Origin of the sequence: Streptomyces sp. NPDC001868, assembly GCF_040297125.1 — a bacterium.
Lineage (GTDB): Bacteria > Actinomycetota > Actinomycetes > Streptomycetales > Streptomycetaceae > Streptomyces.
On the sequence record NZ_JBEOYO010000054.1, the window covers coordinates 1 to 55,525 of the forward strand.

The 55,525-nt window shown below is 70.7% G+C and carries 56 protein-coding genes and 2 tRNA genes (1 of these 58 cut by a window edge); 20 read left to right on the forward strand and 38 right to left on the reverse strand.

The window, feature by feature from the left end; all coding sequences use genetic code 11:
* Nucleotides 1-49: 49 nt before the first annotated feature.
* Nucleotides 50-391, reverse strand: coding sequence for a GroES family chaperonin (locus ABT147_RS38285; RefSeq protein WP_033525031.1), 342 nt, complete (start codon nt 389-391; stop codon nt 50-52).
* A gap of 49 nt (nt 392-440) precedes the next feature.
* Entirely contained in the window at nt 441-788 is a 348-nt protein-coding gene (locus ABT147_RS38290) for a DUF3618 domain-containing protein (RefSeq protein WP_351415171.1), read from the reverse strand.
* A gap of 105 nt (nt 789-893) precedes the next feature.
* On the opposite strand from ABT147_RS38290, the gene bcp reads away from it, so the two are divergent.
* Both bcp and ABT147_RS38300 read left to right on the forward strand, forming a co-directional pair.
* Nucleotides 894-1,361, forward strand: a complete 468-nt coding sequence (gene bcp / locus ABT147_RS38295) for a thioredoxin-dependent thiol peroxidase (RefSeq protein WP_351415173.1) — start codon at nt 894-896, stop codon at nt 1,359-1,361.
* A 39-nt stretch (nt 1,362-1,400) separates the two neighbouring features.
* A tRNA-Leu gene (locus tag ABT147_RS38300) sits at nt 1,401-1,487 on the forward strand.
* 20 nt (nt 1,488-1,507) lie between these two features.
* Here ABT147_RS38300 and rdgB read toward each other — a convergent pair.
* From rdgB to ABT147_RS38320, 4 genes are all read right to left on the reverse strand, one after another.
* Nucleotides 1,508-2,110 carry an RdgB/HAM1 family non-canonical purine NTP pyrophosphatase gene (rdgB, locus tag ABT147_RS38305; RefSeq protein ID WP_351415175.1) on the reverse strand — a complete coding sequence of 201 codons (603 nt, stop codon included), beginning with the start codon at nt 2,108-2,110 and terminating at the stop codon, nt 1,508-1,510.
* 78 nt (nt 2,111-2,188) lie between these two features.
* On the reverse strand, nt 2,189-2,587 hold the full coding sequence (locus ABT147_RS38310) for a hypothetical protein (RefSeq protein WP_351415178.1): 399 nt from the start codon (nt 2,585-2,587) through the stop codon (nt 2,189-2,191).
* 173 nt (nt 2,588-2,760) lie between these two features.
* Complete coding sequence (gene rph, locus ABT147_RS38315; protein WP_351415180.1) at nt 2,761-3,498, reverse strand: ribonuclease PH; 738 nt, start codon at nt 3,496-3,498, stop codon at nt 2,761-2,763.
* Nucleotides 3,499-3,585: 87 nt separating this feature from the next.
* Nucleotides 3,586-3,819: a PTS sugar transporter subunit IIB gene (locus ABT147_RS38320; protein WP_351415182.1), complete on the reverse strand. Its 234-nt coding sequence runs from the start codon at nt 3,817-3,819 to the stop codon at nt 3,586-3,588.
* A gap of 184 nt (nt 3,820-4,003) precedes the next feature.
* Here ABT147_RS38320 and ABT147_RS38325 point away from each other — a divergent pair, with 184 nt between their 5' ends.
* From ABT147_RS38325 to ABT147_RS38335, 3 genes are all read left to right on the forward strand, one after another.
* The gene (locus tag ABT147_RS38325; protein WP_351415185.1) at nt 4,004-5,275 is read left to right on the forward strand and encodes a PTS transporter subunit EIIC; all 1,272 of its coding nucleotides are present in this window, start codon (nt 4,004-4,006) and stop codon (nt 5,273-5,275) included.
* A gap of 151 nt (nt 5,276-5,426) precedes the next feature.
* On the forward strand, nt 5,427-6,080 hold the full coding sequence (locus tag ABT147_RS38330; RefSeq protein WP_351415187.1) for a DUF2087 domain-containing protein: 654 nt from the start codon (nt 5,427-5,429) through the stop codon (nt 6,078-6,080).
* A gap of 285 nt (nt 6,081-6,365) precedes the next feature.
* Nucleotides 6,366-7,616: a PTS transporter subunit EIIC gene (locus ABT147_RS38335; RefSeq protein ID WP_351415190.1), complete on the forward strand. Its 1,251-nt coding sequence runs from the start codon at nt 6,366-6,368 to the stop codon at nt 7,614-7,616.
* A 75-nt stretch (nt 7,617-7,691) separates the two neighbouring features.
* Here the strand turns inward: ABT147_RS38335 and ABT147_RS38340 are convergent, their stop codons facing one another.
* Entirely contained in the window at nt 7,692-8,444 is a 753-nt protein-coding gene (locus tag ABT147_RS38340; protein WP_351415192.1) for an MBL fold metallo-hydrolase, read from the reverse strand.
* Nucleotides 8,445-8,782: 338 nt separating this feature from the next.
* On the opposite strand from ABT147_RS38340, the gene ABT147_RS38345 reads away from it, so the two are divergent.
* Nucleotides 8,783-9,262, forward strand: coding sequence for a type II toxin-antitoxin system PemK/MazF family toxin (locus tag ABT147_RS38345; RefSeq protein WP_351415194.1), 480 nt, complete (start codon nt 8,783-8,785; stop codon nt 9,260-9,262).
* Nucleotides 9,263-9,557: 295 nt separating this feature from the next.
* Here the strand turns inward: ABT147_RS38345 and ABT147_RS38350 are convergent, their stop codons facing one another.
* From ABT147_RS38350 to clpS, 8 genes are all read right to left on the reverse strand, one after another.
* Nucleotides 9,558-10,508: a PLP-dependent cysteine synthase family protein gene (locus tag ABT147_RS38350; protein WP_351415197.1), complete on the reverse strand. Its 951-nt coding sequence runs from the start codon at nt 10,506-10,508 to the stop codon at nt 9,558-9,560.
* 6 nt (nt 10,509-10,514) lie between these two features.
* A complete protein-coding gene (locus tag ABT147_RS38355) occupies nt 10,515-10,793 on the reverse strand; it encodes a MoaD/ThiS family protein (RefSeq protein ID WP_351415199.1) in 279 nt (92 codons plus the stop codon).
* 113 nt (nt 10,794-10,906) lie between these two features.
* Nucleotides 10,907-11,002, reverse strand: a complete 96-nt coding sequence (locus tag ABT147_RS38360) for a putative leader peptide (protein WP_309474684.1) — start codon at nt 11,000-11,002, stop codon at nt 10,907-10,909.
* 249 nt (nt 11,003-11,251) lie between these two features.
* Entirely contained in the window at nt 11,252-12,301 is a 1,050-nt protein-coding gene (locus ABT147_RS38365) for a LacI family DNA-binding transcriptional regulator (protein ID WP_351415202.1), read from the reverse strand.
* A 118-nt stretch (nt 12,302-12,419) separates the two neighbouring features.
* Entirely contained in the window at nt 12,420-12,842 is a 423-nt protein-coding gene (locus ABT147_RS38370; protein ID WP_351415204.1) for a M67 family metallopeptidase, read from the reverse strand.
* A 76-nt stretch (nt 12,843-12,918) separates the two neighbouring features.
* Nucleotides 12,919-14,364, reverse strand: coding sequence for an amino acid permease (locus tag ABT147_RS38375; RefSeq protein WP_351415207.1), 1,446 nt, complete (start codon nt 14,362-14,364; stop codon nt 12,919-12,921).
* Nucleotides 14,365-14,725: 361 nt separating this feature from the next.
* Complete coding sequence (locus tag ABT147_RS38380; protein WP_351415209.1) at nt 14,726-15,328, reverse strand: DUF2017 domain-containing protein; 603 nt, start codon at nt 15,326-15,328, stop codon at nt 14,726-14,728.
* A gap of 11 nt (nt 15,329-15,339) precedes the next feature.
* Entirely contained in the window at nt 15,340-15,657 is a 318-nt protein-coding gene (gene clpS / locus ABT147_RS38385) for an ATP-dependent Clp protease adapter ClpS (RefSeq protein WP_152169198.1), read from the reverse strand.
* Between the two features lie 111 nt (nt 15,658-15,768).
* Between clpS and ABT147_RS38390 the strand changes: the two genes are divergently transcribed.
* Nucleotides 15,769-17,097: a nicotinate phosphoribosyltransferase gene (locus tag ABT147_RS38390; RefSeq protein WP_351415212.1), complete on the forward strand. Its 1,329-nt coding sequence runs from the start codon at nt 15,769-15,771 to the stop codon at nt 17,095-17,097.
* 274 nt (nt 17,098-17,371) lie between these two features.
* Nucleotides 17,372-17,959, forward strand: a complete 588-nt coding sequence (locus ABT147_RS38395) for an isochorismatase family protein (protein ID WP_351415215.1) — start codon at nt 17,372-17,374, stop codon at nt 17,957-17,959.
* A gap of 15 nt (nt 17,960-17,974) precedes the next feature.
* Here the strand turns inward: ABT147_RS38395 and ABT147_RS47465 are convergent, their stop codons facing one another.
* Together ABT147_RS47465 and ABT147_RS38405 are read right to left on the reverse strand one after the other, a co-directional pair.
* Complete coding sequence (locus ABT147_RS47465) at nt 17,975-18,433, reverse strand: hypothetical protein (protein WP_502983238.1); 459 nt, start codon at nt 18,431-18,433, stop codon at nt 17,975-17,977.
* A gap of 123 nt (nt 18,434-18,556) precedes the next feature.
* Nucleotides 18,557-20,911: an immune inhibitor A domain-containing protein gene (locus ABT147_RS38405; RefSeq protein ID WP_351415218.1), complete on the reverse strand. Its 2,355-nt coding sequence runs from the start codon at nt 20,909-20,911 to the stop codon at nt 18,557-18,559.
* A gap of 479 nt (nt 20,912-21,390) precedes the next feature.
* Here ABT147_RS38405 and ABT147_RS38410 point away from each other — a divergent pair, with 479 nt between their 5' ends.
* Nucleotides 21,391-21,678, forward strand: a complete 288-nt coding sequence (locus tag ABT147_RS38410; RefSeq protein ID WP_351415220.1) for a hypothetical protein — start codon at nt 21,391-21,393, stop codon at nt 21,676-21,678.
* Between the two features lie 97 nt (nt 21,679-21,775).
* Here ABT147_RS38410 and ABT147_RS38415 read toward each other — a convergent pair whose 3' ends face one another.
* Nucleotides 21,776-22,471 (reverse strand): RDD family protein, encoded by a 696-nt coding sequence (locus ABT147_RS38415; RefSeq protein WP_351415222.1) that lies wholly within the window; start codon nt 22,469-22,471, stop codon nt 21,776-21,778.
* An 84-nt stretch (nt 22,472-22,555) separates the two neighbouring features.
* Complete coding sequence (locus ABT147_RS38420) at nt 22,556-24,217, reverse strand: RDD family protein (protein ID WP_351415225.1); 1,662 nt, start codon at nt 24,215-24,217, stop codon at nt 22,556-22,558.
* Nucleotides 24,218-24,525: 308 nt separating this feature from the next.
* Here ABT147_RS38420 and ABT147_RS38425 point away from each other — a divergent pair, with 308 nt between their 5' ends.
* Complete coding sequence (locus tag ABT147_RS38425; protein ID WP_351415227.1) at nt 24,526-24,939, forward strand: SsgA family sporulation/cell division regulator; 414 nt, start codon at nt 24,526-24,528, stop codon at nt 24,937-24,939.
* A 55-nt stretch (nt 24,940-24,994) separates the two neighbouring features.
* Here ABT147_RS38425 and ABT147_RS38430 read toward each other — a convergent pair whose 3' ends face one another.
* Entirely contained in the window at nt 24,995-26,395 is a 1,401-nt protein-coding gene (locus ABT147_RS38430; protein WP_351415229.1) for an FAD-binding oxidoreductase, read from the reverse strand.
* Between the two features lie 188 nt (nt 26,396-26,583).
* Here ABT147_RS38430 and ABT147_RS38435 point away from each other — a divergent pair, with 188 nt between their 5' ends.
* Nucleotides 26,584-27,903, forward strand: coding sequence for a tetratricopeptide repeat protein (locus ABT147_RS38435; protein ID WP_351415231.1), 1,320 nt, complete (start codon nt 26,584-26,586; stop codon nt 27,901-27,903).
* A 256-nt stretch (nt 27,904-28,159) separates the two neighbouring features.
* On the opposite strand, the gene hppD is transcribed toward ABT147_RS38435, so the two are convergent.
* Nucleotides 28,160-29,314: a 4-hydroxyphenylpyruvate dioxygenase gene (gene hppD, locus ABT147_RS38440; protein WP_351415233.1), complete on the reverse strand. Its 1,155-nt coding sequence runs from the start codon at nt 29,312-29,314 to the stop codon at nt 28,160-28,162.
* A gap of 122 nt (nt 29,315-29,436) precedes the next feature.
* Here hppD and ABT147_RS38445 point away from each other — a divergent pair, with 122 nt between their 5' ends.
* From ABT147_RS38445 to ABT147_RS38465, 5 genes are read left to right on the forward strand one after another with little or no spacing between them, the layout of a single operon-like run.
* Nucleotides 29,437-29,937, forward strand: a complete 501-nt coding sequence (locus ABT147_RS38445; protein ID WP_351415236.1) for an Lrp/AsnC family transcriptional regulator — start codon at nt 29,437-29,439, stop codon at nt 29,935-29,937.
* Nucleotides 29,938-29,959: 22 nt separating this feature from the next.
* Nucleotides 29,960-30,607: an ABC transporter permease gene (locus ABT147_RS38450; RefSeq protein WP_351415238.1), complete on the forward strand. Its 648-nt coding sequence runs from the start codon at nt 29,960-29,962 to the stop codon at nt 30,605-30,607.
* On the forward strand, nt 30,600-31,895 hold the full coding sequence (locus ABT147_RS38455; RefSeq protein WP_351415241.1) for an ABC transporter ATP-binding protein: 1,296 nt from the start codon (nt 30,600-30,602) through the stop codon (nt 31,893-31,895). The genes ABT147_RS38450 and ABT147_RS38455 overlap by 8 nt, the downstream gene beginning before the upstream one ends.
* Nucleotides 31,892-32,860 (forward strand): ABC transporter permease, encoded by a 969-nt coding sequence (locus tag ABT147_RS38460; protein ID WP_502983239.1) that lies wholly within the window; start codon nt 31,892-31,894, stop codon nt 32,858-32,860. The genes ABT147_RS38455 and ABT147_RS38460 overlap by 4 nt, the downstream gene beginning before the upstream one ends.
* Complete coding sequence (locus tag ABT147_RS38465; RefSeq protein WP_502983240.1) at nt 32,857-33,819, forward strand: glycine betaine ABC transporter substrate-binding protein; 963 nt, start codon at nt 32,857-32,859, stop codon at nt 33,817-33,819. Before ABT147_RS38460 ends, ABT147_RS38465 begins: the two co-directional genes overlap by 4 nt.
* A gap of 50 nt (nt 33,820-33,869) precedes the next feature.
* On the opposite strand, the gene ABT147_RS38470 is transcribed toward ABT147_RS38465, so the two are convergent.
* Nucleotides 33,870-34,670, reverse strand: coding sequence for a S16 family serine protease (locus ABT147_RS38470; RefSeq protein ID WP_351415243.1), 801 nt, complete (start codon nt 34,668-34,670; stop codon nt 33,870-33,872).
* Between the two features lie 83 nt (nt 34,671-34,753).
* Complete coding sequence (locus ABT147_RS38475; protein ID WP_351415245.1) at nt 34,754-35,230, reverse strand: MarR family winged helix-turn-helix transcriptional regulator; 477 nt, start codon at nt 35,228-35,230, stop codon at nt 34,754-34,756.
* A gap of 81 nt (nt 35,231-35,311) precedes the next feature.
* Here ABT147_RS38475 and ABT147_RS38480 point away from each other — a divergent pair, with 81 nt between their 5' ends.
* A complete protein-coding gene (locus tag ABT147_RS38480) occupies nt 35,312-36,184 on the forward strand; it encodes an alpha/beta fold hydrolase (RefSeq protein WP_351415247.1) in 873 nt (290 codons plus the stop codon).
* A gap of 145 nt (nt 36,185-36,329) precedes the next feature.
* On the opposite strand, the gene ABT147_RS38485 is transcribed toward ABT147_RS38480, so the two are convergent.
* The 5 genes from ABT147_RS38485 to ABT147_RS38505 form a co-directional block, all read right to left on the reverse strand.
* On the reverse strand, nt 36,330-36,971 hold the full coding sequence (locus ABT147_RS38485) for an IclR family transcriptional regulator (RefSeq protein ID WP_351415249.1): 642 nt from the start codon (nt 36,969-36,971) through the stop codon (nt 36,330-36,332).
* Between the two features lie 420 nt (nt 36,972-37,391).
* Entirely contained in the window at nt 37,392-39,188 is a 1,797-nt protein-coding gene (locus ABT147_RS38490) for a DEAD/DEAH box helicase (protein WP_351415252.1), read from the reverse strand.
* 148 nt (nt 39,189-39,336) lie between these two features.
* Complete coding sequence (locus ABT147_RS38495; RefSeq protein WP_351415254.1) at nt 39,337-39,711, reverse strand: type II toxin-antitoxin system death-on-curing family toxin; 375 nt, start codon at nt 39,709-39,711, stop codon at nt 39,337-39,339.
* Nucleotides 39,708-39,908 carry a hypothetical protein gene (locus ABT147_RS38500; protein ID WP_351415256.1) on the reverse strand — a complete coding sequence of 67 codons (201 nt, stop codon included), beginning with the start codon at nt 39,906-39,908 and terminating at the stop codon, nt 39,708-39,710. The genes ABT147_RS38495 and ABT147_RS38500 overlap by 4 nt, the downstream gene beginning before the upstream one ends.
* A gap of 112 nt (nt 39,909-40,020) precedes the next feature.
* The gene (locus tag ABT147_RS38505) at nt 40,021-41,487 is read right to left on the reverse strand and encodes an MFS transporter (protein WP_351415259.1); all 1,467 of its coding nucleotides are present in this window, start codon (nt 41,485-41,487) and stop codon (nt 40,021-40,023) included.
* Between the two features lie 210 nt (nt 41,488-41,697).
* Between ABT147_RS38505 and ABT147_RS38510 the strand changes: the two genes are divergently transcribed.
* Both ABT147_RS38510 and ABT147_RS38515 read left to right on the forward strand, forming a co-directional pair.
* Nucleotides 41,698-41,772, forward strand: a tRNA-Cys gene (locus ABT147_RS38510).
* A 193-nt stretch (nt 41,773-41,965) separates the two neighbouring features.
* Nucleotides 41,966-42,472, forward strand: a complete 507-nt coding sequence (locus ABT147_RS38515) for an allene oxide cyclase barrel-like domain-containing protein (RefSeq protein WP_351415261.1) — start codon at nt 41,966-41,968, stop codon at nt 42,470-42,472.
* A 198-nt stretch (nt 42,473-42,670) separates the two neighbouring features.
* Here ABT147_RS38515 and ABT147_RS38520 read toward each other — a convergent pair whose 3' ends face one another.
* From ABT147_RS38520 to ABT147_RS38565, 10 genes are all read right to left on the reverse strand, one after another.
* The gene (locus ABT147_RS38520; protein ID WP_351415264.1) at nt 42,671-43,339 is read right to left on the reverse strand and encodes an SUKH-4 family immunity protein; all 669 of its coding nucleotides are present in this window, start codon (nt 43,337-43,339) and stop codon (nt 42,671-42,673) included.
* Between the two features lie 142 nt (nt 43,340-43,481).
* Entirely contained in the window at nt 43,482-45,791 is a 2,310-nt protein-coding gene (locus ABT147_RS38525) for a xanthine dehydrogenase family protein molybdopterin-binding subunit (protein ID WP_351415266.1), read from the reverse strand.
* Nucleotides 45,788-47,698 (reverse strand): 2Fe-2S iron-sulfur cluster-binding protein, encoded by a 1,911-nt coding sequence (locus ABT147_RS38530; RefSeq protein ID WP_351415269.1) that lies wholly within the window; start codon nt 47,696-47,698, stop codon nt 45,788-45,790. The genes ABT147_RS38525 and ABT147_RS38530 overlap by 4 nt, the downstream gene beginning before the upstream one ends.
* Complete coding sequence (locus ABT147_RS38535) at nt 47,695-48,588, reverse strand: FAD binding domain-containing protein (RefSeq protein ID WP_319767290.1); 894 nt, start codon at nt 48,586-48,588, stop codon at nt 47,695-47,697. Before ABT147_RS38535 ends, ABT147_RS38530 begins: the two co-directional genes overlap by 4 nt.
* A 287-nt stretch (nt 48,589-48,875) precedes the next feature.
* A complete protein-coding gene (locus ABT147_RS38540; RefSeq protein ID WP_351415272.1) occupies nt 48,876-50,522 on the reverse strand; it encodes a beta-N-acetylhexosaminidase in 1,647 nt (548 codons plus the stop codon).
* A gap of 1 nt (nt 50,523) precedes the next feature.
* The gene (locus ABT147_RS38545; protein ID WP_351415274.1) at nt 50,524-51,366 is read right to left on the reverse strand and encodes a carbohydrate ABC transporter permease; all 843 of its coding nucleotides are present in this window, start codon (nt 51,364-51,366) and stop codon (nt 50,524-50,526) included.
* Complete coding sequence (locus ABT147_RS38550) at nt 51,363-52,352, reverse strand: carbohydrate ABC transporter permease (RefSeq protein WP_351415277.1); 990 nt, start codon at nt 52,350-52,352, stop codon at nt 51,363-51,365. The genes ABT147_RS38545 and ABT147_RS38550 overlap by 4 nt, the downstream gene beginning before the upstream one ends.
* Nucleotides 52,330-53,631, reverse strand: coding sequence for an extracellular solute-binding protein (locus ABT147_RS38555; RefSeq protein WP_351415279.1), 1,302 nt, complete (start codon nt 53,629-53,631; stop codon nt 52,330-52,332). The genes ABT147_RS38550 and ABT147_RS38555 overlap by 23 nt, the downstream gene beginning before the upstream one ends.
* Nucleotides 53,632-53,969: 338 nt before the next feature.
* Nucleotides 53,970-54,248, reverse strand: a complete 279-nt coding sequence (locus tag ABT147_RS38560; RefSeq protein WP_351415281.1) for a DUF3039 domain-containing protein — start codon at nt 54,246-54,248, stop codon at nt 53,970-53,972.
* A gap of 29 nt (nt 54,249-54,277) precedes the next feature.
* Nucleotides 54,278-54,850, reverse strand: coding sequence for a YqgE/AlgH family protein (locus ABT147_RS38565; RefSeq protein WP_351415283.1), 573 nt, complete (start codon nt 54,848-54,850; stop codon nt 54,278-54,280).
* 309 nt (nt 54,851-55,159) lie between these two features.
* Between ABT147_RS38565 and murA the strand changes: the two genes are divergently transcribed.
* Nucleotides 55,160-55,525 carry the 5' end (the start) of a UDP-N-acetylglucosamine 1-carboxyvinyltransferase gene (gene murA, locus ABT147_RS38570; RefSeq protein WP_033524988.1) on the forward strand. The gene runs 981 nt beyond the window's last position, so the window shows 366 of its 1,347 coding nt (coding positions 1-366); its start codon is at nt 55,160-55,162; the stop codon falls past the right edge of the window.

Below are 55,525 nucleotides of genomic sequence, written 5' to 3' on the forward strand. Positions count from 1 at the left end.
GGCTGGTGACCATGGTCACCAGCCCCCACCGCCTTACGCAGCCTGCGAATCAGAGATACAGGCCCGTGGAGTCCTCCGACCCCTCGAACCGGTCCGCCGCCACGGCGTGCAGATCGCGCTCACGCATCAGGACGTACGCCACGCCCCGGACCTCGACCTCGGCACGGTCCTCGGGGTCGTAGAGGACCCGGTCGCCGGGCTCGACGGTCCGGACGTTCTGGCCGACCGCGACGACCTCGGCCCAGGCGAGACGCCGGCCGACGGCCGCCGTCGCGGGGATCAGGATGCCGCCACCGGAACGCCGCTCGCCCTCGGCGGTGTCCTGCCGCACGAGCACACGGTCGTGCAGCATCCGGATGGGCAACTTGTCGTGCTGGGTCTTCTCGCTCACACCCCGAACCTACCGTCCTCGTCCCGGTCCCCGCCCCTCGCCGTCCCTGTCAGGCCCGACGACGCCGGGTGCCGAGGGCGAGGAGCCCTACGACACCGACGACACCGACGACCACGAGGGCGACGGGCACGATGCGCTCGACCCGGGGCGCCCCGTCCTCGTCGACGAACTGGCCCCTGACATCGCTGACCACACGGTTGACCGAGACGTACGCCTTGCCGAGGGTGTGGTCGATGTTGGAGACGACCTTGGCCCTGGCGTCACCGACGATGGTCTTCGGATGCACACGGACGCCGATCTCGTCGAGCGTCTCGGCGAGGGTGTCGCGGCGGCGCTTGATGTCCGCCTCGATCTCGGCCGGGCTTCTGGTGTCCGAGCTGTCCGAGGTATCCGCCACCGCGCTGCCTCCCGTTGTCGGTTGTCGGTGCAATCTCTTGCTTTCGGACAGTCTGTCAGCTCCACCCGGCACCGCGTCGTCAGGGCCCGCCATTACGCTGGACCGATGAGCGAGCGACTCCAGCCCGGTGACGTGGCCCCCGCCTTCACCCTCCCGGACGCCGACGGCAACGAGGTGTCCCTGTCCGACCACAAGGGCCGCAAGGTCATCGTCTACTTCTACCCGGCCGCCCTGACCCCCGGCTGCACCAAGCAGGCCTGCGACTTCACCGACAACCTGGAGCTCCTCGCGGACGCCGGGTACGACGTCATCGGCATCTCCCCCGACAAGCCCGAGAAACTCGCCAAGTTCCGCGAGAAGGAGTCCCTGAAGGTCACCCTTCTCGGCGACCCCGACAAGACGGTCCTGGACGCCTACGCCGCGTTCGGCGAGAAGAAGAACTACGGCAAGACCTACATGGGCGTCATCCGCTCCACGATCGTCGTCGACGAGGAGGGCAAGGTCGAACACGCCCTCTACAACGTCCGCGCGACAGGCCACGTGGCGAAGATCATCAAGGATTTGGGGATCTAGCGCCGCTGCCCGGCCAGTAACATGGCCGGGCAGCAGCGAGCGGCCGTGGTGGAATTGGCAGTCACGCTGGGTTTAGGTCCCAGTGGGGTAACACCCGTGAGGGTTCGAGTCCCTCCGGCCGCACCAGTACGTCTTCTGCGTCCTCCTCAGCCCAACAGCTCCCGCAACACCGGCACCAGCCCCCGGAACGCCTTGCCGCGGTGGCTGATCGCGTTCTTCTCCTCGGCGGTCAGCTCGGCGCAGGTCCGGGTGTCGCCGTCGGGCTGGAGGATGGGGTCGTAGCCGAAGCCGTTCGTGCCGGTGGGGGTGTGGCGGAGGACCCCCCTCAGCCGCCCCTCGACCACCCGTTCCGTGCCGTCCGGCAGGGCGAGGGCGGCGGCGCAGTTGAAGTGGGCGCCCCGGTGTTCGTCGGCGATGTCGCCGAGCTGGGCCAACAGCAGCTCCAGGTTGGCCTTGTCGTCGCCGTGGCGGCCGGCCCAGCGGGCGGAGAAGATGCCGGGGGCGCCGTTCAGGACGTCCACGCAGAGGCCGGAGTCGTCGGCGATGGCCGGGAAGCCGGTGGCCCGGGCGAGGGCGTGGGCCTTGAGCAGGGCATTCTCGGCGAAGGTGACGCCGGTTTCCTTGACGTCGGGGATGTCCGGGTAGGCGTCCGCGCCGACGAGTTCATGGGCGAGGCCCGCGTCGGCGAGGATGGCCTTCAGCTCGGTGAGCTTGCCGGCGTTGCGGGTGGCGAGGATCAGGCGGGTCATGCCCACCAGTATCGCGATCCCCGCCCACCCGGTCCGCATGGGTGACGACAGTTACGGCAGATAAGACAGACAAGACGGTTACGACGTGCAGACCTTCGTCAGTTCGCCCGCCGCGTCCGTGATGCCGCTGATGTCGGGGGTCGCGTCCCCGTTCTCCACGGCCGTACGGGTGTCGGTGACGGCCTTCTGGAGGGAGTCGACGGCCTTGTTGACATCGGCGTTGTCCGTCTTGTCGCCGATCTCGTCGAGGTTCTTGTCGATGGAGTTCAGGGACTCCTCCAGCTGCGTCGGGTCGTCCGCCGCGTTCTGCACGGCCTGCTGGAGATCGCCCACGCTCTGGGCGATGGCGTCGGCGGTCTGGACGCAGTCCAGGGCCTTGTTCACGGCGTCGCAGCCGGTGGTGAGCCCGGCCGTGAGGGCGACGGCAGCTACGGCTCCGGCGATGGCGGTCATACGACGTCGGCGGCTCGCGGCCATGGAACGGTCCTCCTGATGGACTGGTTGCAGGCCTGACGGCCCCCTGTGGTGGTGCATGAACGGCTACTGCGGTGTGGCCGGGCGCACGGTGGTGTGCCGTGCGCCCGTATGGGCAAGGACGCGGGCGGGGCCGCCGTGGTTGCCACCGACAGGCCTCGCTCTTGGTGCGCCCTTTACTTTTCGAGGACCGTATCAAGTGCCTTGCGCTGGAGGGCGGCCAGTTCGTCGCAGCCGGAAACCGCCAGGTCCAGCAGCGAGTTGAGTTCCTCGCGGGCGAACGGCTCGGCCTCGGCGGTGCCCTGGACCTCGACGAAGCGGCCGTCGCCGGTGCAGACGACGTTCATGTCGGTGTCGGCCTTCACGTCCTCCTCGTAGCGGAGGTCGAGGAGGGGGACGCCGCCGACGATGCCGACGGAGACCGCGGACACCGTGCCCGTGAGGGGCTGGCGGCCGGCCTTGATCAGCTTCCGGCCCTGGGCCCAGGCGACGGCGTCGGCCAGCGCCACATAGGCGCCGGTGATGGCCGCCGTACGCGTGCCGCCGTCGGCCTGGAGGACGTCGCAGTCGAGGACGATCGTGTTCTCGCCGAGCGCCTTGTAGTCGATGACGGCGCGCAGGGAACGGCCGATGAGGCGGGAGATCTCGTGGGTGCGGCCGCCGATCTTGCCGCGTACGGACTCGCGGTCGCCGCGCGTGTTGGTGGCGCGGGGAAGCATGGAGTACTCGGCGGTGACCCAGCCCTCGCCGCTGCCCTTGCGCCAGCGGGGGACGCCTTCGGTGACGGAGGCGGTGCAGAAGACCTTCGTGTCGCCGAAGGAGACGAGGACGGAGCCCTCGGCGTGCTTGCTCCACCCGCGTTCGATGGTGATGGGGCGGAGCTGTTCGGGCGTGCGGCCGTCGATTCGAGACATGGCGCTGAGCCTAGCGGCACATACGGAGGGGGCTCCTCCCCCGGCGGTCCGGGGGAAAGGAACCCTGTCCGTGAGCGCGCGCGGGGCTCACATCATGTCTTCGATCTCCGCGGCGATGGGGTCGGCGTCCGTGCCGATGACGACCTGGATCGCGGTGCCCATCTTGACGACGCCGTGGGCGCCGGCGGCCTTCAGGGCGGCCTCGTCCACGAGGGAGGCGTCATGGACCTCGGTGCGCAGGCGCGTGATGCAGCCCTCGACCTCTTCGATGTTGTCGAGGCCGCCGAGCCCGGCGACGATCTTCTCAGCCTTGGTGGCCATGCCCACTCTCCCTGTTTTCCCTGATCCGAGCCGCTTCGCCGCGGCAACCCACAGTTGGCCCAGCTTCGCGAGCGCTCATGTCGTCCGTACCGAAGGATGACGTTCACGACAGCGGAACCGTGTGCGGGACAGCTTGCCGGACTGTCCCGCAACTGGTCTACACCACCGGACGAACGGTCGCCAAATGAACGCGAGCACCACACTCCGGAGCGGACATCTGTTCCAGGGCATGCAGAAGATGGGCCGCAGTCTCCAGCTACCCATCGCCGTGCTGCCGGCCGCGGGCATCCTCAACCGCCTGGGCCAGCCGGACATGTTCGGCGACGAGGGCCTCGGGTGGACGGACGTCGCCAAGGTGATGGACGGTGCGGGCGGCGCGCTGCTCAACGGTGAGCTGGGGCTGCCGCTGCTGTTCTGCGTGGGCGTGGCGATCGGCATGGCACGGAAATCGGACGGTACGACGGCGCTGGCGGCGGTCGCCGGGTTCCTCGTCTACTACAGCGTGCTGCACGAGTTCCCCAAGGACTGCGCGGCCGGTTCACAGGCCGTCGACACGGGGTGCCAGACACCGGAGGGGACGGTGGCGGCGTTCTCGTACCAGAATCCGGGGGTCTTCGGCGGGATCGTGATCGGGCTGCTCACCGCGTACCTCTGGCAGCGCTATCACCGTACGAAGCTGGTGGACTGGCTCGGGTTCTTCAACGGGCGGCGGCTGGTGCCGATCATCATGTCGTTCGTGGCGATCGCGTTCGCCGCGCTCTGTCTGTGGATCTGGCCGCCGATCGGTGACGCGCTGGAGAGCTTCAGCGACTGGCTGAGCGATCTGGGCTCCTGGGGCGCGGGAGTGTTCGGGGTCGCGAACCGGGCGCTGCTCGTCATCGGGCTGCACCAGTTCCTGAACGTGCCCATCTGGTTCCAGTTCGGCAGCTACACCAAGCCGGACGGGGAGGTCGTGCACGGCGACATCAACATGTTCCTCGCCGGGGACCCGAGCGCGGGACAGTTCACCTCCGGGTTCTTCCCGATCATGATGTTCGCGCTGCCGGCCGCCGCGCTCGCGATCACGCACTGCGCGAAGCCGAGCCGTCGCAAGGAGGTCGGCGGGCTGATGACGTCGGTGGCGCTGACGTCGTTCGTCACGGGGATCACCGAACCCATCGAATACTCGTTCCTGTTCATCGCGCCCGCGCTGTACGCGGTGCACGCGCTGTTGACGGGGGTGTCGATGGCGGTGACCTGGGGCCTCGGGGTGCACGACGGCTTCAGCTTCTCCGCCGGGCTCATCGACTACGTCATCAACTGGAACCTGGCGACGAAGCCATGGCTGATCATTCCGATCGGGTTGTGCTTCGCGGTCGTGTACTACGCGATCTTCCGGTTCGCGATCACGAAGTTCGATCTGAAGACGCCGGGCCGGGAGCCGGAGGACGAGGTGGAGGACATGACGAAGCCTTAGCCCGGCGACGGCCGGGTGCCGACCGGCCGGAACACGTCCGGGGCGCCGAATTCGGTTGCCCCGGCCTCCGGTGGGCGCGGTAGTCGTAGAGGCCGGTCGCGCCGCACACACGGCGCGACGATTCCCTGCGCCGAACCGGAAGTCGACACCCATGAACACGGCCCGCCCCGAATCCGACACCGCCCACCAGACCGCCCCGCCGACCGACCACCCGACCGCCCCGCCGGCTGACCACCGGACCGACCACCCGGCGGCCCCCGCCACCACCGACCGTCTCCCCGCCGCCGAGGATCCGCCTCCGTCCTGCCGCGATCTGGTCGGCGTCCTCGCCCAGACCGACCGGCGGGACGCCTTCGCGGCGCTCGCGCTCGGCGCGACCTCCCTGGATCAGGTGGCGGAGCGGACGGGACTGCGCCCGTCGGCCGCGGCCGTCGCGCTCCGCAAGCTCGTCGACGGACGGATCGCCGCGTACGACGCCGACGCCCGCGCCTACCGCCTCCTCGACGACACCTTCCGGCTGGCCGTCCGGGCGGAGGTACGGATCTCCGGGCGGGGCGGCGGTGACGGCGCGGGGGCGTACTTCCGCAAAGGCCGGCTGACCTCGATCCCCGGCCGGGCGGAGGTCCGCGGCCGGGTGCTCGCCGTCGTGGCCGACTCCTTCGAGGCCGGGGTCACCTACTCCGAGGCCAAGGTCAACGCGCTCTGCGGTGAGTGGCTGGACGACTGGGTGACCCTGCGCCGGGCCCTCGTCGACGAGGGGCTGCTCCGCCGGGACGAGTCGGGCACGCGGTACGTACGGGTGTGACAGCTGCCGTACGGGGGTGACAACTGCCGTACGGGCGTTCCGACTTCGCATCGCACACGCCGGCCGGGACACCTCGGGGCCGCCCCCGAACACCCTCCGAAGGCCCTACGCAGGCCCTCCGAACGATCATCGGACGTTCGCGGAACGCTCACCGGGTGCTCACCGGGCGCTCCGCGAGTCGTCCGGAATCCGGGTAGGAATCGAGGGTTCCTGATCCCTTCCCCATCTGCTACAACAGGTCTACACCACTGAGTGGTGTAGACCACCACCCGATGGAGGAAGTCTATGAGCACCGCCACCGCGCCAACGGCGGCCCCCGCGAAGAAGTGGGGATCCGGTCTTTTCCAGGGCCTTCAGAAGATCGGCCGCAGTCTGCAGCTGCCCATCGCCGTGCTGCCGGCGGCGGGCATCCTGCTCCGTCTCGGCCAGGCCGACGTCCAGGAGAAGCTGAACCTGCCCGACAAGGTCACGGCGGTCTTCGCCACGGCCGGTGGCGCGATCTTCGACAACCTGCCGATGCTGTTCTGTATCGGCGTCGCGATCGGCTTCGCCAAGAAGTCCGACGGCTCCACCGCCCTGGCCGCACTGGTCGGGTTCCTGGTCTACAGCAATGTCCTGAAGGCCTTCCCGGTGACGGAGGCCAAGGTCCAGGCGGGCGCGGACATAGCCGCGACCTACAACAACCCGGGTGTCCTCGGCGGCATCATCATGGGTCTGCTGTCCGCCGTGCTGTGGCAGCGCTACCACCGCAAGAAGCTGGTGGACTGGCTCGGCTTCTTCAACGGCCGCCGGCTCGTCCCGATCATCATGGCCTTCGTCGGCACCGCCATGGGCGTCCTCTTCGGTCTGGTCTGGGAACCGATCGGTGAGGTCATCTCCGACGCCGGCGAGTGGATCACCGGTCTGGGCTCGGTGGGCGCGGGTCTGTTCGGCCTGATCAACCGTGCGCTGATCCCGATCGGCATGCACCAGTTCGTCAACACCGTCTCCTGGTTCCAGATCGGTGACTTCACCGACGCCACGGGTGCCGTGGTCCACGGTGACCTGAACCGCTTCTTCGCGGGTGACCCGACCGCCGGTCAGTTCATGTCGGGCTTCTTCCCGATCATGATGTTCGGTCTGCCGGCCGCCGCGATCGCGATCGCCCACTCCGCTCGCCCGGAGCGCCGCAAGGCCGTGATGGGCATGATGATCTCGCTCGCGCTGACCTCCTTCGTGACCGGTGTGACCGAGCCGATCGAGTTCTCGTTCATGTTCATCGCCCCGCTGCTGTACGTGATCCACGCGGTGCTCACGGCCCTCTCCATGGCGATCACCTGGGCGCTCGGTGTCCATGCGGGCTTCACCTTCTCCGCAGGCGCCATCGACTACGGCCTCAACTGGAACCTGGCCACCAAGCCCTGGTTGATCATCCCGATCGGCCTGGTCTTCGCCGCGATCTACTACGCCGTCTTCCGCTTCGCCATCACCAAGTTCAATCTCCCCACCCCGGGCCGCGAACCCGAGGAGGAGGTCGAGGACCTCACGAAGGCGTGAGATCCGACCGCCGTACGGCATGACGAAGGCCCCGGGACCGGGAAGGTTCCGGGGCCTTCGTGTCCGTGGGAGGGCTCAGATCTCGTACGACATCCTCGGCACCGCCAGCTCCACCGGGCCGTCGTACACCGCGCGGGCGTCGACGAGGTTGACCTGCGGGTCGGTCCACGGCGGGACGTGGGTGAGGACGAGACGCCGGGCACCCGCCCGGGCGGCCGTCTCACCGGCCTCACGGCCGTTGAGGTGGAGATCCGGGATGTTCTCCTTGCCGTGCGTGAAGGCGGCCTCGCACAGGAACAGGTCGGCGTCGCGGGCCAGTTCGTCCAGGGTGGGGGTGACGCCGGTGTCCCCGGAGTACGTCAGGACCCGGCCGCCGTGCTCGATACGGATGCCGTACGCCTCGACGGGGTGGGCGACCCGTTCCGTGTGGATGGTGAAGGGGCCGATCTCGAACGTGCTCGGCTTGACCGTGTGGAAGTCGAAGACCTCGCTCATGGAGGAGGCGGACGGGGTGTCGGCGTAGGCCGTGGTCAGACGCTGCTCGGTGCCCTCCGGGCCGTAGACCGGAATGGGGTCGCAGCGGCCGCCGTCGTGGCGGTAGTACCGTGCGACGAAGTACGCGCACATGTCGATGCAGTGGTCGGCGTGCAGATGGCTGAGGAAGATCGCGTCGAGGTCGTAGAGACCGCAGTGGCGCTGCAGCTCGCCGAGGGCACCGTTGCCCATGTCGAGGAGCAGCCGGAAGCCGTCGGCCTCTACGAGGTAGCTCGAACAGGCCGATTCCGCGGACGGGAACGACCCCGAGCAGCCGACGACGGTGAGCTTCATAGGAGCTGTAACCTCCGCGCTGGCGTGAAGTCGTGACAGTCGTGTCATGTCAGTCGTGACGTGCAGACGGGTTGCGGATCGCAGATTGCAGTTAGCGGGGTTGCGAAGGACGGACGTGGGTGCGGCAGGAGTGGTGCGGTCCGTTGAGCGTAAGGCGCAAAAGGGTGGGTCGCTCCTCCGCCAGGGGCCGTTGTGGGCGAACTCACCTGTGGTGTCACCGGTTCGGCTGGTGGTAGGGCCGTCGAGGCGCGCTCGGGCCGGGGTGAGGTGGTGCCGAAGAGCGCGGGAGCGTGCGAGGGGGCGGGCGTGGGGTGGTGTGCGCCGGTACCGTCGGGGCTATGGACACGTCCTGGTGGTTGGCCCTCGGTGGGGTGGTGTTGCTGGCGCTGGTCGCGACGGTCGTCGACGGGTGGGGGCGGTCACGGCGCCCGCCGCGGCGGCGGTCCGGGCGGCCGGGTGGGCGGACTCGGCCGCCGGGGCGTCCCGAGCGGGCGCGGGGGCCTGTGCCTCGGCCTCGGCCCGCCGAGATCTGGTGGGCGAGTGTGCCCTTCGAGGACGGGCCCGGGGGTAAGGATCGGCCCTGTCTCGTCCTGGCCGTGCGGGGGGATCGGGCGCGGGTCGCCAAGATCACCAGTCGGTACCGTGATGAGCGGGCCGGGGTGATTCCGTTGCCGCCGGGCACGGTCGGGGACAGTCGGGGGCGGCCCAGTTTTCTGGAGACGGGTGAGTTGCGGGAGGTACCGGTCCGTGACTTCCGCCGCAAGGCGGGTGTGGCCGACCCGATCCTGTGGGACCAGGTCCGCCATCTGTCGAACTGACGGGACCTTTTTCCGCCCCCGCCGCCCCTACCCGTCCCTCCCCCACTCTCGGCTTCGCTCGAGCGGGAGGTGCCCCCATCCAGGGGCTGCGCCCCTTCGACCCCCTTCGCGCTCCGCGCGGGGTGGGTGGGTGAGTGCGGGTTCGGTGGGGGCTGGTCGCGCAGTTCCCCGCGCCCCTGAAAAAAGCGGGCTGCGCCCTGCTTTTTTCACGGCCCGCAGGGCCGTGTCTTTCAGGGGCGCGGGGAACTGCGCGAGAAGCCCCACCGGCGCGCACCCGACAACGCGCCGCCTCCCCCTACGCCCAGAGCTGTCCCTGCAACGTCTCGATGGCCTCTTCCGTCGTCGCCGCCGTGTAGACGCCCGTCGACAGGTACTTCCAGCCGCCGTCGGCGACGACGAAGACGATGTCGGCCGGCTCGCCGGACTTGACGGCCTTGTTGCCGACCCCGATGGCCGCGTGCAGCGCGGCCCCCGTGGAGACCCCCGCGAAGATCCCCTCCTGCTGGAGCAGTTCCCTCGTACGGGTCACCGCGTCGGCGGAGCCGACGGAGAAACGGGTGGTCAGGACGGACGCGTCGTACAGCTCGGGGACGAAGCCCTCGTCGAGGTTGCGCAGACCGTAGACGAGGTCGTCGTAACGGGGCTCCGCCGCGACGATCTTGACGTCCGGCTTCTGCTCGCGCAGGAAGCGGCCCACGCCCATCAGGGTGCCGGTGGTGCCGAGGCCGGCCACGAAGTGGGTGATGGAGGGGAGGTCCGCCAGGATCTCCGGACCGGTCGTCGCGTAGTGGGCCCCCGCGTTGTCCGGGTTCCCGTACTGGTAGAGCATCACCCACTCGGGGTTCTCGGCGGACAGCTCCTTGGCGACGCGTACGGCCGTGTTGGAGCCGCCGGCCGCCGGGGACGGGATGATCTCGGCGCCCCACATGCCGAGCAGGTCACGCCGCTCCTGGGAGGTGTTCTCGGGCATGACGCAGACCATGCGGTAGCCCTTGAGCTTGGCCGCCATGGCGAGGGAGATGCCCGTGTTGCCCGAGGTGGGCTCCAGGATCGTGCAGCCGGGCGTCAGACGGCCGTCCTTCTCCGCCTGTTCGATCATGTGCAGGGCGGGCCGGTCCTTGACCGAACCCGTCGGATTGCGGTCCTCCAGCTTCGCCCAGATACGGACGTCTGCGGACGGCGACAGCCGCGGCAGGCACACCAGAGGGGTGTTGCCCACCGCGGCCAGCGGGGAGTCGTAGCGCATGGGTGATCAGGCCATGCCGCCGGCCACCGCCGGCAGGATCGTCACGTTGTCGCCGTCGGACAGCTTGGTGTTGATGCCGTCCAGGAAGCGGACGTCCTCGTCGTTCAGGTACACGTTGACGAAGCGGCGCAGTTCACCGCCGTCCACGATGCGGGCGTGGATGCCCGTGTGGCGGCTCTCCAGGTCGGTGAACAGGTCGGCGAGGGTGGCACCGGCTCCCTCCACCGCCTTCTGACCGTCGGTGTACTGGCGGAGGATGGTGGGGATGCGGACCTCGATGGCCATGGTGTGCGGCTCCTGTCGGGAGTGGTCTGGTCGGTGGGCGCGCGGCAGCGCGGAGTGCGTGGTCACACAGGGTGGCGCCGCGGCTCACGGCCGTACGGCGGCAGGGATCGGCGTCAACAGATGGCGCTGGCAAGCCTGCACAGGTCGACGTGCAGCCGCGCCACGAGCAGTGCGCCCGGCGTCTTCTCGCTCACGTCGTCAAGAACCATGCGCTCATCGTATCGATTCCCGGTCCGGGTCCCGGAAGCCGATCCCACATGCCGGACGAATCCGGGCCGAAGACTGAGACCACGCACTTCAGCCCCACCGGCACGAGCCACCCGAACGACCGACAGACCAGCCCGACGCGGGCCGGTCACGTGCCGGCCCGGCGCGGTCCCGCGACCTGGCACAGGACGGTCAGGCACGAACGCCCGGCGCCCGTGGTCGTCCGCCCGGCGCCGGTGGTCGCCGGTCCGTCACGCCGAGTCCCGTACGACCAGCCGTGTCGGTGTGACCACCGAGGACTGTGGGCCGGGGCCCGGCGCGTCGTCCGTGTGGGTGAAGAGGAGGCGGGCCATCAGGCGGCCCATGCCCTCGATGTCCTGGTGGACGGTGGTCAGTGGCGGGTCGGTGTGTTCGGCGATGGGGGCGAGGTCGTCGAAGCCGACGACGGCCACGTCGTCCGGTACCCGGCGCCCCCGCTCGCGCAGCACCTGGAGCGCGCCGGAGGCCATGAGGTCGGAGGCGACGAAGACGGCGTCGAGGTCGGGGCGGCGGTCGAGGAGCGCGGCCATGGCGTCGACGCCGCCCTGCCGGGTGTAGTCGGAGTGTTCGACCAGCAGGGGCGAGGCGTCCGGGAGGACGTCCCGGTAGCCGTCGAGGCGGTCGAGGGCGGAGGCCTCCCGGTCGACCGGGCCGGTGATCGTCGCGACGCGTTCCCGGCCCAGGGAGACCAGATGGCGGACGGCCTCGCGGGCGCCGCCCCGGTTGTCGGCGTCGACGTACACCCGGTCGTGCGCGGGCTCGCCCTCGCGGATCATCGGCCGGCCGCCGAAGACGGCGGGCAGGCCGAGCCGGTCGATCATGCCGGGCAGCGGGTCGTCGGCGCGCAGCGAGAACAGCAGGGCGCCGTCGACATGGCCGCCGCCCAGGAAGTCGCCGACGCGCGGGTACTCCTCGGGCTCCTCCAGGAAGAGCAGGACGGGCTGTGCCCCGTGGGCGACCAGCTCCTTGCGGATGCCCCGGAGGTGCAGGTCGAAGAAGGGGTCGATGAAGAGCCGGTTCTGCGGCTGGCTCGCGACGACGGCGATGGCGTTGTTGCGGCGGGTGACCAGCTGGCGGGCGGCGGAGTTCGGCACGTAGCCCAGTTCGGCGATGACCTCCCTGACCCGTTCGACGACCTCCGCGCGCACCTTGTCCTCGCCGTTGATCACCCGCGACACGGTGGACTTGGAAACCCCCGAGCCGCGTGCCACGTCGTCGAGCGTGGGGCGCCGGGCGGGCAGTCGTCGCGTCTGTTGAGTCAACACCGTCTCCGTCGCGGGCAGTTGTGTGCGTGCGCGTGCGTGCGTACGAACACCGTAGCCGCGAATCCCGCTCGCCGTCGGTTCGGTACTCACCGGCGGTTCAGTACGCGTCATCGGTTCAGTACGCGTCGACGATCGCCACCTCCTCCTCGGTCACCACACCCTCGACGATCTTGAAGGAGCGGAACTGGAACTCGCCGAGTCCGTCGGTGTCGGCGGTGGAGACGAGGACGTAGTGGGCGCCCGGCTCGTTGGCGTAGGAGATGTCGGTGCGGGAGGGGCGGGCCTCGGTGGCGGTGTGGGAGTGGTAGATGACCACCGGCTCCTCGTCGCGGTCGTCCATCTCGCGGTAGAGCTTGAGCAGGTCGCCCGAGTCGAACTCGTAGAACGTGGGCGACATGGCCGCGTTCAGCATCGGGATGAACCGCTCGGGCCGGTCCGTGCCCGCCGGTCCCGCGACGACGCCGCACGCCTCGTCGGGGTGGTCCTTGCGCGCGTGGGCGACGATCTGGTCGACGAGGGCCTGGGTGATGGTCAGCATGCCGGCAAGGATAAGCAGAAGGGCTGTTCCGTACCGGGGGGTGGTACGGAACAGCCCACATGCTGGGCGGCAGGCCTCAGCCGACCTTCTCGAAGTCCGCCTCGCGGCGCTCGGTGACCTCCGGGTTGCGGGCCTTCAGCACGGCCCAGCCGATGCCGAGGGCCGCCGCCCAGCCGGCCATGACGTAGAGGCTGACGCGGGCCTCGTGGTCGTAGGCGATGAGGCAGGTGACGAAGAGCAGGAACACGATGGCGATCCAGCTGCCCACCGCGCCGCCCGGCGCCGGGAAGGAGGAGGCGGGCAGCCGGCCCGCGTCGACCGCGCGGCGGTAGCGGACGTGGCTGACCAGGATCATCAGCCAGGTCCAGATACCGGCGCCGGTGGCGACGGAGACGACGTACTCGAAGGCCTTGTCCGGGACGATGTAGTTCAGGACGACGCCGATGCCCATGAAGAGCACGGAGACACCGATGGCGAGGGCGGGCGTCTTGGTGACGGACAGCTTGTTGAAGGCCTTGGGCGCCTCGCCGCTGTCGGCCAGGGTGCGCAGCATGCGGCCCGTGGAGTACATGCCGGAGTTGCAGGAGGACAGGGCCGCGGTCAGGACGACGAAGTTGACGATCGCGGCGCCCGCCGGGATGCCGATCTTCGCGAAGGCCGCGACGAAGGGGCTCACGCCCGGCGCGAACTCGGTCCACTTCACCACGCACAGGATGACGGTGAGGGCACCGACGTAGAAGAGCGCGATCCGCCAGGGCAGGGTGTTGATCGCCTTGGGGAGGGTCTTCTCCGGGTTCTCGGACTCACCGGCGGTGACGCCGACCAGCTCGACGGCGAGGTAGGCGAACATCACGCCCTGGAGGGTCATCAGGGAGGAGCCGATGCCCTTGGGGAAGAAGCCGTCGTAGGCCCAGAGGTTGGAGACGGCGGCGGTGTCGCCGGCCGCGCTGAAGCCGAAGGTGAGGACGCCGAGGCCGATCACGATCATGCCGATGATCGCGGTGACCTTGATCATCGAGAACCAGAACTCGATCTCGCCGAACAGCTTCACCGAGATCAGGTTGGCCACGAACAGGACGACCAGGAAGACCAGGGCCGAGACCCACTGCGGGATCTCCGGGAACCAGTAGTTGATGTAGATCGCGGCGGCGGTCAGCTCCGCCATGCCGGTGACGACCCACAGCAGCCAGTACGTCCAGCCGGTGAAATAGCCGAAGAACGGGCCGAGGAATTCGCGGGAGTACTCCGCGAAGGAGCCCGAGACGGGGCGGTAGAGCAGCAGCTCGCCGAGCGCCCGCATGATGAAGAAGATGATCACGCCGGCGATGGCGTACATCAGGATGAGACTGGGTCCCGCCTTGGCGATGTTCGCCCCGGCGTTGAGGAAGAGGCCGACGCCGATGGCGCCGCCGATCGCGATCATCTGGACCTGACGGCTGCCGAGCCCGCGCTCGTACCCCTCTTCGGGTGCGTCGCCGCGCACGGCTTCGTCGCCGTTCTTGCTGACCTGAGCGGAGGTCATGTGTGGTGCGCCTTTCTCCGATCCCCCCGGATGTGATGGAGCGGTGCCTGGCCGACGGTCGTCGGCTCGGTGGCGCACCCGAGCGGACAGGGGTGTCGTCCGTCGGGCGGTCGTGAAGATTTATCACGGCCGCAACATTGATCCACCGACCGCTCTGTGGCGCACGGCACAGGGAGAAGTGGACAAAGAACACCCGCGAGGGCATCCCTCGCGGGCGTGGTGACGCGATCGTTATCCGGATTTGAGTGTCCTCTGAGCGAACGCGAAGCGTCCGTGGAATGTCCGTGGAGCGGACATGAAGCAGCCGTGGAACGACCGTGGAGAGGGCCGGAGGGCAGGGCCGGAGGAGAGTGCGGAGGAGTCAGTCCATCAGTGTCGTGACGAGTGAGTCCTGGAGGCCGCCCAGCCACAGATAGGCCATCACCATCGGCTTGCGCGGGTCCTCGTCCGGGAGGCGGTAGAGGAGGTCGGTGTCCTCCTCGTCGACGACGTCGAGCCGGGAGCCGATGGCCAGGCGCAGGTCGTTGAGGCAGCCGAGCCACTGCCGGGAGTCCTCCGCCGACAGCTTCAGCACGGCCCCGCCCTCACCGGTCGCGGCGAGCGCGTCCAGGGAGTGGATCACCGCGAGCGCCTTCTCGCGCTTGCCGGCCCGCAGGTCGTTCTCGGTGAAGCGGCGGAACTCCGAGGAGTACGCCCGCTGCTCCTCCGCCTCCTGGGCCGTCGGGGTGCCCTCGGGATCGCTGTAGGCGTCCGGGAACAGCCGCAGCAGGACGGGATCCTTGGGCGGCTCGCTCGGGCCCTCGGCGAAGAGCTCGGCGAGCGGGTCGTCGCCCGCCTCCTCGGCGGGCCCCGGGCCGATCAGCTCCAGGAGCTGTACCGCCAGGGAGCGGATGATGGAGATCTCGACCTCGTCGAGCGCGACGGCCGCGCCGCCGCCGGGGAGCGATTCGAATTGTCCTGGCATCAGGTGCGTCGCTACTTCCGGTCCTGCTGGAGGGTGGCCCACAGACCGTAGCCGTGCATGGCCTGTACGTCGCGTTCCATCTCCTCGCGTGATCCGCTGGAGACGACCGCGCGGCCCTTGTGGTGGACGTCGAGCATGAGCTTGGTGGCCTTGTCCTTCGAGTACCCGAAGTACGCCTGGAAGACATACGTCACATAGCTCATGAGGTTCACCGGGTCGTTGTGGACGATCGTCACCCACGGAACGTCCGGTTCGGGTACGGCGAAGGTCTCCTCCGCCGACTCGGTCTTCTCGATCTCCATGGGTACGGCTGCCGTCACACCGCCCATGCTGCCACCACAGGGGGGTGCCCGCACAAATGCGGGCCCGTGACCAGGGCCGCAGAGAAACGATCGGCCAGTATTCGTCAGATTGACGAGATGGGAGTACGATCCCTTGCCATGAACACAGCGGACCTTGGTTTGCCGGTCGACGTCCCTTCGACCGCGCTCTTCACGGACCACTACGAACTCACGATGCTGCAGGCCGCCTTGAAGGCGGGGACGGCCGAGCGGCGTTCGGTGTTCGAGGTCTTCACACGGCGGCTGCCGGAGGGACGGAGGTACGGCGTGGTGGCCGGCACCGGCCGGGTGCTGGACGCGGTCGAGAACTTCCGTTTCGACCCGGGCGTCCTCGGCTTTCTGCGCGAGCGCTCCATCGTCAACGCGGAGACCCTCGACTGGCTCGCCGGCTACCGCTTCGGCGGGGACGTGTGGGGCTACCAGGAGGGCGAGGTGTACTTCCCGGGCTCGCCGATCATGCGGGTCGAGGGCACCTTCGCCGAGTGCGTCCTCCTGGAGACCGTGATCCTCTCCATCCTCAACCACGACTCGGCGATCGCGGCCGCCGCCTCCCGGATGTCCAGCGCCGCCGGGGAGCGCCCGCTGATCGAGATGGGCGCCCGGCGCACCCACGAGCTGGCCGCCGTGGCCGCCTCGCGCGCCGCGTACATCGGCGGCTTCACCTCCACCTCGGACCTGGCGGCCGGTTTCCGCTACGGCATCCCGACGGTCGGCACCAGCGCCCACGCCTTCACCCTGCTCCACGACCGTGAGCGGGACGCCTTCCAGGCCCAGGTGGACTCGCTGGGCCGGAACACCACGCTGCTCGTCGACACCTACGACGTCGCCGAGGCCGTACGGACCGCCGTGGAGATCGCCGGGCCCGAGCTGGGCGCCGTGCGCATCGACTCCGGTGATCTGCTCCTCGTCGCCCACCGGGTGCGGCAGCAGCTGGACGAGCTGGGCGCGCGGGACACCCGGATCATCGTGACCTCGGACCTCGACGAGTACGCCATCGCCTCGCTGGCGGCGGCGCCCGTGGACGCGTACGGCGTCGGCACCCAGCTGGTGACCGGCTCCGGGCACCCCACCTGCTCGATGGTCTACAAGCTCGTCGCCCGGGCGGAGTCCGCGGACCCCACGGACCCGCTCGTGGCCGTGGCGAAGAAGTCCAGCGGCGGGAAGACGTCCGTCGGGGGCCGCAAATGGGCGGCCAGGCGGCTGGACGAGCACGGCGTGGCGGAGGCCGAGGTGGTCGGCACCGGGCCGGTGCCCGACGATCTCCGGGAGCGGCAGCTCCTCGTCCACCTGATCGAGGACGGCCGGGTCCTGTCCCGGGAGCCGCTGGACGTCGTACGCGAACGGCACAAGGCCGTCCTGGCGAACCTGCCGCTCTCGGCGACGCAGCTGTCGCGCGGGGAAGCGGTCATTCCGACGGAATACGCCTGATGGCGTACATCTGAGCCGCTCAGGTACCTGTGGGGCGGACAGTGGGGGCACGCTGGGGGATGGGCCGGAGTGAATGTGACCGGCGCGCTCTCCCGCGAGCCCCCGAGCGCCCGCGTGGTGGGCCTGTGCTCCGGTCCGCGCATCGGGCGAGCGCCGGATGCCCCCTCCCGAACAGCTCTCGAAGTCTCTAGGCTCGGAAGTTCGCAGTTTCCCGCCACATCCACCGCACCCACACCCACACCCGAGAACCGAAGAGTCTAAGGACACCGACACCATGCGCCGCGCCTTGATCGTCGTTGATGTACAGAACGACTTCTGCGAGGGGGGCAGCCTCGCGGTGGCCGGCGGTGCCGATGTGGCCGCCGCCGTCACCGAGCTGATCGGCCAGGCGGCCGGCCCCGGCTACCAGCATGTGGTGGCCACCCGCGACCACCACATCGCGCCCGGTGGCCATTTCTCCGACAACCCCGACTACGTCCACTCCTGGCCCGCCCACTGTGTCGCCGGGACGGAGGGCGTCGGGTTCCACCCGAACTTCGCCCCCGTGATCGCCTCCGGCGCGGTCGACGCCGTCTTCGACAAGGGGGCGTACTCCGCGGCGTACAGCGGTTTCGAGGGCGCCGACGAGAACGGCGTGTCCCTCGCGGAGTGGCTCCGCGCCCGCGAGATCACCGAGGTGGACGTCGTCGGCATCGCCACGGACCACTGCGTACGCGCCACCGCCCTGGACGCCGCGAGAGAGGGCTTCCGCACCCAGGTCCTCCTGGACCTGACCGCCGGCGTCGCCGAGGAGACGACCGAGCGGGCCCTGGAGGAGCTGCGGGAGGCGGGCGTGGAGCTGTCGGGCAAGCCGGTGGTGTAAGGCTGCCCCCTCGTGTCACACCCGCACCGTAGGCCTCCTCAGCAGCGCCCTGATCGGGTGCCACAGCTCGGGGCTGGTGGCGGCCGGGCACACCGGTGAGGTGCGCCATATGAGGCCGTCCGGGTGGTGGAGGACGGCGGTGATCTCGTCCGGGGTGGGGGGCGCCGCGTTGCCACGGAGGTAGATCGCCCGCATGCCCAGGTTGCGGAGCCGGGTCAGGGCCCGTGCCCGGTTCGCGGCGAGGACGAGGACCCGTACGGACCCGTCCCCCGGCACGGCTCCGGCCGGCACCCCGGCCATGAGCCCGGGCCGGGCGCCGGACACCACGCCGGGCGCCGCCCCGGACACCGCTCCGGGCGCTGCCGGAGCACCGGCCACCGCCCCGGGCAGCCCGCGTCCCGCCGTCGCCCCCGGCAGGTTCAGGGCGACGACGACATTGCCGTCCGGCAGTCTGCAGAAACCTCCTGCGGCCATGCAGGTCACACCCCCGTGCGCGTCAGTGTCAATAAGAAGGCCACACCACGCACCTAAACACGTCCGGCCGCGACCCGCCAAGAGGGTCACGGCCGGACATGCTCTGACCTGCGGAAATACCGTTTACTTCACCGCAGGGCCCACCTGGACCGAGATCGTGGAGCCGTCCTTGGCCTCCTTGAGGATCTTGATCTTGGTGTTGGTGTCAGTGATCTTGACACCGGCGAGCGGGGTCGCCGCGTCGTAGTAGGTGCTGGTCCGGTCGTTGAACGTGGACACACCCTTCGACGACGGGATCCGCGTCAGCACGTCCGCCTTGTGCAGCTTCAGACCGTCCGTGCGGTAGAGGCTGAACGGCGAGTCGTAGGACTGGATCCGGCTGCGCATCACCGTGCCGTCGGCCCACTTCAGCGCCGCCGGGTGCGAGTCGACCGGCAGGACCAGACCCGCACCCGGGTGGACGCTGGTGTTGTTGTCCGCCTGCGAGGTGTCCCACTTCCAGATCAACAGACCGTTCTGGTACGGGAAGTGCTCCACCCAGGACGGACGCGTGGTCGAGAAGCCGAAGTTGTACGGGCCGACCTTCAGCGTCTTGTCGTACGACACGTACTGACGGTTCTCGGCGATGTAGTACTGGGCGTAGTCGTCCGTGATCGAGGCGCCGATGCGGGAGAAGCCCTTGGTGGTCCAGGCCGCGTCCGCGCTCTCCGCGTCGTCCGAGAAGACGGCGGAACCGTCGGCGGTGACCGTGATCGAGTCGGCCGCGAAGCCCGTCGGGGCCACGCCGCCGTCCGTCTGGTAGCGGAAGCGGAGGTCGAACTTCTGGCCCGCGTAGGCGTCCAGGGAGTACGACAGCTTCTTGTACGCGGCGGAGGAACCGGTCAGCGCCGGCTTGCCGCTGGCGTCGCGCGGGATCGCCGCGCCGTCCACCGTGCCGTCGATCGCGGTCCAGTTGGCGCCGCCGTCGGTCGACACCTCGGTGTAGAGGTAGTCGAACTCGGCCTCGATGTCGTACCAGCCGTCGAGGGTGAGCGCGGCCGAGGACTTGCCCGTGAGGTCCACGGAACGGGTCAGCGTGTTGGAGAGGTTGTCACCGCTGCCGCTCCACCACTGGTTCGACCCCTGCGCGGGCTCGACGATCTCGGTGGTGACCTTCTTCTTCGGCAGCTCGACCACGAGGGCCTGCTTGTCCTTGGTGTTGTACTCCGCGACGCCCAGCTTGTGCTTCGACTTCGTCGCGGCCTTGGCCGTGTCGTAGTTGAGCCAGCCGAGCTGCAGCTTGTCCCAGGCGGTCATGTCGCCGGGCAGGTCGCCGATGGCTTCCTTGCCGGTGCCGAGCCAGGAACCGGAGGACATCAGGGTCCAGAAGCCGGTGGAGTTGTCGCCGCCCTGGGTGTCGTAGTGGTCCGGCAGACCGAGGTCGTGGCCGTACTCGTGGGCGAAGACACCGAGGCCGCCGTTCTCCGGCTGGATGGTGTAGTCGCCGACCCAGATGCCGGTGTCACCGATCTTGGCGCCGCCGAGCTTGTTGCCGTCGGGGCCCGTGGCACCCGCGTCGGTGCCGAACGCGTACCAGCGGTGCGCCCAGATGGCGTCCTCGCCCTGCGCGCCGCCGCCCGCGGACTCGTCCTCACCGGCGTGCACGATCTGGAAGTGGTCGATGTAGCCGTCGGACTCGTTGAAGTCGCCGTCGCCGTCGAAGTCGTAGCGGTCCCACTGGTCGAACTCGGCGACGTCCGCCTTGATCTCCGCGTCGGTGCGCCCCGCTGCCTTCTGCTGGGCGACCCAGGACGTGAGACCGTCGCTGACCACGTTCCACACGCTGGAGCAGTTGGTCTGGCCGCACTTGTTGTTGCCGTAGCGCGCCTCGTTGTAGGGGACCTTGACCCAGTCCGAGACCTCGCCCTCGATCGAGTAGCGGCCCGAGGACTGCTTCTCGTAGTACTTCTTCATCGACTCGGTCTTCTTGCCGGTGCCGAAGTAGAGGTCCTGGAAGTGCTTCTGGTCGTAGTCCGCCTGCCAGGCCGTGGAGTTGTCCTGGGCCCGGTCCGGCTTCGCTATCTGGTTGTGCAGCGGGCCGGCCGTACCGCCGTAGTTGCTGTCGATCTGGTCGCCGAACTCGACGAGGATCGTGAAGATCTTGTCGGTCTTCTCGCGGCCGAGCTCGACGTACTTGCCCTTGCCCTTCTTGCTCTTCAGCTGCACGACCTGCGAGCCGTCCCGGTCCTTGACCGTGGCGTCGCCGGATATGACCTGCTGCAGGGCCTCCTCGCGCTGGGCCTCCTGAGTTTTGCTCAGGGGGCCTTCGAGGTCGTGGTCGTCGGCGTGCTCGTGGTCCGCCGGGTCGTGCCGGTCGACGCTCGCGGCCGGCGCGGTGTCCGCGGCCTGCGCCACCGTGAGGGCCGACATGGTCGCCGCCGCCGTGGCGACAGCCACGCCGATCGCGGCCGCTCTGAACGTCCAGGGTCTACTGGTCACTTGAGGTCCTCCCCCGCGTCCGTTCGCGCGGAAAGGGGATGGCCCTGTCGTGGAGGTGTCCGCGCGCGGTATACGCGTGTAGTCAAGTGACGCCATTCGACCGGAGTTTCGAAAGAAAAGACAGATCTTGACTTGGACAGGTCAAGTGCATTATCGACGTCCAGTGGAAGCGCTTGTTCGTTATCCAGGCGTTATGTGTATCGCTCAGACGCTTCCCGGACGCCTCCCGAACCGGCGCGCATATGCGTCCACTTCCCGGACGCCATGAATCCGTGCGCCCCCCGTGCACCCGGCACCGTGTGTCAGGTCACGCTTACCCGTCGTTCCACTCGGGCACCCTGGCGAATAGAGTCGATTGGCGGAGCGCCGGAAGTCGGCAGAAGCCAAGCCGACGGCACTGCTTCACCTTTGATTCGTATCCGCAACCTCCCCTTCATCGTGAGAGGCACGGGGAGACCCCACCCGAGGACACGATTGCCATGCCTCGTCCGACGACCGCACAGCTCGCCTACGGCTCCTGCACCGTGATCTTGTCCACCCTCGCCATGCTGCTGCTGTCACAGACGAGTTCCGGCGCGGGCATCGCGATGATCGCCCTCTCCGCCCTGGCCCTGGGCCTGCTCGTCGCACTGACCGTGCCGCTGCCCAAGCCCGCGCCCGGCGCCGCCGGCCGCCGCCCCCGTGCGACGGCCGCCCCGGCTCCGGCCCCGGTGACCGTCAGGTCCGAGGCGGTACGGGAGCCGGTGCACGAGCGGACGGGTTCCTGAACGGCACGCGGTGACAGCTTGCTGAAACGCTTCGGCGGGCCCGTGGCTCACGGACCCGCCGTTGTCGTACGACCGCGCTCCCGGCCGGCGTCCCGCCTCAACCGGTGCTGACCACCACCGTCTTGGCCGCCTTGTCGTGCAGACCCTGTTTGTAGGGCTTGTCGAAGAAGCTCCAGCCGCCCGCGATCGCCGTCCAGAGGCAGGCGCAGCAGAAGGCGAACGGGATCCACAGCACGGCCGCGCGGATCAGCGCGGTCTGCGTGGAGGGCGTGGAGCCGTCGTTGAGGTCCGCCACCCGCAGCTTCATCACCTTCTTGCCGAGGGTCTGGCCGTTCTTGACGGTGAAGTACGTGTCGTAGGCGATGTAGAGGATCGCCGCGAGCGCCTCCTGGGCCAGGGACTTGCCGAACTCGAAGTCGTCCGAGTCCACCGTGTACTGGCTGATCCTGAACGCCCACGCCAGCAGCCCCACCACGATCCCCACCAGGATCATGTCCATGATCCGCGCGAGCACCCGCTTCCCGCTGTCGGCGAGCGGCGGCATGCCCGAGAGCGGGTCGTTGGGGTACTGCCCACCGCCGTAGGGATCACCCCCGTAGGGCGGGGGCTGGCTCCCGTACGGCGGTTGCTGGCCGCCCCCGTACGGCGATCCCTGGCCTCCCCCGGGCGGCGGCTGCTGGGGCGGCGGGTCGTACGGGGAGCCGCCGCCCTGCGGCGGTGGGGGCGGCTGTTTCCTGAACTGGTCGTCGTCCGGGGACTGACCGGAGCCGAAGGGCGGCGGTTCGGTACTCATGGCCCGAGTCGACCGCGAACCCCCCGGCTCCGCATCCGGCACGGGGCCGTACGGGGTACACCCCCGTGCCCGGCGCCCGTACCGCTACTTGCCGGCCACGAACGTGTGCGCCGCCTTGTCGTGCCAGCACTGGCGCCACGGCTTGTCCCACACGCACCACAGGACGCCGACCACGCCGACGCCGAGGAGCCCGGAGACGGTGTGGACGAGCCAGCGGCGCAGGGAACGCCCGAACGACGGGGGCTCGTGGCCCTCGATGTCCCGGACGTCGAGGCCGAGCAGCCTCTTGCCGAGGGTGCGGCCCCACTTGGCGGTGGGCAGCACCTCGTAGAGGGCGCTGACCAGGAACAGCACGCCGAGGATGATGCCGAAGTAGACGGAGGTCGTGCCGTCGACCAGCCAGACGGTGACCCTCTCCCCGGAGAGCCTGGCCGTGTCGATCTTCTCGTCGATGTGGTCCATCGCCTTGGTGCCGAACGGCACGGCGGCCACGGCCGTGACGGCGCCGACGACCAGGCTGTCCACGAGCCGGGCGGCCAGCCGTCTGCCGAGCCCCGCGGGCCTGGCCTCCGACTGCCGCCGCGCCGCCGCCTGGAAGGGGTCCTCCACCACCGGCTTCCACGGCGCGACGGGCTGCTCCCCCTCGCCCCCGGCCAGCCGGTGCACCTGCTGGGCCCAGGACGGCTGTCCACCGCCGGAGCCCACGGCCATGGGGGGCTCGGACGACTGCGGGGCCGCGGCCTGCTGCGGCACCCCCGGCGCGGGCTGGGCGATCTGCGGGGCGGGCGCGGCCGGTGCGATCTGCGGATTCTGCGGCACCTGCGGGCTCTGCAGTGCCTGTTGGGGGAACGCGGCGCCGAACGAGGCCTGCTGCGGCTCCGGTTGCCGCGGGGCCGGGGCGACCGGGGCAGCGGGTGCGACCGCCGCCGGAGCCGCCGGGGCGACACCGCCCGACTGCGGGCCCTGCTGCGGAACCGTCGGCCCCTGTTGGGGCCCGGAGGGCGCCGACGCGGCCGTGGTGGACTGCGGCGCGAGGCCCAGGGCCTGCTGGGCGGCGATCTGGGCGGGGGTCAGAGGCCCGCGGAAGGCGGCGGGGGACGCGGGCGCGCCCCCGTCCCCGGCGCGCGGGGCGGACGGCCGGAACGACATGGTGCCGTCCGACCGCAGGGGCTCCGCGCCCTCGGCGGCCTGCGGGCGCGGGGACGTGTCGGGGCGGCGGAACACCACCGTGCCCTGCGGCGCCCCGGCGTCCTCGCCGGCCTCCGCCGGCGGGATCGTCGCCGTACCGTCGGTGCTCGCCGTGGGCCCGGAGTCGCCGCTCGCACCGGGGCCGGTGTCGCCCGGGTCCGCCGCGAGGGAGACGCGGGGGTCCGCGCCGGGGGGCGAACCCCAGGACACCCGGCGGTCCTTGTCGCCGCCGAAACCGGTCTGCCGGGAGCGGTCGGCGCCCCACGCGGAGGCGGGCTCGGGGCGGATGCCGTGCAGGGGCTTGTCGGCCGGGCGGCCGGACTCGCCGTCGGGCGCGGGGTCCTCGTCGAAGAAGTGCGGGCCCGTCTCCTCCACGGCACCGGACGGGCCGGAGCCGGGCGGCGGGGCGAGCGGCTCGCCGTCGGAGGGCGCCGGACGGCTCGTACCCGGCACCCAGGCCGCGCCGTTCCAGTACCGGACATATCCAGGAATGGACGGGTCCGGGTAATACCCTTCGCGAGGCCTGTCGTCGCCGGGGGCCGGGGTTGGGGCGCTCATGTCCGTCGTCCCGTATCTGCTCGTGGGTTTGGTGGAGGGCATCCACATCTACCAGACGCCGACACGTCCCATGACCGCTGCCGCCGGACCCGCCCCATTCGCGCACGGATCTGCTACGGGCCGAGCGGCCCGCCGGGTGCCGCAAGCCGGTCGGTGAACTCGTCGGAAAAAAGTTTCGCGAACCCGCGTAATGCTTCGGGTCCCTCGCCGCTCTCACTCGTACGGGCCCGCGCACGGGCCCCTCGACAAGACCCACGAGACCACGAGTCCTACGAGACCACGAGTCCTACGAGAGAGGAACGATCACCATGCGGCACACCGTCGTGGAGCGCGAGCTGGAGCTCAGACTCGTCCTGTCGCCCGAGCGCAGCATCCCCGTACCGGCCAAGCTCGGTTTCCGCAGCGCCGACCCGTACGCCGTCCACATCACCTTCCACGTCAACTCCGACCGTCCGGTGCACTGGACGTTCGCGCGGGAGCTGCTGGTGGAGGGGGTGTTCCGGCCGTGCGGGCACGGGGACGTGCGGGTGTGGCCGACGAAGGTGTCGGGCCGGAGCGTCGTACTGATGGCGCTCAGCTCGCCGGACGGGGACGCGCTGCTCGAAGCGCCGGCCGCCGCCGTGTCGGCCTGGCTGGAGCGGACCCTGCGGGTGGTGCCGCCGGGCTCGGAGTTCGCCATGCTGGGCATCGACGACGGCCTGGCCGAACTCCTCGCCCAGTGAGGCGCGCGCCTCACCACCGAGGAAATGGACACAGGGGGAATCGGCACCGAGGGGGTCAGAAGAGCTTGCCCGGGTTGAGGATGCCCAGCGGGTCGAAGGCGGACTTCACCGCCCGCTGCATCTCCATCCCCACCGGGCCGAGCTCCCGCGCCAGCCACTCCTTCTTGAGGATGCCCACACCGTGCTCGCCGGTGATCGTGCCGCCGAGTTCCAGGCCGAGGGCCATGATCTCGTCGAAGGACTCGCGGGCGCGCCGTGACTCGTCGGGGTCTGCCGCGTCGAAGCAGACGGTGGGATGCGTGTTGCCGTCGCCGGCGTGTGCGCAGACCCCGATGGTCAGGTCGTACTTCTCGGCGACGCGCTCCACGCCCTCGATCAGCTCACCGAGCTTCGAGCGCGGCACGCACACGTCGTCGATCATCGTCGTGCCCTTCACCGCCTCCAGCGCGGTGAGCGACATCCGCCGTGCCTGGAGCAGTAGTTCGGACTCGGCCGCGTCGTCCGCCGGGACGACCTGGGTGGCGCCCGCGGCCTCGCACAGCTCCCCGACGGCGGCGAGGTCGGCGGCCGGGTCCGGGGTGTCGAACGCGGCGAGCAGCAGCGCCTCGGTCGTCTCGGGCAGGCCCATGTGCGCCAGGTCGTTGACGGCCTTCACCGTCGTACGGTCCATGAGTTCGAGCAGTGACGGGACGTGTCCGCCGGCCATGATCCGGCACACCGCGTCGCACGCGGCGGCGGCCGACGCGAACTCCGCGGCCAGCACCAACTGCTGGGGCGGCTGCGGCTTGAGGGCGAGGGTCGCCCGTACGACGATGCCGAGCGAGCCCTCCGAGCCGACGAAGAGCCGGGTCAGGTCGTAGCCGGCGACGCCCTTCGCGGTGCGCCTGCCGGTGGACATCAGCCGCCCGTCGGCGAGGACGACGTCGAGGCCGAGGACGTACTCGGCGGTCACCCCGTACTTCACACAGCACAGGCCGCCGGAGGCCGTGCCGATGTTGCCGCCGATCGTGCACATCTCCCAGCTGGAGGGGTCCGGCGGGTAGTGGAGGCCGTGCTCGTTGACCGCGCGGGAGAGGGTCGCGTTGATGACGCCGGGTTCGACGACGGCGATCCGGTCGACAGGGTTGATCTCCAGGATCCGGTCCATTTTCGTCAGGGACAGCACGACGCAGCCCTCGGAGGCGTTGGCGCCGCCGGACAGGCCCGTGCGGGCGCCCTGCGGGACCACCGGGACGCGCAGTTCCGTGGCGGTCCGCATGACGTGCTGCACCTGTTCGACGGTCCGGGGCAGGACGACGACCGCCGGGACACCCGCCTCGCAGAAGCTCGCCATGTCGTTGGCGTACGACGCCGTGACGTCCGGATCGACGAGGACCGCCTCCGGCGGCAGGCCGCTCAGCAGACGGTCGACGAGGTTGCCGGTCGTCTCGTCATTCGGGGCTTGGATACGGCTCATGATCCAAGCTTCACACTCGCGGCCATCGGTGTGAACCCGTCGGCGCGAGCGTTCGGGGGTACGGGATGTGGTCGTCGTATTGACGCACAGTGAGCGGCATGGCTGTGGAGAACGAGCGGCGGGCGGCGTGGCGGTGGGTCGCCGGGTGGGCACAGGGGCCGGGGCGGAGGCCAGGGCCGGGGCGTAGCGTGGCTGCGACCGTCGTCGGGTGTTTCGTGCTCGGGGGTGTGCTGATGGCGGTGCCGCCGGACGGGGGTGACGGCGGCACCGGGCGGGCGGCGCGGGTGGTGGGCGCGGCCGGGCCCGAGGGACGGCGGGCGGGGGCCGCGATGACGGCCGGGATGCCCGCCGCGCCGGCCGAGGTGGCCGCGACCGTCCGGGAACGCGAGGCCCGGGTGCGGGCCCGGCCGCGTGACCACGCCTCGTGGGCGGTGCTCGGCATGGCGTACATCGAGCGGGCCCGGCGGACCGGCGCGGTCTCCGACTACCCGAAGGCCGAACACGCCCTGCGCACCGCGCTGCGCCTCCGGCCGGCCGGCGACGCGGACGCCCTCGAAGGGCTGACCGCCCTCGCGAACGCCCGCCGCGACTTCCGGACGGCGAAACACTGGGGCGAGGAGGCCGTACGGGTGGCACCGGGCCGCTGGACCTCGTACGCCCTGCTCATCGACGCGTACGACGGGCTCGGCCGGTACAAGGCGGCCCGCGTGACCCTGGACCGGATGCTCGCCGTGCACTCCGGACCGGCGGCGCGGGCGCGCGCCGCGCAGGTCTACTGGGACCGGGGCGCACGTGAGGACGCGGCCGCGGCGATCTCGGACGCGGCGGCCACGGAGACGACCGCGGCGGGGCCCTCGGCCCTGGGCGCCTCGTGGTGGCTACGGGCCGGGGAGCTGGCCTGGGAGCGGGGCGAGCCGGAGGAGTCGTTGCGGTACTGCACGGCCGCGCGGGGCGAACCGGAGGGCGACGCGTGCCGGGGGCGGGCGCTGGCGGCGTTGGGGCGTACGGCGGAGGGGGTGCGGGCGTACCGGGTCTCGCTGTCCCGGCGGTCGTCGGCGGGGGTCGCGCTGCGGTTGGGCGAGCTGTACGAGGCGCTGGGGCGGGGGCGGGAGGCGCGGGAGCAGTACGGGGTGGTGCGGGCGCTGGTGGCGCGGTCCGCCGCGGCCGGGGTGAACGAGTCGCTCGTCCTCGGGGCGCTTGAGGCGGACCACGGGGAGCCGACTGTGGCGGTGCGGGTGTTGCGGGCGGAGTGGGAGCGGCAGCCGGGGTTGCGGGTGGCCGATGCGCTGGGGTGGGCGTTGCATCGGGCCGGGGCGGACGGCGAGGCGCTGGGTTTTGCTCGGCGGGCTACTGATCGGGCTCGGGGTGGGGAGGTGCGGAGTGCGGCCTTCGCGTATCACCGGGGGGTGATCGAGCGGGCGTTGGGGTTGGAGGCCCCTGCGCGGCGGCATCTCGCGGAGGCTCGGCGGCTGAATCCGTACCTGTTGGGGGGTGGGGGGTTCGCGTGAGGGGGTGGGGGGTTCGGTGCGTCGGCGAGTGCGGGTGTGTGGGGGCTGGTCGCGCAGTTCCCCGCGCCCCTGAAAAGCCGGGGCTGCGCCCCGTGCTTTTCAGGCCCGCAGCCCCGTCGCTTTTCAGGCCCACCGGGCCGTGGCTTTTCAGGCCCGCAGGGGCCTGAATCTTTAGGGGCGCGGGGAACTGCGCGAGCGACCACGGACCAGCCGCAGTCGCCCGATCGCAGTCAGCCCCGAGCTATCAGGCGCCCGGTCACAGATTGCCCCTCTTCTCCTGCTCCCTCTCGATCGCCTCGAACAGCGCCTTGAAGTTCCCCTTGCCGAACCCCATGGACCCATGCCGCTCGATGATCTCGAAGAACACCGTCGGCCGGTCCTGGACCGGCTTGGTGAAGATCTGCAGCAGGTACCCGTCCTCGTCCCGGTCCGCGAGGATCTTGAGTTCGCGGAGGGTGTCGACGGGCACACGGGTGTCCCCGACCCACTCCCCCAGCGTGTCGTAGTACGAGTCCGGCGTGTCGAGGAACCGCACCCCCGCCGCCCGCATCATCCGCACCGTCCCCACGATGTCGTTCGTGTTGAGCGCGATGTGCTGCACCCCCGCCCCGCCGTAGAACTCCAGATACTCGTCGATCTGGGACTTCTTCTTGGCGATGGCGGGCTCGTTGATGGGGAACTTGACCTTGAGCGTGCCGTCGGCGACGACCTTCGACATCAGCGCGCTGTACTCGGTGGCGATGTCGTCGCCCACGAACTCCTTCATGTTCGTGAAGCCCATGACCCGGTTGTAGAACTCCACCCACTCGTTCATGCGCCCGAGCTCGACGTTGCCGACGCAGTGGTCGATGGCCTGGAAGGTGCGCCGCGCGGGCGGCTCGACGAGGGGGTCGGCGGCGACGTAGCCCGGGAGGTACGGGCCGTCGTAGCCGGTGCGCTCGACGAGGGTGTGCCGGGTCGTGCCGTACGTGGCGATGGCGGCGAGGACGACCGTGCCGTGCTCGTCCTTCACCTCGTACGGCTCGGCGACGGACCGCGCGCCGTGCTCGATGGCGTAGGCGTACGCGCGGCGGGCGTCCGGGACCTCGATGGCGAGGTCGACGACGCCGTCGCCGTGCTCGGCGACGTGCTCGGCGAGGAAGTGCCCCCAGGTGGTGGCGGGTTTGACGACCGAGGTGAGGACGAAACGGGCCGAGCCGTTCTCCAGGACGTAGCTCGCCGTCTCGCGGCTGCCGGTCTCGGGGCCGGCGTAGGCGACGAGGCGCATGCCGAACGCGGTGGAGTAGTAGTGCGCGGCCTGCTTGGCGTTGCCCACGGCGAAGACGACCGCGTCCATTCCCTTGACCGGGAAGGGGTCCGCCTGCCGTGCGGTGCCGGGGATGTGGTCTGTGTGCGCGGAGGTGGCTGCCATGGCCGCAGACTCCTCCCGTTCCACAAGGTGCGCAACAGTTCGTGATTCTGCTGGACAATCTGCTCAGCGGAGAACTCATACTCCCGCTTGTTCTGTACAGGGTGACCATCCCGGGAGGTCTCATGGCGATCGATCATCTGGACGGGCGGCTGATCGTCCTGCTCGCGCGCGAGCCGCGGATCGGGGTGCTGGAGATGTCGCGGCGGCTTGGAGTCGCGCGGGGCACGGTGCAGGCCCGGCTCGACCGGCTTCAGTCGAATGGAGTCATCCGCGGGTTCGGGCCCCAGGTCGATCCGGCCGCGCTCGGCTACCCGGTCACGGCGTTCGCGACGCTCCAGATCCGGCAGGGGCAAGGGGCGGACGTACGGGCCCACTTGGCGACCGTGCCGGAGGTCCTGGAGCTGCACACGACGACCGGCAGCGGGGACATGCTCTGCCGGCTCGTGGCCCGTTCGAACGCCGATCTCCAGCGGGTGATCGACCGGGTCGTCGGTTTTGATGGCATCGTCCGGGCCGCCACGGCGATCGTCATGGAGAACCCCGTTCCGCTGCGGATCATCCCGCTGGTGGAGCAGGCCGCGCTCCACGAGAGAACCGACGGGGCCCGGGAGACGACGACCTAGCCGAGCCTGGGGGTGCCTGCCGGTGAGCTTCTGGGACTACGTCGGCAGCTACCGCGAGAAGCTGCTGTTCGACGCGTATCAACACGCCAGCGCGGTGTTCCAGTGCATGGTCGTGGCCACGGTCCTCGGGGTGCTGATCGGGGTCGTCAGCTATCGGCGGGAGTGGGCCGCCGGGCTCGCCACGACCACCACGGCCACCCTCCTGACCATCCCCTCCCTGGCCATGATCGGCCTGCTGATCCCGGTGGTGGGGCTGGGCGTGGCCCCCACGGTGATCGCGCTGACGCTGTACGGGCTGCTGCCGGTCGTCCGGAACGCGATCGTGGGCCTGCGCGGGGTCGATCCGGCGCTGGTGGACGCCGCCAAGGGCATCGGGATGTCCCGGTCCCTGCGGCTGCTGCGGGTCGAACTGCCGCTCGCCTGGCCGCCGATCCTCACCGGCATCCGGGTCTCCACGCAGATGCTGATGGGCATCGCCGCGATCGCCGCGTACGCCTCCGGGCCGGGCCTCGGCAACGAGATCTTCCGCGGTATCGCCTCCCTGGGCAGCGCGAACGCGCTCAACCAGGTGCTCGCAGGCACGCTCGGGATCATCGCCCTCGCACTGCTGTTCGACGCCGCGTATGTGCTGCTCGGGCGGCTGACGATTCCGAGGGGGATCCGTGGCTGACGGCGGTGCGGCGGGCGGGACGACGGGCGGCCGTACGACGGGGGCCACGATCAAGTTGGTCGGCCTCAGCAAGCGATACCCGGGCAGTCGCGCACCCTCCGTCGACAGCGTCAGCATGGAGATCGGCGCCGGCGAGACCGTCGTCCTCGTCGGGCCCTCCGGGTGCGGGAAGTCGACGACGCTCAAGATGATCAACCGGTTGATCGAGCCGTCCGGCGGCTCCGTCCGGATCGACGGGGAGGACGTCACCGGCATCGATCCGGTCCGGCTGCGGCGCAAGGTCGGCTACGCCATCCAGTCGTCAGGGCTCTTCCCGCACATGACCGTCGCCCAGAACATCGCGCTGGTGCCGAGGATGGCCGGCTGGTCCGCGTCCCGGGTGAAGGCGCGGGTGGCGGAGATGCTGGAGCTGGTGGGGCTCGACCCGGGCGAGTTCCGCGACCGGTATCCGCGCCGGCTCTCCGGCGGCCAGCAGCAACGGGTGGGCGTGGCCCGGGCGCTGGCCGCCGATCCGCCCGTCCTGCTGATGGACGAACCGTTCGGCGCGGTGGACCCGATCACCCGCGACCATCTCCAGGACGAACTACTCCGGCTCCAGCGGGAGTTGCACAAGACGATCGTGTTCGTCACCCATGACTTCGACGAGGCCGTCAAGCTCGGCGACCGGATCGCGATCCTGCGGGAGCGGTCGCGCATCGCGCAGTTCGACACCCCGGAGGCGATCCTCGCCGGCCCGGCCGACGACTTCGTCTCCGGTTTCGTGGGCAAGGGCGCGGCCCTGAAGCGGCTCGGCCTGACGCGCGTACGGGAGGTCGAGGTGACCGACCACCCGACGGTCACCGAGGGCGACCCGCCGCGGCGGGTCCTCGACCGGCTGCGGGCGAGCGGCACCGGCGAGGTGCTGCTCCTCGACCGGCGGGGGCGGCCCCTCACATGGCTCAGGCGCGGCGACCTGACACACGCCGAGGGGGCGCTCGGACAGGCCGGGACCCCGATCCGCGGAACCGTCACCGGGGACTCCACCCTGCGGGACGCCCTGGAGGCCGTACTGACCGACAGGGCGGGGCGGGTCGTCGTCACCGGGCGGCACGGGGAGTACACGGGCGTGGTGGACCTGGAGACCCTACTCGGCTCCGTCCACGGCCTCCTGGCGGCCGACCGGCTGGACGCGCTGGAACACCAGCACACGCTGGAGGGGGCCGGCACCGGGCGGACGGACACCGAGCACACCGAGCACACCGAGCGCACCGAGCAGGAGGGTGACGGCGGAGGGGAGGGGGCGGGGTGACGGCCGCCGAGACGGGGGCTACGACCGGAGAGGCCACGGGGGCGGGGGAGGCTACGGCGGTGGGAAAGGCCACGGGTGCCGGGGCGGGGTCCGTGACCGGGGCCACCACTGCCCCCAGCCCCAGCCCCAGCCCCAGCGCAGCCTCCACCTCCGCCGCCGGGGCGGGCGTCGCGCCGGACCGCACCCCCGCGCCGGATACGCCCCCTCCCCCCGCGCGACCCCCCGCCCTCCGCGTGACCTGGCAGAAGCTCACCCTCCTGCCCTCCGTGCTCGTGGTGGTCCTGCTCACCACCTGGATCTGGTTCCGGCAGGCCGAGCTGGACGCGATCTCCTCGAACGCCCTCTCTAACGGGCTGGTGTGGCAGGCCCTCTGGCAGCACATCCAGCTGACCGCGATCTCCACCTTCTTCGTGCTGATCATCGCGATCCCGCTGGGCGTCCTGCTGACCCGGGAGGCGTTCCGGAAGGCCACCCCGGTGGCCATCACCTTCGCCAACATGGGCCAGGCCACCCCCGCCATCGGCCTGCTCGCGCTGCTGGTGATCTGGCTCGGCATCGGCCGGCGCGCGGCCTTGGTCGGCATGATCGTCTACGCCGTCCTGCCCGTCCTCTCCAACACGATCGCCGGCCTGAAGGCGAACGACCCGACCCTCCTCGAAGCCGCCCGGGGCATCGGCATGTCCCCGGCGGAGGTGCTCACCCGCGTCGAACTCCCCCTGGCCGTACCGCTGATCCTCGCGGGTGTACGCACAGCCCTCGTCCTGAACGTGGGTACGGCCACCCTCGCCACCTTCGGTGGGGGCGGCGGCCTCGGCGTACTGATCACGACCGGGATCACCAACCAGCGCATGCCCGTCCTCGTCCTCGGCTCGATCCTCACGGTCGCCCTGGCCCTGCTGGTCGACTGGCTCGCCTCGCTGGCCGAACTGCTGCTCCGGCCACGGGGGTTGGAGACGGACACGTGAACCGGCGTACGCCTCTCCTGGCGGCGGGGCTGCTGGTGCTGACCGGGTGCGGGCTGACCAGCGGCTCCCCCATGACCGACGACGTCCTGCCGGGCTCGGTCGGGCAGGGGCGACCGCTCAAGGGCGCCGATCTGACCGTCACCTCCAAGGACTTCACCGAGAACCTGATCCTCGGCGCCGTCATGGGCATCGCCTTCCAGGCGGCCGGCGCGGAGGTGCTCGACCGCACCGGCGTCCAGGGGTCCTTCGGCGCCCGGGAGGCGGTGCGGAGCGGGGACGCGGACGCCATGTACGAGTACACGGGCACCGCCTGGATCACCTACCAGGGCAACAGCACTCCCATCACCGACCCGCGCCGCCAGTGGGAGGAGGTGCGCGACGCCGACCTGAGGAACGGCCTGAGCTGGCTCCCGCCCTCCGCGCTCAACAACACGTACGCCCTCGCCCTGAACCGCGCCAACTCCACCGCGTACGGCACGAAGACCCTCTCCGACGTGGCCGTACTGGCGGCGGAGGAGCCCAAGGCGGTCACCCTGTGCGTGGAGAGCGAGTTCGCCAACCGCGCGGACGGGCTGCCGGGCATGCAGAAGGCGTACGGGATGAGCCTGCCCACCGGGAACATCACCCTGATGGACAGCGGGATCATCTACACCCAGGCGGCCAACGGGAGTTGCCTGTTCGGGGAGGTCTACACGACCGACGGACGCATCGCGTCGATGAAGCTCGCCGTGATGGAGGACGACCGGAAGTTCTTCCCCAACTACAACGCGGCCCCCGAGATCAACTCCGCGGCCCTGAAGGAGTGGCCGGAGATCGCCGACGTCCTCGCGCCCATCACGAAGAGGCTGAACAACGACGTGGCACGCGAGCTGAACGCCAGGGTGGATGTGGACGGGGAGGATCCGCACCGAGTGGCGTTGGAATGGATGGTGGCGGAGGGGTTCGTACGGGAGGGGTGAGCCGCGGGGCGCTGTGGTCGTCCGAGCCGCGGGGGCGCTGTGGTCGTCCCTCAGCAGCTGGGTACGGACCCCTTGCCCGTCTCCAGCGCCACGAGCGAGCCGACCGCGCCCTTCAGGGTCGTCACCGGGATGAGCCGCAGCCCCTTGGGGAGCTCGGTCTTCGCGTCGGCGCACTCGGCCTCGGGGACGAGGAAGACGGTGGCGCCGTCGCGGTGGGCGGCCTGGGTCTTGAGGGCGACTCCGCCGACGGCACCGACCTTGCCCGAGGCGTCGATGGTCCCCGTACCGGCGATGACCCGGCCGCCCGTGAGGTCGCCGCCGCTGCCGTCGCCGTCGAGCTTGTCGACGATGCCGAGGGAGAAGAGCAGGCCCGCGCTGGGGCCGCCGACGTCGGCGAGCCGCAGGGTGACCTCGACGTCGCCGGAGTCCTCGCCGAGGTAGGCGAGGGCCGCCTCGGTGGCCGTGTCCTGGGACTCCTTCATCTCGGCCTTGTTGTACTCCTGGATCTCCTCGGTGGTGTCACCGCTGGGGTAGACCGCCTCGCGGGGCATGACGGCCTGGTCCGTGCGGAACCAGCCGTCGATCACGTCGCCGAGCCCGACGCGGGTGTCCGGACCCGTCGCCTCGATCGTCGTCATCCGCAGCTGCCCGCTGGTCTTCCGGGCCTGAGTGCCGCTGATCGTGATCACCGGCTCACCCTTGTTCTCGCCGAGCACGTTCGCCGTCATCCCCGGCTGCGCCACGGAGAACGGCAACGGCGCGAACACCGCCGTGGCGAGCAGCCCCACCACGGGCAGAGCGGAGACGGCTACGGCCACGGGACGCGAAAGGCTGGAGAGACGAGAGAGCACGGGGTCAATCTACGTGAGGGGTGGTTTCGGCCAAGGGCCGGTGGTGGCCAGGGGCATCGGGACGGCCCGGACATCCCCGGCCCTCAGTTGACGTCCACGTCCTCGAAGAGGGTGAGGAGCTGGGTCAGCACCCGTACGCACGAGTCGACGTCGGCCTCCGTCAGATCCCCGCTCGCCCGCTTCAGCAGCACGCTCTCCCGGGCGACCAGCGCGTCGATGGTCGTACGGCCGGTGTCGGTCAGCCGGATCAGGGAGGAGCGCTGGTGCGCGGGGTTCGGGATGGCCTCGACGAGGTCGCGCGCCGCCGCCTCGTTGACCATCCGCTGCACGAACTGCCTGCTCAGGGCCAGTGTTCGGCCCATCTGCGGCACGGTCATCGGCTGCCCGCTCATGCGCAACAGCTCCAGGACGGCGCGTACACCGACAGGGAACCCCTCCTTCCGTTCCTTCAGCTCCAGCGCGCGGGTCGTCCGCCGGTAGAGGGGACCGAGGACGGCGAACACCTCGGACAGCCGCCCGGCGAGCACGTCGGGCGGCAGCGGCTCATTGGTCTCTGTCACGGGGTCATTGTCCGCCACGCCCACAGGAACAGAATGACAACTGGGTTGTCACCCTGCCCTCAACATGACACCCTAGTTGTCATGACAGATGCCTCGCAGGTACTCACGCGCACCTTCCGGTCCGACGACGGTCCCCTCACCTATCTGGACGTGGGCCAGGACGTCGGCCAGGACTCCGGTTCGGGCTCCCCGCTCGTGCTGCTGCACGGCAGCTTCACGGACCATCGCATGTGGCGCGACCTGGTGCCCGCCCTGGTGGCGGCCGGCCACCGCGTCATCGCACCCGACGCCCGAGGCCACGGCTCCTCAGCCAACGCGACCAAGCCGTTCCGTCTCACCGACGACCTCGCCGCACTGCTGCGCCACCTGGACACCGGCCCCGCGGTCCTGATCGGCATGTCGATGGGCGGCGGCACGGCCGTCGACACGGCCCTGGAACACCCCGACCTCGTACGGGCCCTCGTCGTCAGCGGCGTCGGCACCAGCGAGCCCGAGCACACGGACCCCTGGACCAAGGACAGCGTCGCCCGGTACTACGGCACGCTGATGTCCGGCGACATCGAGGCCTGGCTGGACGTGGTCGGCGAGGCCGTCGCCGGTCCGCACCGCACGGTCGAGGACGTGGACCCCGACGTGGTGCGGCGCGTACGGGAGATGAGCCGCGCAACCGCCGAGAAGCACACCGTCGGCGAGAGGGACTGGCACGTCCCGGTGACCGACACCTGGGCCCGCGCCGCCACCATCACCGTCCCGACCCTCGCGATCAACGGCGCCCTCGACGCCCCCGACCTCATCGCCATGGCCGAACGCCTGGTCGCCACGGTCGCCGCCGAGTCCCACACCATCTCGATCGACAACACGGCCCACTACGCGAACATGGAGGAGCCGGACACGTTCACCAAGCACTTGCTGGACTGGCTGAACACGCTGGGTCTGGAACCGCCCCAGTCATAACTGCGGGCAATCGTGCCGCTGGGGCGATGGGGGAGGGTGGGCGCAGCGGCACCCGGCAAGCGCGGTCAGCGAAAACCCCGCCCCAGCTCAGCCCCAGCCGCCGGGCAAGCGACACCAACCGCCACCCCAGCACGCACACCCCACGTCACCGAAGCGCGTCCGCCACCTCCCGAGCCGCGTCCATGACCCGCGGCCCCACCCGCTCCGGCACCGCATCCGCCAACATCACGACCCCCACACTGCCCTCGACCCCGCTCACCCCCAGCAACGGCGCCGCCGCCCCACTCGCCCCCGCCTCCAACTCCCCATGCGTGAGCGCGTACCCCGGCCAGTCCCCCGGCTGCTGCCGCCCCGACAGAATCGCCCGCCCCGCGGCCCCCCGCTCCAGCGAGTGCCGGAACCCCGCCCGGTACGCCACGTGATAGTCCGTCCACGTCGGCTCGACCACCGCGACGGCCAACGCCTCGGTCCCGTCGACCAGCGTGAGATGAGCCGTCGCCCCGATGTCCTCGGCCAACGCCCGCAGCGCGGGCAGCGCGGCCTCCCGTACCAACGGGTGCACCTGCCGCCCGAGCCGCAGCACCCCGAGCCCGACCCGGGCACGTCCGCCCAGGTCACGGCGTACGAGGGAGTGCTGTTCCAACGTGGCGAGCAGGCGGTACACCACGGTCCGGTTGACCCCGAGCTTGTTGGACAGTTCGGTGACGGTCAGCCCGTGATCGGTGTCGGCGAGCAGCTTGAGGACACGCAGTCCCCGATCAAGCGTCTGAGAGGTCTCCGCGGTCACGACGCCCACTCCTTCTTGGTGAGGGCGGCGACCCCTGTCACGGCTGATGCGTCACCGGTCCCGTTCGGCGACGCGCTACAGAGGCCGCCGATCGGCTGAACCCGGAGGATCCGGGCGGAGTCGCTTCACGGCTGCGCTCCGCGGCGGCGCTGCCACGGGGCGTGTGCGTAGCGGGACAGTAGACGAGGGGGTTCGCTGAGCGGAAGACTCCGTCCAGAATCCGGGCAGTGTCCGGTACGGACTACTTCGATATGGCACGAAATGTACGGCGCATCGCACAGAGCGCACCCCGGAGCACGCCCTCGGTACGCGCCCCCGAAGCCCGAAGGTCACGCCGCTCTCCGGAAGTCACGTCACTCCCCGAAAGTCACTCCCCGAAGATCACGTCACTCCCCGAAAGTCACGCCCCTCCCCCGGACGTCACTTCATCCGGGTGGCCCACTCCTGCACCTTGGCGATCCGCTGCCGCAGCTGCCCCGCCGTGGCCTCGGCGCTCGGCGGCCCCCCGCACACCCGCCGTACCTCGGTGTGGATGACCCCGTGCGGCTTGCCGCTCTGATGGGAGTACGCGCCGACCATCCCGTTGAGCTGTTTACGCAGCTCCAGCAGTTCCTTGTGGGTGACGACGGGCCGCCGGTCGGCCGGCAGCTCCACGAGGTCGGCCTCGGCGTCCGGCTTCTTGCGGCTGTGCGCGATCTGCCGCGCCTGCCGCTTCTGCAGCAGCAACTGCACCTGGTCGGGCTCCAGCAGCCCCGGGATCCCGAGGTAGTCCTGCTCCTCCTCGCTGCCGGGGTGAGCCTGCATGCCGAACTCGGCCCCGTTGTACATGACCCGGTCGAAGACGGCGTCGGACTCCAGCGCCTCGAACGGCAGCATGTCCTGGTCGCCGGTGTCCTCGTCCTGCTCCCGCTCCGCCTCCGCGAGGAGCTTGTCCTCCTCGGCGTACGGATCCTCCTCGCCCTGCTTCTTCGGCTTGTCGAGGGCGTGGTCCCGTTCCACCTCCATCTCGTTGGCGAAGGTGAGCAGGTCGGGCACGGTGGGCAGGAACACGGACGCGGTCTCGCCGCGCCGCCGGGACCGCACGAACCGTCCGACGGCCTGGGCGAAGAACAGCGGCGTCGAGATGGTGGTGGCGTACACCCCGACCGCGAGCCTGGGCACATCCACCCCCTCGGACACCATCCGGACCGCGACCATCCACCGGTCGGTGTTGGCGCTGAACTCGTCGATACGGTCCGAAGCACCGGAATCGTCGGACAGGACGACCGTCGCGCTCGTCCCCGTGATCTCCCGGATCAGCTTGGCGTAGGCGCGGGCGGAGTCCTGGTCGGTGGCGATGACGAGGGCGCCGGCGTCCGGGATGGCCTTGCGGACCTCGGTGAGCCGTTGGTCGGCGGCGCGCAGCACGCTCGGCATCCACTCACCGCGCGGATCGAGGGCCGTACGCCAGGCCTGGCTGACCGCGTCCTTGGTCATGGGCTCGCCGAGGCGTGCGGCGATCTCGTCCCCGGCCTTGGTGCGCCAGCGCATGTTGCCGCTGTAGGAGAGGAAGATGACGGGCCGCACGACGTTGTCGGCGAGCGCGTTGCCGTAGCCGTAGGTGTAGTCGGCGGACGACCGCCGGATCCCGTCCGCCCCCTCCTCGTACGTCACGAAGGGGATGGGGTTGGTGTCGGACCGGAAGGGCGTACCGGTGAGCGCGAGCCGGCGCGTGGCGGGTTCGAAGGCCTCAAGACAGGCCTCACCCCAGGACTTGCTGTCCCCGGCGTGGTGGATCTCGTCGAGAATGACGAGCGTCTTGCGCTGCTCGCTGCGGTTGCGGTGCAGCATGGGCCGCACGCCGACGCCCGCGTACGTGACCGCGACCCCGTCGTACTCCTTGCTGAGCGGCCCCGCGCTGTACTCCGGGTCCAGCTTGATCCCTATCCGCGCCGCGGCCTCGGCCCACTGCTTCTTCAGATGCTCGGTGGGCGCCACGACCGTCACCTGCTGCACGACATGGTGGTGCAGCAGCCAGGACGCGAGCGTCAGCGCGAAGGTCGTCTTCCCGGCGCCCGGGGTCGCGACCGCGAGGAAGTCCCGCGGCTGCTCCTGGATATACCTCTCCATCGCCCCCTGCTGCCAGGCACGCAGCTTGCTGGCGGTACCCCAGGGGGCACGGCCGGGAAAGGCGGGCGAGAGGTGGTGGTTCGAGGAGGAGGTGGCGGTGGTAGTCACGGTCTCCGGTGTGTTGGGTCGGGCGGCTCGGTGATGCAGCGGGGCACCATGGGCACCTCGGCTACGTATGACAACCGGGCCACCCTACCGGCGCCCGCACCGTGTCAACGCGCGTACGACACCCCCTCGCCCGGCGATGGGACCCACCTCACAGCCCCCGCAACCGCTCAGCGATCACCGCGACCTCACCCTCCTCACCGGACGCGACATCGATGACCAGGTCGTACGCCCGCTCCTGGTCCACGGCGGCCAGGTCCACCCCGTTGACCGCGAGGAACGTCGCGGCCGCGAGCCAGGCCGTCCGCTTGTTCCCGTCCACGAAGGGGTGGTTGGTGGCGAGGGCGTGGAGCAGGGCGGCGGCCTGGTCGTAGAGGTCGGTGTAGGCGGCGGTCCCGAACATGCGGGCGCGCGGCCGGTGCACGGCCGACTCCAGCAGCCCCGCCTCCCGGGTCTCGGGCGCCTTCCCGCCGAAGGCGATCTCCGCGATGGTGATCACCTCGGCCACGGTCAGATGACGGCTCACTCCCCCAGCCTCCGCAGCAACTCGGCGTGCTCCTCGGCGAGCCGCTCGGCCCGCGCCCGCACGAGCGCGCCATCCGCCCGGAGATAGGCCTCGACGGCGGCCTCCGCCACCTCCTCGGGCCGTCGCCCCTGGGCATCGGCGAGGTCGGCGAGGGCGCGGTGCCGGTCGGGGTCGAGGTGGAGAGTGATCGCGGTCATGAGGCGAGGCTAGGGTCACTGATCACCCGTTTTCCACCGCTTTACGGAACCCACGCCGGCAGAGCCCTACCCGCCACGTCGCCCCTCACCACTCCACCCGCCACGTCGCCCCTCACCGCTCCCGCAACCGCGTAGTCACCCAAGCCCCCACCAACGCCACCCCCGCCATCGGCAGGAACACCGCGACGAACGCCGCCGGGTGCGAGGCGGCGCCGGAGGCCGTGGTGGTTGTCGTATGGGCGACCGTGCCGCCGCCGAGCGCGGCGAAGGCGGCGCCGCCCGCCGCGAGGAGGAGGGCGTTGGAGAGGCCGTCGGACATCTGGAGGGCGGCGGAGTTGGCGCCGGCCTGTTCGGGGGCGGAGAGATGGAGCAGCAGGACGCTGGTGGAGGAGATGACGAGCCCCATCCCGAAGCACCCGAAGGCCCACGCGACGGCCACGGTCCACACCGGGACGGAGTCGATCAGCGCCCCCGGCAGTGTGGTGATCGCCGCCGCGACCAGCACCATCCCCACCGTCATCAGCCGCTCCCGGTACGGCTCCACCCGCGCCCGCGCCTGCACCCACGACCCCAGCGCCCAGGTCGCCCCGCCCGCCGCGAGGGAGAACCCGGCGAGCGTCGGCGACAGCCCCCGCTGTGTCACCAGCATCAGCGGCACGAACGACTCGGCCGCGATGAACGACCCCGCCGCCACCCCGCGCAACAACACCACCGACGGCAGCCCCCGCGCCGCCCGGTACGTCCCCCGCGGCAACAGTCCCAGCACCGCCGGCACCAGCAGCCCGACCCCCACCGCGGCCGGCACGAACGACCACCACCGCAGATCCTGCGCCGCGTACTGCAACAGCCCGGCCCCGACCGAGATCCCGAGGGCGAGCCGAATACGCCGCCGATCGAAGGAAGGTGCAGCGGCCTCGCCCTCCCTCTTCACGGGCCCGGCGGCCCTGCGCCGTATCTGCGGCAGCGCCAGCCCCAGCGGCAGCACCACCAGCACCGGAATCCCCACGAACACCCAGCGCCAGCCCAGTTGTTCCGTCACCGCCCCCGAGACGAGCGGGCCGACCACGGACGGGACGACCCAACTCGCCGCGAAGGCAGCCATGATCGAGGGCCGCAGCCGCTCCGGATAAGCGCGCCCGACCACCACGTACAGCGCGACGATGACCAGCCCGCCGCCGAGCCCCTGCACGGCCCGCCCGAGGACGAAGAGCCACATCGCCCCGGCGGTCCCCGCCAGCACCAGCCCGGCCGCGAACCCGCCGATCCCCGCCGTCAGCGCCCCCAACGGCCCCCGCCGGTCCGCCCATTGCCCCGCCAGCACCATCCCGAACAGGCTCGTCGTGAAGTACGCCGAGAACGCGAACCCGTACGCCGAGATCCCGTCCAGCTCCCGCGCCGCGACCGGCATGGCGGTCCCCACCGCCATCGCCTCGAACGCGATCAGCAGCACGACCGAGACGATCCCGATACTGAGCCCCCGGTAGGAGCGGCCCAGCACACTTTCCTCACCTTCGGCGGCGAGGGACGGGGCAGGGGGCTGCGGCGTGACACCAGTGCCACGCGGTTCGAGGTCGGCCATGCCCGCCAGCGTAAGGGGCACGACCGACATTCGCCCCTGTCCGAAGTCCCCCAGCACCCGGGACCTTGGTCGTACGCCCACCGTTCATGAACGGCGTATGGCAGTCCCGTTGCAGCACCCCCGCACCCCTTGAGCCCCCACCCGAGCCCCGCCTACGGTCTACCCATCGAGTTCGGGCGACGGGCCCCACCGCCCCCACCCTCCCGACCCGGCCGTGTGCCCGAGTGGTTCAGGGACTCGCCTGCAAAGCGAGTTACGTGGGTTCGATTCCCGCCACGGCCTCCAGCGCTTGATCAGGCTGATCAGGCAGAACAACAGGGCGGCACCCTTCCCGGGTGTCGCCCTGTCGCCTGTCCGTCTCTCGTCTCGGGCTCGTCCGATCGGTCGGATCTTCCGATGGTCTCGCTGGGCATGGCGGAGCCGAGGTTATGAATGCGTCACCGGACCATCCATGAGCATCAACCTCAGGAGCCACGTGATGCGCCCCATCAGAGCGACCCGCCTCGGCACGGCCACCGCGTTGGCCGCCCTTCTCGCCTGCGCCCCTGTCGCGGCCGCCGCCGCGACCGACATCGATTCGGCCCACGCCAAGGGCAAGGACAAGGTCATCACGCTCATCGGCAAGCTCGCGGAGCAGACGCGCTTTCCCGTCAACCCCGGCGGCAAGCCCGCGCAGGGCGATCGGACCGTCTTCCGCTCGATCCTCTTCGACGAGTCCGGGAAGCAGGTCGGTGAAACCGGCGGCACCTGCGACACCACCCGGGTCGACAACGGCGGAGCGGAGGTGTGCGTGGTGACCTACACGCTGCCGGGCGGCCAACTCTCCGTGCAGGGGATGGTCTTCGGCATGCTCAATCCGGGCCCTCCCCCTTCGTTCGACAACGGGATCACCGGCGGCACCGGGAAGTACGACCGGGCTCGTGGCTCGGTCCACGCCGACACGATCGCTCCGGGCACGAGGCGCTTCACGATCGACCTCGACTGAGTCCGATCCCCGACGGCCGCCGCGTACCCGGACAGGCTGAACGTCTATTTGACGTTGTGGGAGAACCAGCCGTGGGTGCAACTGCCGCACCTGCCGTCACTGTCACGGGTCCAGCCCGTGCACGCGACGCAGATCAGGCAGTTCAGGATGTCTGTTCCGCCCCCGAGCCCCGCGCTCTCCAGGCGGGACAGCGTGGGCTCAGAGGCCCGCGCACGCCTTGTTGCGGAGGGTCTCCACCCAGCAGCCCGTGGCCGTTCCCTCGTGCTTCTCGCGGTGGAGGAGCCAGAGGGTGAAGGCGAGGGTGGAGATGTCGGCGTCGAGGGGGCAGAGGGTCGACTCGGGCTCGCTCCAGTTGAGGATCGCGCCGGTGGTGCCGTCGACGACGAGGCTGTTGCCCTCGACGTAGTGGCCGAGGCGGATCAAGTGGGCGGCTCTGGCCGGGAGTTGCTCGGGGGTGAACTCGCCGAGGCGCTCGTGGGCGTAGTACTCGGCGAGGGTCGGCAGTGGGATGTCCGTGTCGAGCTGGAAGAAGCCGTGGTCCTCGGGCAGGCCCATGTCCCGCAGGAAACGGCGGGTCGGCTCGTGGGTGAGCGTGGCCGGGAAGTCGAAGTCCTCGAAGCGCCATACCGCGCTCTGGCCGAACTCCTCGTCCAGCAGCCGGGCGGGCAGGTCCAGCGCCAGTCCGGAACGGGTGACCGGTCCCCCGGCCGACACCGCCGGGTCGTTCAAGCGGTGCGGGTCGTGCAAGCGGTTCAGATCAGTCAGATCGTTCAGGTCGTTCAGGTCGTTCAGATCGTTCAGGTTGTTCAGATCAGTCAGGTCGTTCAGGTCCGTCAGGCCCATTGTCCCCATCGTCATTGTGCTCATGGCTCCCCCCGGCACATGGTTCGCGACTTGCTTCCCCCGGTGGGCGTTCCGAACCGCCGAGCGGTCGTCGTCCCCACTGCCGAGAACCATACGCCGCCCCACTGACAACACCCGACGTACACGCGAACACGCACCTCAGGGGCTATGTCACCACCGCCGCCTGCGGCCGGATCGGCAGGCGGTTCACGGGGCGGCCCGTGGCCGCCCTCACCGCCGCCGCGATGGCCGCCGGGGACGTGACCACCGGCACCGCGCTGGCCGCCTTCGCGCCGAAGGGGGCCACGACGTCCCGTTCCTCCACCAGTTTGACGATCTGGATGTCGGGGGTGTCGAGGGCGGTGGGCAGGGCGTAGCCGGTGAGGTCGGGGTGGCGGATCAGACCGCGCGGGGTGCGGAGGTTCTCGGTGAGGGCGATGCCCACGCCCTGGGTGACGCCCGCCTCGATGCGTGAGTTGAGCTGCGCGGGGTTGAGGATCCGGCCGACGTCCTGGGCGACGGCCAGCTCCACGACCCGTACGGAGCCGAGTTCGATGTCGACGTCCACCACCGCGCGGATCGCGCAGAACGCCAGGCCCACGAACGCGTCGCCCTGGCCTGCCTCGTCCAGCGGTTCGGTGGGGTGCGGGCGGCACTGGGCGGTGGCCCAGAGTTCCTTGCCGTCCAGCGCCTCCGCGACCGTGGTCGACAGGACACCGTCGTACGACGTGATCTTGCCGTCGGTGATCTGCAGCAGTTCCGTGGACATGCCGAACTTGTGGGCCAGGGGCTGGAGGAGTTGGGTGCGGACCATTTTCGCCGCGCGCTCCACCGCGCCGCCCGAGACCCACGTGTGGCGGCCCCGGCAGCTCGGGCCCGCCGGGGGCTGGTCGGTGTCGACCTGGGCGATGTGGACCTCGTCGATGCCCAGGGTCTCCTGGACGATCTGCCGGGCGAGGGTGGAGAAGCCCTGGCCGGTGTCGACGGCCGCGCACAGGACGGTCGCGATGCCGTCGTGGACCTTCACGGTGGCCGTGGAGACCTCGTCCGCGCCCTCGGCGCCGAGCATGTGGACCATGCCGAGGCCGTAGCCGACGCCCCGGCGGACGGCACCGGGCTCGCCCGCGCCCTCGGGGCCGCCCGGGAGCAGCCACTCCTCTTCGGGGGTGTCCTTGGGCAGGGCGGGCAGCGGGAACTCCTGGACGGCCTGGAGGAGTTCGGCGACCGGGGCCGGGCAGGTCACCGACTGGCCCGTCGGCAGCACGTCGCCCGTGGACATCACGTTGCGCATACGCAGTTCCGCCGGGTCGATGCCCAGCTTCTTCGCCAGCTTGTCCATCTGGGCCTCGTACGCGGCGCAGACCTGCATCGCGCCCTCGCCGCGCACATGGCCGGAGGGCGGGTTGTTGGTGCGGACCGCCCAGCCCTCGATGAAGGCGTTCGGGATGACGTACGGGCCGCAGGCGAAGGAGACGGCGGCGGCCAGCGCCTCCGAGGACGTGTCGGCGTACGCGCCCGCGTCGAGCAGGATCTGCGCCTCGACCTTGATCAGCTTGCCCTCGGCGTCCGCGTGGTGGCGGTAGCGCAGGAGGGTGGGGTGCCGGTGGGCGTGGCCGAGGAAGGACTCCTCGCGGGTGGCCGTCAGCTTGACCGGGCAGCCGGTCTTCAGGGCCAGCAGGCCGAGCGGGAGCTGGAAGCCCTGGTCCTCGCGATCGGCGGTGGCGCCGGGGACACCGGTGACGACGATCTTGACGCGGTCGGGGGCCAGGCCGTAGCAGGCGGCGGCCGCGTCGCGGTCGGTGTGCGGGTCGGTGGAGGCCACGTACAGCTCGACGCCGCCGTCGGGGCGGGGCACGGCGAGGCCGGCCTCGGCGCCGATGGGGGCCGGGTCGGCGCGGCCGATGCGGTACTGGCCCTCGACGACGATCTCGCCGGCCGCGTTCGGGTCGCCGTGGCGCAGCGGGATGTGGCGGATCAGGTTGCCGTCGGGGTGCAAGGGCTCGGCCTCGAAGGCCTGCTCGGGGTCGATCACCGGGTCGAGCACCTCGTACTCGACGATGACGGCGGCGGCGGCCATCCGCGCGGTGTCGGGGTGGTCGGCGGCGACGGCGGCGATGGGTTCGCCGTGGTGGCGGACGACCTCGGAGGCGAACAGGGGCCGGTCGGCCTTGCCGCGGCCGTGCAGGGCGACGCCCGGCACGTCCTCGTGGGTGACGACGGCCCGTACGCCGGGCATCTCGCGCGCGTGGGACGTGTCGATGGACACGATGCGCGCGTGCGGGTGCGGCGAGCGGAGCACGGCGGCCCACAGCAGGCCCTCGGCCCACAGGTCGGCCGCGTACGGGAAGGTGCCCTCCGACTTGGCGCGGGAGTCGGCGGACGGCAGGTTCGCGCCCAGTCCGTGCGGCAGTTGCTCGGGCGCGGACGCGGCCTCGCCGGGGCCCGTGGGCGTCGCGATGACGGTTTCGTTGCTCACGCCTGGCCTCCGTCCTGGCCGAACGACCGGCCCTGACCGCCGTACGAGTCGTCCTGACCGCCGTAGGTGTCGTCCCGACCGGCGAAGTTCTGGCCCTGACCGCCGTAGGTGTCGCCCTGACCGCCGTAGGTGTCGCCCTGACCGCCGTACGTGTCGTCGCCCTGGCCGCCGAAGTTCTGGCCCTGACCGCCGTACGTGCCGTCGTCCTGACCGGCGAAGGACTGGCCCTGACCGCCGTACGTGCCGTCGTCCTGACCGGCGAAGGACTGGCCCTGACCGCCGTAGGTGTCCCCTTGGCCGCCGAAGGACCGGTCCTGACCGCCGTACGTGCCGTCGTCCGGGCCGGTGAACGACAGCCCCTGGCCGCCGTAGGAGCGGTCGGGGTCGTGCGGGGCCTGCGGGGGCGCGTGCTGGGAGTCGTACGCCGTCGGGTTGACGCCGCCCGCGCCGGGGCCCGCCTGGTGCGGGATGCGGGCCTCGTCGGCGTCGGCGGCGGCCTCGCTCTCGGCGGCCGAGTGCGCCTCGCGTTCGGCGACGACGTCGCGGACGGCCGCCAGGACGCCCCGGTAGCCGGAGCAGCGGCAGAGGTTGCCGCAGAGCGCCTGGCGGGTCTCCAGGTCGGTGGGGGCGGGGTTGCCCTCCAGGAGGTCGTGCACGGTCATCGCCATGCCGGGCACGCAGAAACCGCACTGCACGGCACCGCACTTGGCGAGGGCCCGCTGCACGTCCGAGGGCTGGCCGTCGGCGGCGAGGCCCTCGACGGTGCGCACCTCGCTGCCGGCGGCGGTGACGGCGGGCACCAGGCAGGAGGCCACGAGCCGGCCGTCGACCTGCACGTTGCAGGCGCCGCACTCGCCCTGCGAGCAGCCGTCCTTGGCGCCCGCGAGGCCGAGCCGCTCGCGCAGTACGTAGAGCAGCGACTCGCCGATCCAGGCGTCGCTGACGGGCCGGTCGGTGCCGTTGACGCGCAGGACGTACGAGGCGAGGGGGTGGTCGTCGTGCGGGGGCGGCGTCAGGGCGGGCTCGTCGGCCTGTGCCGCGTGGTCGCCCTCGGCGTCGGTCCCGGTGGTCTCGGACGTCCCGGGGGCCGTCGCGAGCGCCTCGGGGCCCTCGGCGGCCTCCGTGTCGGTCTCACCGACGGCCTCAGCGGGCTCCTGGGCGGCTTCCGGAGCCTCCCCGGCGGTCTCGGGGCCCGGGGCGGCGTACGCGTCCCCAGGGGCCGCGGAGGGCTCCCCAGAGGCGTCCGGGGCCGTGCCCGGCGTACGGTCCTCGGCCGCGCCCCCGTCGGGCGTACGGTCCTCGGTCCGGTCCGGCGGCGGCGCGGTCCACGCCGTGCCGATCTGCTCGGTCGCCCAGGGCGCGGCGGCGCCGCCGGGCAGCGTGGCGGGCGGGTTGCCGCCCCACTGCTCGACGAGGGCCGAAGTGCTGAACTCACCGGATTCGTCCGGAAGATCACCCCCGGCGACCGGAATCGACCACTCGCCGGTCACATCGTGACCGGGAGCGGCGCCTTCCTGAGCGGCGGGCTCCTCGAACGTCCACTGCCCGGTCGAGCCGGGGTTGTACGTGAACCCGTCCTGGGTCGGCGGCCCCGGCTGCCCGGCGTTCGGGTCGTGCCACTGGGCGCCCCCGGCCGGCATCGCCCAGGCGCCCGGGGCGGACGGGTCGGTTCCGGCGGTGTGGGCCGTGTCACCCACGTGCGCGGTGTTCGCAGTTATCTGCGGCGGCACATACCCGTGGCCGGGCGCGGCCAGCGGGCTGTCGGCGGCCAGCAGCGCGTCGATGCCGCCCTCGGGCAGTTGTACGAAGGTGGTGGCGCCGTCGTCGTAGTCGCCCTGCGGCAGCCGCTCCCAGCCGCCCTGGCCCCCCTGCTGCGGGGTGCCCTCTCCGTGCTGGTCGTCGGTCACGACAGTGCCCTCCCCAGTGCTCGTCGGGCCAGCGCGGCGACGGTGCGCCGCAGGTGCAGTACGGCGGGCGGAAGCGGTGGTACGGAGCCGTCGACCTCGGGGGCCGGGTCGGGGATGCAGGCGGCGGCGACGTACTCGCCGAAGGCCTGGAGCGCCTCTGGGACGAGGGTGCGCTCGCCGTCCCAGTCGATCAGCTGACCGACCCACGCCTCGGCGTCCAGGGGCCGCAGCGGCATCGGCGCTATGGCTCCGACGGCGCACCGCACCCCGCGCCGGGCGGGATCGAGGACGAGGGAGACGGAGGCGACCGCGCGGCCGGGGCCGGTGCGGCCGGTGGCCTTCAGGAAGACCTGGGGCGCGTGCAGCAGCGGCACGCGCACGAAGCCGATGAGTTCACCGGGTCGCAACATCTCCATGCCGGCCAGCAGGTGCGAAACGGGCATCTCGCGGCGGGCCCCGCCCGGGCCCGCGATGATCAGCGTGGCCTCCAGGGCGGCCAGCACCGGCAGCGCGTCCCCCGTGGGGGCGGCCGTCGCGATGTTGCCGCCGAGGGTGCCGGCGTTACGGATCTGCGGGGGCCCGGCGGCGCGCGCGGCCGCCGCGAGCGCCGGAATGAGCGCCGCGAAGTCCGGGCGCCCCATCCGGGCGTGCGTCAGTCCGGCACCCAGCAGGGCGTGTCCGTCCTGGTACTGCCAGCCGCGGATCTCGCTGATCTTGCCGAGGCCGACCAGCGCGGCAGGCCTGAGCTGCCCGGAGTTGACCGCGGCCATGAGGTCCGTGCCGCCCGCCACCGGAACCGCCCAGGGCATGGCGGCGAGGGCCGCCACGGCCTCGTCCAGCGAGCCGGGCAGGGTCACGGCCTGCGCCGCCTGCGGTGCGTGCGTGGTCAAACCGGCTGCCCCTTCCCGCTGCCCCACCTGGTCCGCCTGTGTTGCCGTACGGTACGTGCTGACAGGGCGGACGTGGCAACTCTGGCACATTCTCGCGAGGCCCGAACGCGGGGGTCCGCTAGGAGGCATTCGCCCACCTCACCCGAGAGATGGTCCGTTTTGGTACGGCATCACCCATAGACGAGAATTGCCACCTCCGGCGCCCCTTGCGCCTCTTGTTCCCCTTGTTCCTTGCGGGGCCACCGTCGCAGGGCACGCGCTTTCGGTCCTAAGGGTTGGCGGTCGCCTCACACGTTCGGGGGCGTCCCCTCGATCGGACGTCCGAGCACACCGGGCCGCCGCTGCCACGGACGCGGCCCCGAAGGCGGCCGATAACCGACCCCCAGCGCGTCAAGTCGCGGATAGTGGGCCGTCATCCGGCGCTCGAAGTCGGCGAAGTCCCGCTCGGCGGGTTCCGGCAGCCGGCTCCAGGCCACCTCGGCGAAGGCCACCAGACGCGGGAACGCCTGGTAGTCCACGCGGCCGGGGTCCTCCATCACCTCGGTCCACACGTTGGCCTGCGCACCCAGCACATGGCGTGCCTCGTCGGGCGTCAACTCCGGGGGAACCGGCTCGAACCGGAAGACGTCCTCCAGGGTGCGTACGAACCCGATGGGCACCGGCTCGTCGGGGCCGCCGTCCTGACGGTGGTCCAGATACACCTGCTGCTCGGGGCACATGACCACGTCGTGGCCCGCGCGGGCCGCCGTGATGCCGCCGGCGTAGCCCCGCCAGGACGAGACGGCGGCGCCCGGCGCGAGGCCGCCCTCCAGGATCTCGTCCCATCCGATCAGGCGACGCCCGCGCGCGGTCAGCCAGTTGTCGAAGTGCCGGACGAACCACGACTGCAACTCGTCCTCGTCCGCCAGCCCCAGCTCCCGGATGCGGGCCTGCGCGGTGGCCGACGCCCGCCACTGGTCCTTGGCGCATTCGTCGCCGCCGATGTGCACGAAGGCGGAGAACGCGGCGGCGTCGGGCGGGAACAGCTCCAGGACCTCCTCGAACACGCCCTCGTAGAAGCGCAGGGTGGTGTCGGTGGGGGCCAGTACGTTCTTGTTGATGCCCCAGGTGTCCCAGACGGTGAGGGAGGCCGTGTCGACGACATCGGTGTTGCCGAGTTCCGGATACGCGGCGACGGCGGCCTGGCTGTGTCCCGGGACGTCGATCTCGGGGACCACGGTGATGTGCCGCTCGGCCGCGTAGGCGACGATCTCCCGGATGTCGTCCTTCGTGTAGTAACCGCCGTGCGGTTTCTCCTCCCAGAGGGGTGACGCGCGATGGCCGAATTTCGTGCGCGCCCGCCAGGAACCGATCTCCGTGAGCCTCGGATAGCGCTCGATCTCGATCCGCCAGCCCTGGTCGTCCGTCAGGTGGAAGTGGAGGACGTTGAGTTTGTGCGCGGCCATCAGGTCGAGATAGCGCAGGACCTGGTCCTTGGGGAGGAAGTGCCGGGCCACGTCGAGCATGAGGCCGCGCCAGGCGAAGCGGGGGGCGTCCTCCACGGTCTGGTGCGGGATGCCGTAGGTGACTCCGGGGCGGACCGGGGCCCGCCGGAACGCCTCGGGGCCGAGGAGCTGACGCAGGGTCTGGGCGCCCCAGAAGACCCCCGCCGGGCCGCCGCCCCGGATCTCGATGCCCCAGGTGGCGACGGCACGGAGCCTGTACGCCTCCGGCTCCAGGCTCTCGTCCAGGCGCAGCAGGACCGCGTTGCGCCCGTCCTCGGGGCCGGGCGGCAGTGGCAGCCCGAGGGCCGCGCCGAGGGTCGAGCGCAGCCACCGCTGCGTCCCCTCCGTGCCCGGTGCCCCCCACAGGGTGGTGTTCTCGTCGAGCGATACGCCGCAGCGCATGGGCCCCTCGACGGCGAGGGGCGCCGGGATCAGGTCCGTTTTCGTCACGTCAGTCCTTGACCGCGCCGCCCAGTCCGGAGACCAGTCGTCGCTGTACGAGTACGAAGAAGATCAGCACCGGAACGGTCATCACCGTGGACGCCGCCATCACGCCGCCCCAGTCCGGCTCTTCGGGTTTGTAGAACACCAGGAGAGCCATCGGCAGGGTCGACTGGGAGGTGTCGCTGATGATGAACGACTTGGCGAACAGGAAGTCGTTCCAGGCGGAGATGAAGGAGAAGACGCTGGTGGCCACCAACCCCGGGAAGACGAGGGGGAAAAGGATCTGCCAGAGGAATCGGGAACGGCTCGCCCCGTCGAGATAGGCCGCCTCCTCCAACGCCTCCGGTACGGCCTTCACAAAGCCCCGCAGCATCCAGATCGCGAACGGCAGCGAGAAGGCGATGTGGGGCAGGATCAGCGCGCCCAGGGTGTTGAGTTGGCCGAAGTCCCGCATCTGGAAGAAGAGCGGGATGGTGAGCGCCTCCACGGGCACCATCTGGGCCACCAGGAACATGATCAGCAGGGTGGTGCGGAAACGGAAGCGGAATCGGGTGACGGCCGTCGCCGCGAGAAACGCGATCAGCGCGGAGACGACCACCACCGTGCAGGCGACGACAAGGCTGTTGACGAAGTAGCGGCCGAATTCCTGCTGCCCGAAGACGCGGCGGAAGGAATCGAGCGTCGGCGCGAGCGTCCAGGGCCGGGGCTCGGCCGACTCGATCTCACCCGTCGGCTTGAAGGCGCTCAGCGCCATCCAGTAAAGCGGGAACGCCACCACGACCGCGATGACCAGGGCCGACGCCTCCGCGGCGAGCCGCCAGGGCCGCTGGAGGAAACGCGACGAATTCACAGCTCCTCCCCTTGCCTGCGCAGCAGACGCAAATACACCAGGGTGACCGCCAGCAGAATCACCAGCATCACCACACCGATCGCCGAACCGAGGCTGTACTGCGACGACGCGAAGGCCTTCTGGTAGGCGTACACGTTCAGGACGAGGTTCTGGCCCGCGATACCGCCGCCGCCCGTCATCACATAGATCTGGGTGAAGACCTTGAAGTCCCAGATGATCGACTGAATGGTCACGACGACGAGGATCGGCCGGAGCATCGGCGCGAGGACCGACCGCCAGATCCGCCACTGCGAGGCGCCGTCCAGGGCCGCGGCCTCCAGCACCTCGGAGGGTACGGAGCGGATGCCCGCGTAGACGGTCACCATCACGAACGGGAAGGAGCACCACACCACTTCGAGCAGGACGAGGAAGAAGGCGCTGTACCGCCCGTACGTCCAGGAGTGGTCACCGAGGCCCAGGATGCGGTTGACCGGACCGAAGTCGGGGTCGAACAGCAGCAGCCACACCGTGGAGCCGGTGATCGCGGGGGTCGCCCACGCGCCGAGCGCCGCCAGCATCAGCGCGAGCCGCGGCACGGCCCGTACTCGTGTCAGCAGCACGGCCAGCGCGCACCCGACGGCGAGCGTGGACACCACACAGGCCGCCGCGAAGACGACCGTGGCCAGCAGGACCTGCCAGAACTCGGGGTCCCCGAACAGCTCCGCGTAGTTCGCGAAGCCCTGGAAGCTGGTCGGTTCCCCACCGCTGACCTGTGCCTGCGTGTACTCCAGCAGCGAGATCAGGCCGAGCTGGTAGACGGGGTAGACCAACAGCCCCCCCAGGACGACGAGGGCGGGGGCGAGATAAACCCATGGAGCCCACCCACCCCCGCCCCGCAAGGGGCGCGGGGAACTGCGCGACAAGCCACGACGAACCCGCGCTCGCCGACGCTCAGCACCCCCCACCCCCGCAGGCGCCTTCGGCTCAACCAGCGGAGCTGAACGCATCGTTCATCTGCTTCGCCGCGTCCTTCGAAGCCGCCGCCACGTCCTTCTTGCCGCTGACGACCTGCTGGAACATCGTCGGCAGCACCAGGGACGCGTCGATCTGCGCCCAGGCCGGCGAGGCGGGCACGAACTTGGTGCCGGAGGACAGCGTCTTGACGAAGGGCTCGATGAACGGCTCCTCCTTGGCCGCCTCGGCCCGTACGTCGGTGTACGTCGGCAGGAAACCCATCGCGTCGAAGAGCTCGCCCTGGGTCTCCTTGGACGCCAGCCGCTTCATCAGGTCGACGGCGAGAGTGCGGTGCGTGGTGCTCTTCAGGACGCCGACGTTGTTGCCGCCCGCGAAGGCCGGGGCCACCGAACCGGACTTCACACCCGGCAGCGGTACGACCGCGTACTTGCCCTTGACCTTGCCGGCCTCCACGGCCGCGTGGCTGAAGTCACCGCCGATCGCCATGCCCGCCTTGCCCGCGGCGAACGCGGTGACCGTGTCGTTGCCGCCCATGCTCGCGCACTTGGCGGCGGGGCAGTTGTCGTCGCCGAAGAGCGAGGTGTACGCCTCGATGCCCTTCTGGGCGGCCGCGCTGTCGATCGTGGAGGCGTACGAACCGCCCTTGCCCTCCGCTATCTCACCGCCGTTGGCCCAGACGAAGGGCATGGCGCCGTAGGTGTAGGCGCCGCCGACGACGAGGCCGTACAGGTCGGGCTTGGCGGCGCGGATCTGCTTGGCGGTGGCGGTCAGTTCGTCCAGGGTCTTCGGGGGTTCGAGGCCGAGCTCCTCGAAGATGTCGGTGCGGTAGTACAGGGCGCGGACGCCCACGAAGAAGGGCGCGCCGTAGATCTTGCCGTCGACCGTCACGGAGGTCTTGGCGGTCGGGTCGGAGTCCTTGGACTCGGACCACTCGTTGAAGTCCGTGGTGACGTCGGCGAGTCCGCCGTCCTTCACATAGCCGGCCGTGTCGGTGTTGCCGAACTCCATGAGGTCCGGGGCGCTCTTGGGGTCGTTGAAGGCGGCCTTGATGCGCTGGGCGCGGGTCTCGACGGGGATGTACTCGACCTTGACCTTCGCGCCGTCGTGCGCCTTCTCGAAGGCGGAGACCACCTTGTCGACGACCTTCTGCTTCGGTTCGTTGCTCACCTCCTGGAAGAGCCAGACCCGGAGGGTGCCGGTCTTCTCGTCCTCCTGGGAGGACGAGTTGTCGGAGGTCTGCGGGGCGCAGGCGGCCAGGCCGGCGAGGGCCAGGGCCGCTACGGGTGCGACGAGTCTGGTGGCGAGCTTCATGAAGCGGGTCCTCCGGAGGGGGGAGCGGAGCGTTGCGTTCTCTGCAACGGGCGTTCTGCTCTGTACAACACACCGGAGGCTAGGGAGTACATGGACATGACCACAAGAGGTCTCAACCACCTTGTGATCCCTGGAAGCGTTCTGTGCAACGGGGAGGGGGCGAAAGGGCGCGACAGAGCTCGGGGGCACCTGTGCGTCGGCGGGTGCGGGTGGTGTGCGGTTGCTCGCGCAGTTCCCCGCGCCCCTGCTTCTCAGGGGCGCGGGGAACTGCGCGACCAGCCCCACTCACCCGCACCCGCCGATGAACCAGGGTGCTCCCGAGCTGATCGCGCCCCGGGTTACTTCTTGCCGTCGCCCTGGTCGCCGCCGGCGCCGAGGGATTCGAAGATCTCCTTGCACATGGGGCACACGGGGTACTTCTTCGGGTCGCGACCCGGGACCCACACCTTGCCGCACAACGCCACGACGGGCGTGCCGTCGAGGGCGCTCGCCATGATCTTGTCCTTCTGGACGTAGTGGGCGAAGCGCTCGTGGTCGCCGTCGCCGTGCGACGTCTGCGGCGTCGGCTCGACGAGGGTCCCCGTACCAGTACCGCGCTCGGGCTCAAGAGTGCTCATGACGCCAAGGGTACTGAAGCTCACAGGCATCAGTTGAGCGAAGGGTCGTCCGGGTAGGTGGCCACCATCGCGAGCTCGCTGCGCTGGCGGCGCAGGACCTCGCGCCAGAGTCTCTCCGGGCAGGGCGAGGAGACGTCGCCGGGTTCGGACTCGACGACGTACCAGGCCCCCTCCGCCAGTTCGTCCTCCAACTGGCCCGGCCCCCAGCCCGCGTACCCGGCGAAGATGCGCAGCGAGCCGAGCGCGGAGGCCAGCAGCTCCGGCGGGGCCTCCAGGTCGACGAGGCCGATCGCGCCGTGCACACGCCGCCAGCCGAGCGGGGCCCGGTCCACGGAGCCGCCGCCGGGTATCACCGCGACCCCCAGCGCCGAGTCCAGTTGCACCGGACCGCCCTGGAAGACCACCCCCGGTTCGCCGGCGAGGTCCGCCCAGCCCTCCAGGATGTCGCCGACGTCCACCGGGGTGGGCCGGTTGAGGACCACGCCGAGCGAGCCCTTCTCGTCGTGGTCGAGGAGCAGCACGACAGCGCGGTCGAAGTTCGGGTCCGCCAGGGCGGGCGTGGCCACGAGCAGCCGCCCTGTGAGCGAGGACACCTCGGTCATGCCAGACATGATCCCGCATCCTGCCCGCGCGCGGGGAGGCAATGCCGGGAGCGGTGTGAACGCAGCTCACGGCGCAGGGGAGCGGCCGGGGCGCACGGCCGTACCGGTGACCCCGTGTGGCCGGTGATGAACGGTTCGTGTTGTGGCAAACCCATGACGTGGCTGAGAAGCACTTGGGCTTACGGAAGGGGGGTGGGCGGCGATTACGCTAGCTCTCCGGCCCACGGCGCGCCGGCCCCGCACAACGGGTCCGCCGGCCGTCCGTCCACGCCGGAAAGCCTCTGCCCAACTCCACGGAACGCGAGATCCATGACCGTCAACGGCTCTGACGACGTACTGCTTGTACACGGCGGCACCCCGCTCAGTGGCGAGATCCGTGTCCGCGGTGCGAAGAACCTCGTACCCAAGGCCATGGTCGCCGCGCTGCTCGGCAGCGGTCCGAGCCGGCTGCGCAATGTGCCCGACATCCGCGATGTGCGGGTGGTGCGCGGGCTGCTGCAGCTGCATGGCGTAACGGTCCGTCCGGGTGACGAGCCGGGCGAGCTGGTGATGGACCCGACGAACGTGGAGAGCGCGAACGTCGCCGACATCGACGCCCACGCGGGCTCGTCGCGCATCCCGATCCTGTTCTGCGGCCCGCTGCTGCACCGCCTCGGCCACGCGTTCATCCCCGGC

What these genes read in the sequence shown, in the direction of transcription:
- bcp (WP_351415173.1), top strand. Translation starts at nt 894, where the DNA reads ATGAGCGAGCGACTCCAGCCCGGTGACGTGGCCCCCGCCTTCACCCTC.
- clpS (WP_152169198.1), bottom strand. Translation starts at nt 15,657, where the DNA reads ATGGGCGGTGTGACGGCAGCCGTACCCATGGAGATCGAGAAGACCGAG.
- ABT147_RS38425 (WP_351415227.1), top strand. Translation starts at nt 24,526, where the DNA reads ATGCGGCACACCGTCGTGGAGCGCGAGCTGGAGCTCAGACTCGTCCTG.
- ABT147_RS47465 (WP_502983238.1), bottom strand. Translation starts at nt 18,433, where the DNA reads ATGGCCGCAGGAGGTTTCTGCAGACTGCCGGACGGCAATGTCGTCGTC.
- ABT147_RS38550 (WP_351415277.1), bottom strand. Translation starts at nt 52,352, where the DNA reads ATGCGTTCAGCTCCGCTGGTTGAGCCGAAGGCGCCTGCGGGGGTGGGG.
- ABT147_RS38420 (WP_351415225.1), bottom strand. Translation starts at nt 24,217, where the DNA reads ATGAGCGCCCCAACCCCGGCCCCCGGCGACGACAGGCCTCGCGAAGGG.
- ABT147_RS38380 (WP_351415209.1), bottom strand. Translation starts at nt 15,328, where the DNA reads ATGCCAGGACAATTCGAATCGCTCCCCGGCGGCGGCGCGGCCGTCGCG.
- ABT147_RS38480 (WP_351415247.1), top strand. Translation starts at nt 35,312, where the DNA reads ATGACAGATGCCTCGCAGGTACTCACGCGCACCTTCCGGTCCGACGAC.
- ABT147_RS38310 (WP_351415178.1), bottom strand. Translation starts at nt 2,587, where the DNA reads ATGGCCGCGAGCCGCCGACGTCGTATGACCGCCATCGCCGGAGCCGTA.
- rdgB (WP_351415175.1), bottom strand. Translation starts at nt 2,110, where the DNA reads ATGACCCGCCTGATCCTCGCCACCCGCAACGCCGGCAAGCTCACCGAG.
- hppD (WP_351415233.1), bottom strand. Translation starts at nt 29,314, where the DNA reads ATGGCAGCCACCTCCGCGCACACAGACCACATCCCCGGCACCGCACGG.
- ABT147_RS38445 (WP_351415236.1), top strand. Translation starts at nt 29,437, where the DNA reads ATGGCGATCGATCATCTGGACGGGCGGCTGATCGTCCTGCTCGCGCGC.
- ABT147_RS38560 (WP_351415281.1), bottom strand. Translation starts at nt 54,248, where the DNA reads ATGAGCACTCTTGAGCCCGAGCGCGGTACTGGTACGGGGACCCTCGTC.
- ABT147_RS38335 (WP_351415190.1), top strand. Translation starts at nt 6,366, where the DNA reads ATGAGCACCGCCACCGCGCCAACGGCGGCCCCCGCGAAGAAGTGGGGA.
- rph (WP_351415180.1), bottom strand. Translation starts at nt 3,498, where the DNA reads ATGTCTCGAATCGACGGCCGCACGCCCGAACAGCTCCGCCCCATCACC.
- ABT147_RS38330 (WP_351415187.1), top strand. Translation starts at nt 5,427, where the DNA reads ATGAACACGGCCCGCCCCGAATCCGACACCGCCCACCAGACCGCCCCG.
- ABT147_RS38375 (WP_351415207.1), bottom strand. Translation starts at nt 14,364, where the DNA reads ATGACCTCCGCTCAGGTCAGCAAGAACGGCGACGAAGCCGTGCGCGGC.
- ABT147_RS38325 (WP_351415185.1), top strand. Translation starts at nt 4,004, where the DNA reads ATGAACGCGAGCACCACACTCCGGAGCGGACATCTGTTCCAGGGCATG.
- ABT147_RS38430 (WP_351415229.1), bottom strand. Translation starts at nt 26,395, where the DNA reads ATGAGCCGTATCCAAGCCCCGAATGACGAGACGACCGGCAACCTCGTC.
- ABT147_RS38520 (WP_351415264.1), bottom strand. Translation starts at nt 43,339, where the DNA reads ATGAGCACAATGACGATGGGGACAATGGGCCTGACGGACCTGAACGAC.
- ABT147_RS38415 (WP_351415222.1), bottom strand. Translation starts at nt 22,471, where the DNA reads ATGAGTACCGAACCGCCGCCCTTCGGCTCCGGTCAGTCCCCGGACGAC.
- ABT147_RS38500 (WP_351415256.1), bottom strand. Translation starts at nt 39,908, where the DNA reads ATGACCGCGATCACTCTCCACCTCGACCCCGACCGGCACCGCGCCCTC.
- ABT147_RS38345 (WP_351415194.1), top strand. Translation starts at nt 8,783, where the DNA reads ATGGACACGTCCTGGTGGTTGGCCCTCGGTGGGGTGGTGTTGCTGGCG.
- ABT147_RS38565 (WP_351415283.1), bottom strand. Translation starts at nt 54,850, where the DNA reads ATGACCGAGGTGTCCTCGCTCACAGGGCGGCTGCTCGTGGCCACGCCC.
- ABT147_RS38355 (WP_351415199.1), bottom strand. Translation starts at nt 10,793, where the DNA reads ATGGCCATCGAGGTCCGCATCCCCACCATCCTCCGCCAGTACACCGAC.
- ABT147_RS38410 (WP_351415220.1), top strand. Translation starts at nt 21,391, where the DNA reads ATGCCTCGTCCGACGACCGCACAGCTCGCCTACGGCTCCTGCACCGTG.
- ABT147_RS38555 (WP_351415279.1), bottom strand. Translation starts at nt 53,631, where the DNA reads ATGAAGCTCGCCACCAGACTCGTCGCACCCGTAGCGGCCCTGGCCCTC.
- ABT147_RS38340 (WP_351415192.1), bottom strand. Translation starts at nt 8,444, where the DNA reads ATGAAGCTCACCGTCGTCGGCTGCTCGGGGTCGTTCCCGTCCGCGGAA.
- ABT147_RS38515 (WP_351415261.1), top strand. Translation starts at nt 41,966, where the DNA reads ATGCGCCCCATCAGAGCGACCCGCCTCGGCACGGCCACCGCGTTGGCC.
- ABT147_RS38505 (WP_351415259.1), bottom strand. Translation starts at nt 41,487, where the DNA reads ATGGCCGACCTCGAACCGCGTGGCACTGGTGTCACGCCGCAGCCCCCT.
- ABT147_RS38395 (WP_351415215.1), top strand. Translation starts at nt 17,372, where the DNA reads ATGCGCCGCGCCTTGATCGTCGTTGATGTACAGAACGACTTCTGCGAG.
- ABT147_RS38360 (WP_309474684.1), bottom strand. Translation starts at nt 11,002, where the DNA reads ATGGTTCTTGACGACGTGAGCGAGAAGACGCCGGGCGCACTGCTCGTG.
- ABT147_RS38320 (WP_351415182.1), bottom strand. Translation starts at nt 3,819, where the DNA reads ATGGCCACCAAGGCTGAGAAGATCGTCGCCGGGCTCGGCGGCCTCGAC.
- ABT147_RS38350 (WP_351415197.1), bottom strand. Translation starts at nt 10,508, where the DNA reads ATGCGCTACGACTCCCCGCTGGCCGCGGTGGGCAACACCCCTCTGGTG.
- ABT147_RS38390 (WP_351415212.1), top strand. Translation starts at nt 15,769, where the DNA reads ATGAACACAGCGGACCTTGGTTTGCCGGTCGACGTCCCTTCGACCGCG.
- ABT147_RS38370 (WP_351415204.1), bottom strand. Translation starts at nt 12,842, where the DNA reads ATGCTGACCATCACCCAGGCCCTCGTCGACCAGATCGTCGCCCACGCG.